This is a genomic window from Nitrospirota bacterium (genome assembly GCA_020846775.1).
GTDB lineage: Bacteria > Nitrospirota > 9FT-COMBO-42-15 > HDB-SIOI813 > HDB-SIOI813 > RBG-16-43-11.
Genome location: JADLDG010000053.1, coordinates 1 through 44,490 on the forward strand (window position 1 = coordinate 1; position 44,490 = coordinate 44,490).

Annotated in this window: 42 protein-coding genes and 1 tRNA gene; 10 read left to right on the forward strand and 33 right to left on the reverse strand. The window is 43.2% G+C overall.

Translation table 11 applies throughout. The features are described 5' to 3' along the window. Positions 1-356: 356 nt before the first annotated feature. From bioB to bioD, 5 genes are read left to right on the forward strand one after another with little or no spacing between them, the layout of a single operon-like run. Entirely contained in the window at positions 357-1,340 is a 984-nt protein-coding gene (gene bioB, locus IT392_08135; GenBank protein ID MCC6544453.1) for a biotin synthase BioB, read from the forward strand. A 34-nt stretch (positions 1,341-1,374) separates the two neighbouring features. Then, positions 1,375-2,091, forward strand: a complete 717-nt coding sequence (gene bioW, locus IT392_08140) for a 6-carboxyhexanoate--CoA ligase (GenBank protein MCC6544454.1) — start codon at positions 1,375-1,377, stop codon at positions 2,089-2,091. Between the two features lie 4 nt (positions 2,092-2,095). Continuing rightward, complete coding sequence (gene bioF / locus IT392_08145; GenBank protein MCC6544455.1) at positions 2,096-3,286, forward strand: 8-amino-7-oxononanoate synthase; 1,191 nt, start codon at positions 2,096-2,098, stop codon at positions 3,284-3,286. 23 nt (positions 3,287-3,309) lie between these two features. Further along, positions 3,310-4,035 carry an SDR family NAD(P)-dependent oxidoreductase gene (locus IT392_08150; protein MCC6544456.1) on the forward strand — a complete coding sequence of 242 codons (726 nt, stop codon included), beginning with the start codon at positions 3,310-3,312 and terminating at the stop codon, positions 4,033-4,035. 20 nt (positions 4,036-4,055) lie between these two features. Further along, on the forward strand, positions 4,056-4,784 hold the full coding sequence (gene bioD / locus IT392_08155; protein MCC6544457.1) for a dethiobiotin synthase: 729 nt from the start codon (positions 4,056-4,058) through the stop codon (positions 4,782-4,784). On the opposite strand, the gene thiE is transcribed toward bioD, so the two are convergent. The 31 genes from thiE to fdhE all read right to left on the reverse strand — a co-directional run bounded on the left by thiE (position 4,722) and on the right by fdhE (position 33,277). Beyond that, a complete protein-coding gene (gene thiE, locus IT392_08160) occupies positions 4,722-5,351 on the reverse strand; it encodes a thiamine phosphate synthase (protein MCC6544458.1) in 630 nt (209 codons plus the stop codon). The two genes, bioD and thiE, sit on opposite strands and share 63 nt — an antisense overlap. Positions 5,352-5,437: 86 nt before the next feature. Further along, positions 5,438-6,784: an acetyl-CoA carboxylase biotin carboxylase subunit gene (gene accC, locus IT392_08165; GenBank protein MCC6544459.1), complete on the reverse strand. Its 1,347-nt coding sequence runs from the start codon at positions 6,782-6,784 to the stop codon at positions 5,438-5,440. Between the two features lie 2 nt (positions 6,785-6,786). Next, positions 6,787-7,269, reverse strand: a complete 483-nt coding sequence (gene accB, locus IT392_08170) for an acetyl-CoA carboxylase biotin carboxyl carrier protein (GenBank protein MCC6544460.1) — start codon at positions 7,267-7,269, stop codon at positions 6,787-6,789. Continuing rightward, positions 7,266-7,826, reverse strand: a complete 561-nt coding sequence (gene efp / locus IT392_08175) for an elongation factor P (protein MCC6544461.1) — start codon at positions 7,824-7,826, stop codon at positions 7,266-7,268. Before efp ends, accB begins: the two co-directional genes overlap by 4 nt. 76 nt (positions 7,827-7,902) lie before the next feature. Continuing rightward, on the reverse strand, positions 7,903-8,361 hold the full coding sequence (aroQ, locus tag IT392_08180) for a type II 3-dehydroquinate dehydratase (protein ID MCC6544462.1): 459 nt from the start codon (positions 8,359-8,361) through the stop codon (positions 7,903-7,905). Next, positions 8,358-9,095: a tetratricopeptide repeat protein gene (locus IT392_08185; GenBank protein ID MCC6544463.1), complete on the reverse strand. Its 738-nt coding sequence runs from the start codon at positions 9,093-9,095 to the stop codon at positions 8,358-8,360. Before IT392_08185 ends, aroQ begins: the two co-directional genes overlap by 4 nt. A gap of 97 nt (positions 9,096-9,192) precedes the next feature. Continuing rightward, entirely contained in the window at positions 9,193-10,434 is a 1,242-nt protein-coding gene (gene coaBC, locus IT392_08190; GenBank protein MCC6544464.1) for a bifunctional phosphopantothenoylcysteine decarboxylase/phosphopantothenate--cysteine ligase CoaBC, read from the reverse strand. 21 nt (positions 10,435-10,455) lie between these two features. Further along, positions 10,456-10,821, reverse strand: coding sequence for a DNA-directed RNA polymerase subunit omega (rpoZ, locus tag IT392_08195; protein MCC6544465.1), 366 nt, complete (start codon positions 10,819-10,821; stop codon positions 10,456-10,458). Positions 10,822-10,825: 4 nt separating this feature from the next. Then, positions 10,826-11,491: a guanylate kinase gene (gmk, locus tag IT392_08200; GenBank protein MCC6544466.1), complete on the reverse strand. Its 666-nt coding sequence runs from the start codon at positions 11,489-11,491 to the stop codon at positions 10,826-10,828. An 81-nt stretch (positions 11,492-11,572) separates the two neighbouring features. Next, a complete protein-coding gene (locus tag IT392_08205) occupies positions 11,573-12,463 on the reverse strand; it encodes a YicC family protein (GenBank protein ID MCC6544467.1) in 891 nt (296 codons plus the stop codon). Further along, the gene (nifA, locus tag IT392_08210) at positions 12,460-14,031 is read right to left on the reverse strand and encodes a nif-specific transcriptional activator NifA (GenBank protein ID MCC6544468.1); all 1,572 of its coding nucleotides are present in this window, start codon (positions 14,029-14,031) and stop codon (positions 12,460-12,462) included. Before nifA ends, IT392_08205 begins: the two co-directional genes overlap by 4 nt. A 9-nt stretch (positions 14,032-14,040) precedes the next feature. Further along, positions 14,041-15,144, reverse strand: a complete 1,104-nt coding sequence (locus tag IT392_08215; GenBank protein MCC6544469.1) for a 3-dehydroquinate synthase — start codon at positions 15,142-15,144, stop codon at positions 14,041-14,043. Beyond that, entirely contained in the window at positions 15,141-15,650 is a 510-nt protein-coding gene (locus IT392_08220) for a shikimate kinase (protein MCC6544470.1), read from the reverse strand. The genes IT392_08215 and IT392_08220 overlap by 4 nt, the downstream gene beginning before the upstream one ends. 27 nt (positions 15,651-15,677) lie before the next feature. After that, positions 15,678-16,841: a chorismate synthase gene (aroC, locus tag IT392_08225; GenBank protein ID MCC6544471.1), complete on the reverse strand. Its 1,164-nt coding sequence runs from the start codon at positions 16,839-16,841 to the stop codon at positions 15,678-15,680. 6 nt (positions 16,842-16,847) lie between these two features. Further along, entirely contained in the window at positions 16,848-19,256 is a 2,409-nt protein-coding gene (gene pilQ, locus IT392_08230) for a type IV pilus secretin PilQ (GenBank protein ID MCC6544472.1), read from the reverse strand. Then, positions 19,243-19,902 carry a pilus assembly protein PilP gene (locus IT392_08235; protein MCC6544473.1) on the reverse strand — a complete coding sequence of 220 codons (660 nt, stop codon included), beginning with the start codon at positions 19,900-19,902 and terminating at the stop codon, positions 19,243-19,245. Before IT392_08235 ends, pilQ begins: the two co-directional genes overlap by 14 nt. Further along, positions 19,871-20,440: a type 4a pilus biogenesis protein PilO gene (gene pilO, locus IT392_08240; GenBank protein ID MCC6544474.1), complete on the reverse strand. Its 570-nt coding sequence runs from the start codon at positions 20,438-20,440 to the stop codon at positions 19,871-19,873. The genes IT392_08235 and pilO overlap by 32 nt, the downstream gene beginning before the upstream one ends. A 5-nt stretch (positions 20,441-20,445) precedes the next feature. Further along, positions 20,446-21,009, reverse strand: a complete 564-nt coding sequence (locus tag IT392_08245; protein MCC6544475.1) for a PilN domain-containing protein — start codon at positions 21,007-21,009, stop codon at positions 20,446-20,448. Then, positions 21,006-22,067, reverse strand: coding sequence for a type IV pilus assembly protein PilM (gene pilM, locus IT392_08250; GenBank protein ID MCC6544476.1), 1,062 nt, complete (start codon positions 22,065-22,067; stop codon positions 21,006-21,008). The genes IT392_08245 and pilM overlap by 4 nt, the downstream gene beginning before the upstream one ends. A 214-nt stretch (positions 22,068-22,281) precedes the next feature. Then, positions 22,282-22,884, reverse strand: a complete 603-nt coding sequence (locus IT392_08255; GenBank protein MCC6544477.1) for a UbiX family flavin prenyltransferase — start codon at positions 22,882-22,884, stop codon at positions 22,282-22,284. 3 nt (positions 22,885-22,887) lie between these two features. Continuing rightward, positions 22,888-23,766 carry an RNase adapter RapZ gene (gene rapZ, locus IT392_08260; GenBank protein MCC6544478.1) on the reverse strand — a complete coding sequence of 293 codons (879 nt, stop codon included), beginning with the start codon at positions 23,764-23,766 and terminating at the stop codon, positions 22,888-22,890. Beyond that, positions 23,763-25,214 (reverse strand): RNA polymerase factor sigma-54, encoded by a 1,452-nt coding sequence (rpoN, locus tag IT392_08265; protein MCC6544479.1) that lies wholly within the window; start codon positions 25,212-25,214, stop codon positions 23,763-23,765. Before rpoN ends, rapZ begins: the two co-directional genes overlap by 4 nt. 54 nt (positions 25,215-25,268) lie before the next feature. Further along, entirely contained in the window at positions 25,269-26,012 is a 744-nt protein-coding gene (lptB, locus tag IT392_08270; GenBank protein MCC6544480.1) for an LPS export ABC transporter ATP-binding protein, read from the reverse strand. A gap of 9 nt (positions 26,013-26,021) precedes the next feature. Next, a complete protein-coding gene (locus IT392_08275) occupies positions 26,022-26,579 on the reverse strand; it encodes a hypothetical protein (GenBank protein MCC6544481.1) in 558 nt (185 codons plus the stop codon). Beyond that, on the reverse strand, positions 26,542-27,129 hold the full coding sequence (gene lptC, locus IT392_08280) for an LPS export ABC transporter periplasmic protein LptC (protein MCC6544482.1): 588 nt from the start codon (positions 27,127-27,129) through the stop codon (positions 26,542-26,544). Before lptC ends, IT392_08275 begins: the two co-directional genes overlap by 38 nt. A 90-nt stretch (positions 27,130-27,219) precedes the next feature. Further along, complete coding sequence (locus tag IT392_08285) at positions 27,220-27,774, reverse strand: Fe-S-containing hydro-lyase (GenBank protein ID MCC6544483.1); 555 nt, start codon at positions 27,772-27,774, stop codon at positions 27,220-27,222. Positions 27,775-27,788: 14 nt separating this feature from the next. Beyond that, complete coding sequence (locus tag IT392_08290) at positions 27,789-28,634, reverse strand: fumarate hydratase (GenBank protein MCC6544484.1); 846 nt, start codon at positions 28,632-28,634, stop codon at positions 27,789-27,791. Next, positions 28,631-29,572, reverse strand: a complete 942-nt coding sequence (gene mdh / locus IT392_08295; GenBank protein MCC6544485.1) for a malate dehydrogenase — start codon at positions 29,570-29,572, stop codon at positions 28,631-28,633. The genes IT392_08290 and mdh overlap by 4 nt, the downstream gene beginning before the upstream one ends. A 49-nt stretch (positions 29,573-29,621) precedes the next feature. Beyond that, positions 29,622-31,490: a histone-lysine N-methyltransferase gene (locus tag IT392_08300; protein ID MCC6544486.1), complete on the reverse strand. Its 1,869-nt coding sequence runs from the start codon at positions 31,488-31,490 to the stop codon at positions 29,622-29,624. Positions 31,491-31,550: 60 nt separating this feature from the next. After that, entirely contained in the window at positions 31,551-32,312 is a 762-nt protein-coding gene (locus IT392_08305; GenBank protein ID MCC6544487.1) for a hypothetical protein, read from the reverse strand. Between the two features lie 128 nt (positions 32,313-32,440). Continuing rightward, entirely contained in the window at positions 32,441-33,277 is an 837-nt protein-coding gene (gene fdhE, locus IT392_08310) for a formate dehydrogenase accessory protein FdhE (protein ID MCC6544488.1), read from the reverse strand. Positions 33,278-33,325: 48 nt separating this feature from the next. On the opposite strand from fdhE, the gene IT392_08315 reads away from it, so the two are divergent. Further along, positions 33,326-34,462, forward strand: coding sequence for an LptF/LptG family permease (locus IT392_08315; GenBank protein ID MCC6544489.1), 1,137 nt, complete (start codon positions 33,326-33,328; stop codon positions 34,460-34,462). After that, entirely contained in the window at positions 34,459-35,547 is a 1,089-nt protein-coding gene (gene lptG, locus IT392_08320) for an LPS export ABC transporter permease LptG (GenBank protein MCC6544490.1), read from the forward strand. The genes IT392_08315 and lptG overlap by 4 nt, the downstream gene beginning before the upstream one ends. Here the strand turns inward: lptG and IT392_08325 are convergent. Next, positions 35,534-38,134 carry an EAL domain-containing protein gene (locus IT392_08325; GenBank protein ID MCC6544491.1) on the reverse strand — a complete coding sequence of 867 codons (2,601 nt, stop codon included), beginning with the start codon at positions 38,132-38,134 and terminating at the stop codon, positions 35,534-35,536. The two genes, lptG and IT392_08325, sit on opposite strands and share 14 nt — an antisense overlap. 162 nt (positions 38,135-38,296) lie before the next feature. On the opposite strand from IT392_08325, the gene IT392_08330 reads away from it, so the two are divergent. The 3 genes from IT392_08330 to IT392_08340 all read left to right on the forward strand — a co-directional run bounded on the left by IT392_08330 (position 38,297) and on the right by IT392_08340 (position 42,680). Then, positions 38,297-39,838, forward strand: a complete 1,542-nt coding sequence (locus tag IT392_08330; GenBank protein MCC6544492.1) for a hypothetical protein — start codon at positions 38,297-38,299, stop codon at positions 39,836-39,838. Positions 39,839-39,879: 41 nt separating this feature from the next. Next, the gene (locus IT392_08335) at positions 39,880-42,561 is read left to right on the forward strand and encodes a VCBS repeat-containing protein (protein MCC6544493.1); all 2,682 of its coding nucleotides are present in this window, start codon (positions 39,880-39,882) and stop codon (positions 42,559-42,561) included. A gap of 44 nt (positions 42,562-42,605) precedes the next feature. After that, positions 42,606-42,680 (forward strand) — tRNA-Gly (locus tag IT392_08340). Between the two features lie 221 nt (positions 42,681-42,901). Here the strand turns inward: IT392_08340 and IT392_08345 are convergent. Beyond that, on the reverse strand, positions 42,902-44,053 hold the full coding sequence (locus tag IT392_08345; protein MCC6544494.1) for a helix-turn-helix domain-containing protein: 1,152 nt from the start codon (positions 44,051-44,053) through the stop codon (positions 42,902-42,904). Positions 44,054-44,490: the final 437 nt, after the last annotated feature.

Genomic DNA, 44,490 nt, shown 5'->3' on the forward strand with positions numbered 1-44,490 from the left:
TCTCTCAGGATAGCAAGCAACAGATGCTCGGTCCCAAGGTAATCATTCTGATGCTTTTCAGCCTCTTCCCTTGCCAGGATAATGATTTTTCTTCCGCGGTCAGTAAATCTTTCGAACATTTGCACCCCCGCTAAAAAAGTTATAACCCTTGAATTTACTTTAATATTATCTTAGTATTCAAAGGGATGTCAAGTAACTTGTAACCCTTCCGATGAACGCCGTAAATTAGTTACATGCCCAACTACATGCTTGTCAACTTTATATAACCACTATCATGTTGACAATCAACAGTTCCTGTAATAATATTCGAGAATATATTTTGCAAGATTAATGCCTGTATCAATTTACGCATTTCTATGAGAGAACAAATAGACACCATATGTGAAAAAGCCTTGTCGGGCAAGGGGATAACGCATGATGAGGCTGAATTCATATTACAGATTGATAACAGCTGCCTGTCATACTTATTGGCATTGACAGAGAGGGTGCGTCAAACTTACAACGGCAGCAAAATAGAACTCTGCTCTGTGATTAATGCCCGGTCAGGAGGATGCAGTGAAGACTGTTCCTTTTGCACCCAATCTGTCTATGCTTCATCAGATGCAGCTACATACCCTCTTTTATCTTTGGATGTAATCCTGGAAGGTGCACGGTCGGCTAAGTCTAACGGGGCTGTAAAATTTTGTCTTGCCACAAGCGGCGCCGGCATTACTAACAGCAGGGAACTGGATAGGCTTTGTGATGCTGCGAAAAAGATACGAACTGAAGTTGGTATCGAAGTCTGCGCGACTCTTGGGGCCATGTCCCTGGAGCAGATGATTGCAATGAAGGATGCAGGTTTGACACGTTTCCATCACAACCTCGAAACAGCAGAATCATATTTTCCGTCAATATGCACAACCCACACATACAGGGACAGGATTGAACAGGTTGCAGTCGCAAAGGAGGCCGGTCTGTCCACATGCAGCGGAGGGATATTCGGCATGGGGGAATCAATTGAACAGAGGGTTGAGCTGGCATTTGCCCTGATGGAACTGGATGCAGATTCAGTGCCGGTAAATTTTCTTATGCCGCCCTCAGGCACTGCCCTGGGCCATATAACACCCATTGAGCCTGCTGCTGCACTTAAAACAATTGCCATGCTCAGACTCCTGATGCCTGACAAGGAAATTCGGGTGTGCGGCGGGAGGATGACTGCACTGCATGACCTTCATCCACTCATCTTTGCGAGCGGCGCCAATGGCATGATGATAGGAAATTATCTGACGAGGAGCGGCAGGGAACCTCATAAAGACCTGCAAATGTTAAAAGACCTGGGCCTGACAATTGAGTCTCTATAGCGTTCGAATGCGTGCCTCATTAAATGACGGGCATATGTCCGGAGCTGAACGTCTTGTGAATGGGGATTTTGTGCAGGTAATTCCTGAACTGTTGCATCAGTCTATATCCTCTTATAACATGCCTGACAGTATCATTTTTTCTGTAGATACAATTGACCCTTCATCTGTTGTATATACTCCACCTCTCACTATAGGAACGATTAATTCATCACGACCTGAAGAAGCAGCAGCGATATCTTCTGACATCCTCAACATGAATGGAGTATCCTCTCCCGCAATTGAGAGGGCGTTTTATCTGCTCAGCACTGGTCCTTCTCCAGACCGCAGAAATATGCGGGGAGCAATCATCATGGACGCAGCGACAGGAGAGCGGGTGGAACCAGATTCATCAAGGGGTGTCAGGGTTACACGTGCTGACTTCACCAGTGATGAAAGGCTCTCGATAATAAAAAGTCTGATGGAAGAGGGTATCTTTCACAGAAGGGTTATGGATGCACTTGCCATTGCTACTAAGGTTGCGGTTAGAAATGAATCAGTTGCTGAGCTATGCTGGTCTGATGATCCTGAATATACTACCGGATACGTTGCCTCACGAAATAGCGGATATATGCGTATGACTAACATGAAGAAGAGAGGGAACATGATAGGCGGAAGGGTATTCTTTGTAAACCTTCAGGGATTTAATTTGCAAGAATATATATATTATCTTGAAAAACAACCAGTGATAATAGGTGGAAGGGTTACTCCTTAACCTGATGAACATTGATAACGAATTACTTCATGAATTAAGAGAGCTAAAAGATTCACATCTCCTTAGAGTGCTTAAGAGGGTTGACTCAGCTCAATCATCAAGGATCATAATAGAGGGAAAAGAGTATATTAACCTCTGCTCCAACGACTACCTTGGACTTGCGGATCACCCCTCATTAAAAGAGGCAGTTATTGAATCAGTGAAGAAGTATGGAACCGGAGCAGGGGCTTCAAGGCTTGTATCGGGCAATATGGAATTACATGAGACACTCGAGGGCGCCACTGCACAATTTAAGGGGACTGAAGATGCTCTTCTGTTTAATTCAGGATACATGGCTAACACAGGCATTATCCAGGCCCTTGCCTCAGAAGGGGATGCAATTTTCAGCGATGAATTAAACCATGCAAGCATAATTGACGGATGCAGGCTGAGCAAGGCGAAGGTATTTATCTACAGACACAAGGATGCAGGGCATCTCAGGTCATTGATTATGCAAACTACTGAGAAGGGAAACAGGGCTTACAGAAGGAGAATTGCAGTTACTGAAAGCGTCTTCAGTATGGACGGTGATATAGTACCATTAAATGATATAGTAAAGGTGATTGAAGAGTTTGAAGGCATACTTATAGTTGACGATGCACATGCAACTGGTGTCCTCGGGCGTTCCGGCCGGGGTTCATTTGAACACTTCGGGGTCAACAACAGTTCTCATATACAGATGGGAACATACGGCAAGGCCCTTGGTTCGTTTGGGGCGTATGCTGCAGGAACCTCACTGTTGAAAAACTACCTTATAAATAAAGCGAGGACTTTTATTTATACTACTGCCCTGCCTCCTTCTGTCATGGCTGCGTCAATAGCAGCATTAAGAATACTCCAAAATGATGAAGAATTACTTGAAGTACTTTGGGTAACCACACGTTTATTCAGGGATGGGCTCTCGGCACTAGGTTATAATACCATGCAGAGTGAAACACCGATCATTCCTATTTACGTCGGTGATACGGAAAAGGCTCTTAGGTTTTCACAGAGATTATTTGATGAAGGTATATACGCTGCGCCGATACGTCCTCCAACAGTACCGGAAGGGGGTTGCAGGATAAGGACAACTGTAACAGCGGCACACAGCCTTGAAGATATTGAACGCAGTATTGAAGTGTTTAAAAATGTCGGAAGAGAGTTAGGATTAATCTGATATAAGACAGCAGGTATTCTCTGGTGAAAAAGGTTGCTATCATAACAGGCGCCTCAGGCGGGCTCGGACATGCACTATCATTAAGGTTTACTGAAGGCGGGTTTGCTGTTGCCGTTCATTATTATCAAAATAAAAAGGCCGCTGATGAATTGGTCAGCATGGTCAGGTCAAATGGCGGCGAGGCCGGACTTTTCTATTGTGATGTAAGATCTTCAGGTGATGTAACATCCATGATTGATATGATTGCTGAAAGATGGGGCAATATTGATGTATTGATTAATAACGCTGCTATTAGCATAGACAATCTTCTTATCAGAACAGATCAGGCAGAATGGGAAAACATTATCGCCACTAATCTCACAGGTTCATTTTATACAATAAGGGCAGTTTCAAAATATATGATGAAGAAAAAAAAGGGACATATCATTAATATTTCATCATTGGTGGGGTTAAAAGGACATGCAGGGCAATGTGCATATTCATCAGCAAAGGCCGGTCTGATCGGATTAACAAAGTCAACAGCACTGGAACTGGGAAGATTCAATATATATGTTAATGCGATCCTTCCAGGCTTCATGAAAACAGCTATGACAGAGTCAATACCTGAACAGGACCGGGATAGTATCATTAATTCCAATGCACTTATGATGTCACAGGACATCAGCGAGGTTGCTGAGTTTGTTTATCACCTGTCTAACATGACCCGGATCTCCGGGCAGGTCTTTAATACTGACAGCAGGATATTATGAGAAGCAATGAGCAATGAGTAATGAGTAAGGGGGAAAAGACTCGGGGGATCTTTATAACCGGCACCGGCACTGGCGTTGGTAAGACGGTTGTGGCCGCTGGCATAGCAGCTGCATTGAGGGTAAGGGACATCAGTGTAGGGGTCATGAAGCCTGTACACACGGGGTGCATGCTCGATAACGAGCGGCTTGTACCTGAAGACTCACTCTTCCTCGCCAGGGCCGCAGGGTCTAAAGATTCCGAAGAGCTGATCACTCCTTTCATGTTTAAAGAACCGGCGGCGCCATACGCGGCGGCAAGAGAACATAATATAGTCATAGATATCAACAAAATCGCAGACTGTTTCAACGAACTATGCAGAAGACATGATTATGTTATTGTTGAGGGGATCGGGGGCGTACTTGTTCCTGTTACAAAAGACTTCTTTGTTGCAGACCTTATCAAGCTGCTCAATATACCTGTAATATTGGTAACAAGACCCGATCTCGGTTCCATTAATCACACGATGCTGTCCATACACTGTCTGAAGACGAAAAAGATTAATTTAAGCGGCATTGTCATAAGTAATTGCAGGGCTGGGAGCGGCAATTTTGCAGAAAAAACCTTCCAGGATACAATAGAAACCCTATCTGACATTCCCGTGATTGGGACATTGCCTTACATAACAGATTTAAATATGCTGATCTGTTCAGACGCCATGAAGTCCCCTGATCTTTTCCTTAAGATTGCGGACACTCTTTTTGATATCTGACGATGAAAGGATGGCTGATATTACTGCAGCTCCATCAGCGCCGCATCTTATTACATCCTGAATATTTTCATTACTGATACCGCCAATTGCAATTAATGGAATGGAGATGGCATTCCTGACCCTGCGTATTACCCCGGGACCGAGTGGCTCTGTAACCATCTTCGTACCAGAGTTGAATATGGGACCAAGACCAATATAGTTTATACCGGAAGATCCGGCCTCCATTGCCTCATTATAGCTGTGTGTAGAGAGGCCGATGATCTTGTCCTCTCCCAGTATCCGCCTTGCTACATGAACAGGGATGTCATCCTGTCCGAGATGAACGCCATCCGCATCAACTGCAAGGGCAAGGGCAGGGTCGTCATTTATAATAAATGGGATCCCTGTACCTGATGTGAGGTTACGCAGCCTTTTTGCCGTGCATAATGCATCCTTTTTGGGCAATCCCTTCTCTCTGTATTGTAATACATCAATGCCTGCATCAATAGCATCAGCAGCTATGGATATAATGTCCCTGGCTGTATATTGCTGATCAAGGATAAGGTATATGCCTTTAATCCGGTTCACTCGAAATGGCCTTTCAAATCCCCCCTGACCCCCCTTTTCTAAAGTGGGGTAACTAATTTCTCCCTTTGAAAATTGGGGATTACGGTTCAACGCTTAGAGGTAAAAAGATGTTCAACCAAATTGGTAGAGTATTTACCTGCCCTGAACTCCCGGCTTTTCAGGACCATTTTGTGGAATGGAATCGTAGTCTTGATACCTTCAATCACGTACTCATCAAGAGCGCGGCACATTTTGTCAATGGCCTCTTCCCTGTCTTCACCGTAGGCTATAAGCTTTGCTATGACAGAGTCGTAGTACTGAGGTACAGTATAGCCGGCATACGCCGCAGAATCTACCCTTATACCAGGGCCTCCAGGTACACAGTACGCTGTTATAAGACCGGGAGACGGTGTGAATTTCTCTGAATCCTCCGCGTTAATCCTGCACTCAATGCTGTGTCCCTTGATCCGTATGTCCTTTTGTGAATATCGTATTTTCTCACCTGCAGCTATCCTTATCTGCTCTTTAATGAGGTCTACACCCGTCACCATCTCGGTTATTGGATGCTCCACCTGTATTCTGGTATTCATTTCCATGAAATAATAATTATTCTGATCATCTACAAGAAACTCTATCGTACCAGCGCTTACGTAATTTACAAACTTTACGGCCTTTAAAGCCACTTCTCCCATCTTCTTCCTCATCTTCTCATCAACCACAGGTGAGGGAGCTTCTTCGATCAGCTTCTGGTGTCTTCGCTGGACCGAGCAGTCTCTCTCTCCAAGATGAATGGCATTGCCTGAACTGTCCCCAAGCACCTGAACCTCTATATGTTTGGGGTTATTAAAGAACTTTTCAATATACACATCGTCGCTGCCGAATGACGCCTTTGCCTCTGCCCGGGCCATCAGAAATGTATTCACCAGTTCCTGTTCCTTGTGAACGACACGCATCCCCCTGCCGCCGCCGCCTGCTACCGCCTTTATTATTACAGGGAATCCAATCTCTTTAACAACATCCAGAGCATCTTTCTCTGTAGCGACAACGCCGCGGCTGCCAGGCATAATAGGAACACCGCATTTCGTCATCGTCTCCTTGGCCTTTGCCTTATCTCCCATAAGGGCAATATTGTCAGGAGTCGGGCCTATAAATACAATACCGGCTGCTTCACATGCCTCAGCAAAATGGGCATTCTCAGCAAGAAAACCATAACCGGGGTGTATGGCCTCTGCATCAGTTATTTCTGCCGCACTCAGGATGTTAGGGATATTCCTGTAACTCTGCGCACTATCTGCCGGGCCGACACATACCCTCTCATCGGCAAATCTTGCATGGAGGGCGGTCTCATCAGCAGTGGAATAGATCGCCACGGTCTTTATCCCGAGCTCTTTACATGCGCGAATTATACGGAGGGCAATCTCCCCGCGGTTTGCTATAAGAATTTTGTGGAACATAATTATAAAGGCTCTATCTTAAAAAGTGCCTTTCCATACTCAACAGGCTGGGAATCTTCCACCAATGCCTCCACGATCTTTCCATCTATCTCTGCCTCAATCTCATTCATTAACTTCATGGCCTCAACTATGCAGAGTATCTGACCCTTCTTGACCACATCACCTACGTTAACATATGATTCTCCACCAGGAGTAGGTGACCTGAAAAATGTCCCTACAATGGGGGACCGTACCGTAAAATATTTATCATCAACCACTTCTGTAGTAATGGTCTGAGCGCCCTTATTTACGGGTAAGGCCGGAATAGATGCAGTTAATGTTTCGTGAATTCTTCTCGGGCTGTATATACTCTGTGGTGATAATTTCTTTATCCTGACCCTGGTCCCCTCTTTTTCAATCTCCAGTTCCGAGATGTCTGAATCTTTAAGAAACTCAGAAAGATCCCTGAGATAATCAAGATCAACCAACGACTTTTTCTTTTTCATTTCACCCTTTCAAGAAATGTCCCTGTTCTGGTATCTACCTTAATCATATCTCCTTCATTCAGGTATAAAGGAACCTTGACTACTGCCCCGGTTTCAAGGTAAGCAGGCTTTGTCCCCCCCGTGGCAGTATCTCCCCTTATGCCCGGGTCTGTCCTGACAATAGTAAGTTCAACTGATATAGGCAGATCAATACCAATAGGGTCACCATTAAAATATAAAATGTTCAGCATCATATTCTCTTTGAGATAATTTTTACTGTCACCGAGCTGATCTTCCCGAACAAACAACTGTTCGTATGAATTTACATCCATAAACCAGTACTGACCCTCAGTGCAATAGAGGTATTGCACCTCCTTTTCCTCCAGGTTAGGTTCATCAAGTTTTTCATTAATTCTATATGTCCTCTCGATAACACTCCCGCTTTTAAGGCTTTTTAATTTGGTCCGGCAAAATGCCCCGCCTTTTGCCGGTTTAACATGCTGGGCCTCTATGACTTTGTATGGCTCTCGATCTATCTCCACCTTGTGTCCATTTCTCAAATCACCAACAACTATCACATTTACCTCCTTATTGTATCGCTCTACAGCAGGGAAACCCCATTACTGTATACTCCTGCTGTTATCTGCTGCATTCTCACTTTTTAGCAGGCCTTACTGCATCTACCGCTGCCCTTAATCCCAGAAGATAGCTGTTAACACCAAATCCGGATATCTGCCCGACAGCCACCGGTGATATGTAAGAGTGATGACGAAACTCTTCCCTGCCGTAAATGTTTGACATGTGGACTTCTACAGTCGGTATGCTTACAGCAGCAACCGCATCACGCAGTGCAATGCTTGAATGGGTATACCCTCCGGGATTTATTATAATAGCATCATATGCGCCGTCGGCCTCATGTATTATATCAATGAGTTTACCCTCTGAGTTAGACTGGAAGAAGGAAACTTCTGCATCCAGCTCCTTTGCATAAAGTCTCAAGGTATTGTTTATTTCATCGAGTGATGCGCTGCCGTAAACACCAGTCTCTCTCCTGCCCAGCATATTAAGATTCGGTCCATGGATAATCAGTACTTTTGGCATTCTGCCGCTCATCCCCTGTTTTTCCTTACTTTGTTAAGAAGGTCATTGAGTCTTGCAGTCTTCTGTTCAGTAGTTTCTGTATCAGAATCAACTTTAGAATTCGAAGCCGTATTATTACCTGATGATTGACCCATCCCCACTCCTTCGATTCCTCCCAGGTGTGTCATCAGTTTTCCCCTTACAGATTCGTTAGCAGGGTCTTTCTGTAAAATCTTCCTGAATATCTCTATGCCTTTCGACTTCTCTCCCTGTGCAATGCAGATATCTCCCATGCTTTCTGTCAGGAATTCATCGGAAATTCCATCAGACGGTGTTTCTTCTGATGCAACCGCCCAGCCGGAGGTGAAATCAATTACAGGGGCCGCAGGGTCATCTGATGAGGAGGTCTGTTTAAGATTATTTAATAAACCTGAAATCTCCATGTCTCTGGGACTAAAGATTAAGACTGCCTCACATGATTTTATGGCAGAATCAACCATGCCGGCATCCTTATAGAGAAAGGCGAGCTTTCTGTTGGCTAACAGGTTATCAGGACTTACCCTGACTACGTGCTCAAACTCCTGAATAGCCTCCTCAATCATTCCCTTTGCAATGTATGCCTTACCAAGAGAAACTCTCGCACTTAGATAATCCGGGTATGTCGTAATACCTTCTTTAAGTAAATCAATCGCCTCGTCGAGGCGTCCTGTTCTTATGTACTCTTCAGCTATTGGAATGAAATTTCTGTCACGTTTATCGGTATTCATAATGTCCGCGATTCGTTCCTTACAAGGCATCGTTTGAATCCCTGAAACAATATTGAAACTAATTCAGCACAAGTTCCAGGTGACACGATTGGCACTATCATGCCCCAAAGTTATTTATCAGCCTGTAAATTACATGATCCAGGATTTTATCAGCAACCGTCTTCTTTGTCATCATTGGAAATTCAATCACATCTCCCCACCGGTCAAGCAACGTGACAATATTGGTATCAACCTCAAACCCGGCTCCTGCCTTTGTGATATCGTTTGCGACTATCATATCCAGATTCTTCGAGATGAGCTTCTCCTTTGCGTTGCCGACAACGTTCTCTGACTCTGCAGCAAAACCTGTAATGAACTGTTTACCCTTCTTTCCTGATATCTCATTTAGAATATCCTGTGTCTTAACGAGATGGAGCGTAATGCCTTCTGCATCTGTATTTAAAGAAGGCAGTTTGTCTTTTTTTATCTTTGAATCTGAAACCTCTGCAGGTTTAAAGTCAGAGACAGCAGCGGACATTACGACAACATCTGACTCAGGCAGCCTGTTTATTACAGCGTTGAACATATCCTCAGATGACGTAACATTTACAATCTCTACACCAGGAGGCTGATCAATGGCTACAGGACCGCTGATGAGAATAACCCTGGCCCCGCGCCTTTTTGCGGCCGCTGCAACTGCATAGCCCATCTTACCTGATGAATGATTGCTCAAAAAACGAACGGGATCAACAGCCTCCCTTGTAGGTCCTGCTGTTACCAGTACTGTTCGACCCTCAAAATCCCTAACAGAGGGTTCTGCAATAGTCTCTTCTACCATTGCCAGTATATCTTCAGGCTCTGACATTCTGCCGCTTCCTTCAGCGCCTGAGGCAAGGTGACCGCTTACAGGGCCTATAAAGGATACGCCCAGTTGTCTGAGGTATGAGATATTCTTCTGAACGATCCTGTTCTCATACATCTCGTAGTCCATGGCTGGAGCTATTAATACAGGACAGGTACATGCAATCAGGATGGTGCTTAACAGGTCATCTGCTATTCCGGCGGCCATCTTGCCTATGATGTTTGACGTAGCCGGCGCTATGATAGCCATATCAGCCTTTCTTCCGATGTACAGATGAGATATCTCCCCACCCTGACTCAGGTCAAACATATCTGTATAAACCCGATTACCTGACAACACCTGAAAGGTCAGTGGAGCCACAAACTTTTCAGCCTCAGGCGTCATTACTACTGTAACGTCTGCGCCATGTTCAACAAGTCTTCTCAGGAGATAGACAGATTTATATGCTGCAATACTACCTGTCACACCAAGGATTATCTTTCTACCTGAAAGCCCCATCTTAATGCCTCTTATCTGATATCAATCCTCCGCCCCTGAATTGCCGGCGCTGCCTTCTGTATCATCCACATAATTCCCCAGCTCTTTTTCAATCTCTTTCTTTACCTGATCCTCTTCAGCTGCCGATTGAGACCCGGCCGCAAGTTTCTCCTTCTGATCTATTGACTCACGGAGGGCCTTACGTGCGTCTTTACCTTTAACTATTACAACGTCGCAGGAGACTATCTCTTCCAGTGCCACTGTAGACTCCTTAAGATATCTGAGTGGCACACATGGTTTCGCCCCGTTGATAAGCTTCCTGGCCCGTTCAGTGGCAACGACAACCAACCTGAACCTGCTGTCGAGCCTGTCTTTATCAAAAACTATTGGTAATGATACAATCTCCAAAATTTTATCCTCCTATCTTTTCAAAGAAATTATTCTCAACCCATCTGTTGTTTATCCGTTCAACCCTTATTCGTGCGCTCACAATAATGGACTTGAGCTCAGTAAGTGCCCTGTCAAAATCATCATTTATGATGAGATAATCATACATCCTGTAATCCTTTATCTCTTCCCTTGCAACATTCATTCTTCTGTCGATCTCATCAATCGAATCACCCTTCCGCACCATAAGCCTTTCCCTCAGCTTTGCAAACGACGGGGGTAATATATAGCAAAACAACCCATTTCTGAAAGTCTTTCTTATCTGCTTTGCTCCATTCGAATCAATATCCAGGATCAAATCTATACCACTGTTTAATAATGCCGTTAACTCCTTCCTGGAAGTTCCATAATAATTACCATGAACTATGGCCCATTCGATGAAGGCATCTTCATCTATCATATTCTTAAATGTTTCTACAGAGACAAAGTGATAATCTCTGCCGTCAACTTCTGACGCACGGGCAGACCTGGTCGTATAAGACACCGAGTGCTGTATGTCGGGGATGTATTTAACAACCTCGTCGCAAAGTGTAGTCTTGCCGGCGCCTGACGGAGCAGATACTACTACCAGGAGTCCATCTCTTATCCACGGGCCTGTTTCACCCCCAACATGGTCTCTATGAATCTCCATCCGGCATAGTATACATTTTCAGACAAAAAATCTCAACAAATCTTAAAATATGTTCTTTCAGCATTTTATTCGCGGCACTGCCTATTCAATATTCTGAACCTGTTCCCTTACCCTCTCAATCTCAGTCTTCATGTCAACTACAATCTGAGCGATCTTAACATCCGATGCCTTTGATGCTATCGTATTTACTTCACGGTTGACCTCCTGCAGAAGGAAGTCTATACTGCGGCCTACAACCGACCCCTTTTCGAGCCTGTTCGTCAACTGGGAAATATGACTTCCGACCCTTACAATCTCCTCAGTTATATCCATACGTTCAATCATTATTGCAATTTCCTGGGCGAGCCTGTTCATATCCACCTGCAGACTACCTGAGATTTCCTTCACCCTTTCAGTATAACGTACCTTCATATCACGAATGACAGCCGGCACCCGTTTCTCAATGCGGTTAATCAGAGTATTCAGCAGGTTAATCCGCTTAATGAGATCCTTGTAAATTAGTTCACCCTCTCTTAATCTCATCTCCATTAGATTGTCTACAGACCTGGCTACAATTTTCATTATGGTTGTGTCAACATCAGCTTTATCAGTTTCACTGACGCGGGATAAAGTTAAGTCTCCAAGCGCCGCAAGGTCAGATATGCCTATTTCTTTTCTCAAGCTGAAATTGACCTTAAAATGCCTTGATAACTCCTTTAACAGGGCCTGGCAGCGGTTTATTGCCTCTGTGTCAACAACCGGAATTGCATTATTGACGGTGTTGTCCATCCTGGTCAGAAACAGATCAAACTTCCCTCTGGAAAATTTCCTGGCTATTTGACTTCGTATCCCCTGTTCAATCCGTGTAAGTGATTCAGGCAACCGCACAGTAATATCACAGTATTTATGATTTATGGAACGGACCTCTGCCTTGTATACGGTGTTCCCGTATAAACCTTCACTGCATCCATATCCTGTCATACTCTGAATCATGGGGCCGCAATACCGTATTTTTTTATCTTATATCCTATCTGCCTTGACGTTATTCCAAGTTGCCTTGCTGCCCTTGCCTGCACGTAACCGGCACGCTTTAACGCTTCTATGATCCTGTCTCTTTCCAGGTCTTCAATAGTGTGATCAAGAGTTTTTGCCTGACCATAAAGATCGCTGGCATCTGAACTATTACCTGTCAAACTGGCATCTATGGTGAGCGGGACATCTTCTGTCATTATAAGATCATTTTTTGCCATCACGATCATTCTTTCAATACAGTTCTCAAGTTCTCTGACATTGCCGGGCCAATCATGCATGAGAAGGGTATCAAGCGCCTCATTTGAGATCTTGACATCCCTTCCATTCTCTTCGTTATAGAGCTGCAGGAAATGACCAACCAGCGGCGGGATGTCTTCTTTTCGTTCCCTCAGAGAAGGTATCCTGACAGGAACCACGTTTAATCTGTAATAAAGGTCTTCACGGAATTTCCCTTCCCTTACTGCCTCTTCAAGGTTCCGGTTCGTTGCCGCAATTATACGCACATCAACGTTAATGCTCTTTGAACTTCCGACCCGCTCAAACCTTCTCTCCTGGAGTACCCTGAGCAGTTTTACCTGCATCGGCGATGGGATGTCTCCTATCTCATCCAGAAATAGTGTACCTCCATCAGCCATCTCAAACCTTCCTTTTTTATCCGTTACAGCGCCCGTGAATGCCCCTTTTACATGCCCGAACAGGTCACTTTCAATAAGTGTATCCGGAATAGCTGCACAATTAACACTAATAAAGGATTTATCACAACGCTTGCTGTGGTAGTGGATTGTTCTGGCTATTAATTCTTTTCCTGTCCCGCTCTCCCCCCTTAATAATACGTTAGCCTTACTCTGGCTAACCCTCCATGCAGAATCGAGAACATCCCGCATCTTATCACTTACAAAGACTATATTTGCAAAACGGTATGGAGATTTTAACTCCTTCTGCAGGGTTAATTTCTCTTTAAGCAGGTTCTTTTTCTCAAGTTCTACCATCTTTGCCGTTGTAATCGCCTGACCTATTAAAGAGGCAATGACGGTAAGAATCCTGACATCCTCGTCAAGTGTTATGGTATCGTCAGTGAAAAGCCTGTCAACACTGAGTACACCAATGGTATCTCCCTTCACTTTAACCGGAACACAGATAAATGATATGTTATCCCTCTTTATATCTCCCCGTGATCTTGTCCTGTTAAGAAACATAGGCTCTTTACCAATATCAGGCACTATAATAGGTTCTCCTGTCTCAACAACCTTACCGGTAATACCCTCCCCGATCCGGTAAATACCGCGGCTCTTTTCTTCAGGAGTCAGCCCATGGGCGAACTCTATATAGAGTTGTTTTGTCTCAGGGTCAAGGAGTGTCAGTGTACCCCGGCTCATCCCCATACTTTCAGAAAGTATCTCGAGGATCGAACTAAGGGTAACCTTAGGGTCTACAGAAGACCCTAACCTTTTGGCAATCTCGTAAAGGGTGGAAAGCTCTACTATCTTATAGTTAAGTTTATTTATGGCATCCTGCTGATCAATTTCCATTTTTCAAAATTATTCTTCAGATTTGTTGGAAGTATAACATAATTGTAGGGTCCTCTGCAATAAATCACTGTCTGCATTTTCGACTATTTTCACCTCTCCAATCCTGACCGGAAGCACAAACCGCACCTTGCCGTCAGCAACCTTCTTATCCCTGCCAAGGATGTCTGTAAGAACAGGAAGTTGGATTACCGGAAGTTCAGTCTTAAGACCTATCAGCCTGCAAAGCCTCTCTACACTTGCAGCTACCTCATCCCCGCACAATCCCATATTGACGGCCAGCCTTGCAGCAAAGACCATCCCCATTGCCACTGCCTCGCCATGCCTGTATTTCCTGTAGCCGGTAATAGTTTCGACGGCATGACCCATCGTATGACCGAAGTTCAGGATTGCCCTCAAACCAGCTTCTCTTTCATCCGAGCTTACTACCATTGCCTTAATTTCACAAGACCTGGCTACTGTGTGTATCAACATATCTTCGTTGAGCAACAGGATATCCTTAAAATTATCCTGGATGTAGTTAAAGAACTGCTCATCTGCTATAACTCCATACTTGACGACTTCTCCCATACCTGAAGTAAGTTCCCGCCTTGGAAGAGTTTTCAATACATCTACATCTATCCATACGAGGCAAGGCTGATAGAATGCACCTATCAGATTCTTACCAAGGCGGTGATCAACCCCTGTTTTGCCGCCTACACTGCTGTCAACCTGGGCGAGTAAGGATGTGGGGACCTGGATATATGGGATACCTCGCAGGAATGTAGCTGCTGCAAACCCGGCAACGTCACCGATTACACCTCCGCCGAGCGCTATTATGAATGAATTTCTTTCAAATTTTTCTTCGATAAGGATATCATAAATTCTGCTGACAGACTTAAGTGTCTTGTACCGCTCTCCTGCCGGAAGCTCAATCGTCGTTATTTTGTAACCTTCTCCCGATAAATGACGACTCAGGGATTCACCATATAGCTTACTTAATACAGGATTGGTTATTATGGCGCCCTTTTTCCCAACAGGCAGGGTTTTCAAGTGTCTGGCCAATCCGGACATGCTATTATGACCTATACAGATATCATAACTGCGCTGTCCCAGATCCACCCTGACTTTTCTCATTTCCATTCAGCTGCCTTTCTGATGATGGTATTAACAAGATCATCTATTTTAATTCCATCCGTGTCAATGGCAAAATCAGCCCTTGCGTAGGCCTGTTCACGCTTAGACATGAGCATTTTAATCTGTTCAAGCGGGTCGTCAACTTTTAACAATGGTCTGTGGGTTTCAGTGCTGATTCTTTTAAATATTGTCTCAGGTGATGCCTTGAGCCAGACAACCAATCCTGTTTTTTTTATCTGCAGGATATTTTCTTCCCTTGTGACTACCCCGCCCCCGGTGGAAATTACATGTTCGGTTATACCTGACAGTTTTTCTAATATCAATGTCTCAACATCTCTGAAGGATTTCTCTCCCTCATGACTGAATATATCCGATATGCTCTTTCCTGTCCTTTCCTCTATCAATACATCTGTGTCTATAAAGGTGTAGCCAAGCCGATGGGCCAGCTGCTTACCAACCTCTGTCTTGCCGCTGCCCATAAAACCGATCAATATTATATTTTTCACAAGGTTTGTTTTCAGAAAACTGCTCTTTCAGATCTTGCTGATATAATCGAGGTAACCCTGATAATTCCTTTGAATTTCATCCATAGAATCACCGCCAAACTTTTCAAGAAATGCGTTGGCAATCTCTACGGCAACCATCGCCTCGCCTACTACACTGGCCGCAGGCACTGCACAATAGTCCGATCTTTCAACAGTTGCCTTAAATCGCTTCTTTGACTTTATATCAACTGAATCCAAAGGTGAATACAGGGTTGCTATGGGTTTCATTGCTGCACGCACAACGATATCCTCTCCATTTGTCATACCGCCTTCAATACCGCCAGCCCTGTTCGTCTTTCTATAGAATTTGTGTTTGCTCCTGTCATAGTATATGGCATCATGAACATCAGAACCAAAAATGGCTGCTGCATCAAACCCGGCACCGACCTCCACGCCTTTGATAGCCTGTATACTCATTACAGCATACGCAAGTCTTGCGTTTATCCTCTTGTCCCATTGAGAATAACTCCCGATTCCGGCTGGAACATTAGTCGTTATTATTTCGAATATACCGCCAACTGTGTCACCCTTCTTCTTTGCCTCGTCTATAATTTTTCTCATCTTTTCTTCAGCTTTTTTATCAGCACAGCGTAATTCCGATTTTTCCACACTCTCTGAGAGACGGTCGAGAGATAACTTGCCCGGTTTTGCCTTTATACCGCCTATGTCTGTTACATGGCTGATAATCCTTATAGAAAATACGTGCAAAAATCTCCTGGCAACGGCGCCCAGAGCAACCCTCATTGCGGTTTCTCTTGCACTCGCCCTCTCGAGGACATTTCTTACATCAGAGTGAGCATATTTAATAATGCCGCAAAGATCAGCATGTCCTGGTCTTGGTCTTGTCTCGGGAGGAATAACTCCCGACATGGAAGGGTCCGGTGACATCTTGTCTGTCCAGTTTGCCCAGTCACGGTTTTTTATTATGAGCCCGATTGGACTGCCAAGTGTCTTACCCCAACGGACACCGCAGGTAATCTCTGCAGTATCTTTTTCGATCCGCATCCTGCCACCACGGCCATAACCTATCTGACGCCTGGCAAGATCAGAATTGATGTCACTTGCAGTTATTGTCAATCCCGAGGGAAGTCCTTCAATAATTCCCATGAGGAGTTGTCCATGAGACTCACCGGCGGTAAGGAAGCGAAGCATAAGTCCTCATGAAGTAACAGGTATGATTTTTGGTGTTATAAAAATAAGCAATTCACTCTTTATATTTGACTGTGACGTGTTTTTGAATAACCAACCCAGGATTGGTATCTTATTCATCCACGGAAGCATGCTGGCATTATCCGAATCCGAAAGCTCATAGATGCCGCCTATGACAGTAGTCTCACCATCTTTTACGAGGACCTCTGTAGTGGCCTCTTTCTTATTTATGCTGGGTGTCCCTTCCACTATGATCGACCCCTGACGGTTTTTAGTAATATTGATATTCATTGAAATATGTCCATCAGGAGTAACCTTCGGAGTCACTTTGAGTGTCAATGTAGCATCGATGAACTCAGTTTTAGTACCTTCCTGTGAATAGGTCTTGTAAGGGATAGACTCCCCCTGCTGAATTATTGCCTCCCTGTTATCAAGTGTGGCGATCTTAGGAGCAGATAATATCTTGGTCAGTCCTTTTGTCTCTCCTGCAGATAATCTAAGATCAAGATTAAACGCATCCCCGATGGTCTTTCCTATTGTAAATCCAACGCTGCCCTTTGTACCGGCTATACCAGTTGCAGGCAGATTGACAGCAAAACCTGTCGTGGGGGCGCTGACTGTTCCGGTTGGTCCGGATACAACGCTCATATTATAATCTCCTGGATTAGACGCATAGTTGCCGCCCCACTGAACCCCGAGATCCCTGGCAAAATTTGTATCTGCCTGTACAATCCTCGCCTCAATAAGCACCTGAGGGGTTGGTCGGTCCAGTGTTTTGAGGAGATTTGAGATCTCCTCATGTTTATCTGCAACATCTTTAACAATTAAGGTATTTGTACGTTCATCAATCGTGATATCACCTCTTGCACTAAGAGTCTTTTTAATAGATTCAGCCAGCTCTCTTGCCCGCGCATAATTGACAGGAATTATCTTCGTAGACACGTCCTCTGCCTTAACCATGGCATCCTTGGCCCTGGCCTCCTCCTCCTGCTGCTGCGCTATGCTTGCAAGTGTATCAATCCTGACTACATTGTTCTCATGAATTTTCCCCAGACCCTTCATCTTCAGGATAATATTAAGCGCCTGATCCCATGGGATGTCCAGCATCTTAACAGTTATTTTGCCTTTGACATTATCTCCTATGATCATGTTTAACTTACTAACCTCTGCAAGCAGTCTAAGGACATTTACAACATCTGCGTCCTGAAAATCAAGAGATACCTTTCTGTTATTGAGCTGACCATTATTGTTTTTACCAGGTGGAACACTTGCAACCTTAGTGTCTGCCGACGAAATATTTTTTTCTTTCTGCGCCTGAGGTGCTTCGACTTTTGAAGAGCTGTCTGCCTTCACTTCCTGAGGGGCTGCAGCCGCCTTAACCTTCTCTACCTTGGGAACCTGAGCTACCTCTACCTTCGGAGTGCTTTCTACCTTATCTTCCTGAGGAACTGCAGATGCCTTAACCTTGTCTACCTTGGGCAGCTGAGACACCTCGACCTTCGGAGTATTCTCAACCTTTGGAGTTACACTTGCAGCAGAATCGGTATCTCCTGAATCAATATTGCCCTCCAATACCGGTTTACTTGCGGCTAACCTAACCGCCGTTTGAGTCATCTCTTCCTTTGGGTATACATTTATTGTTATTTCATTACCCTGTTTATTCACTTCATATTTTACAGCCCTCTTCAGATCCGCCACAAACCTTACTTTATTGGATGGAGAACTATGAACTCCCATCCTGATTTTTGAAATAAGATTGCTATCTACAACTTTTTCAGAAGGTCCTATTGATGTGTCTGCATCTCTGACATCTACTACAAGTTTGTCTCCCTCAACTATGAATGAATCAACACTAATTTCATTGTCGGCGACGATCTTCAAGCTGTTATTGTCTTTTGTCTCATTAAAAATAAGTTCTCTTACCATATTTAGCTGAGGTTTTACAGACGCTTGTTCAGGAACAGGAACGGGAGTCATAGTTGGAATATCTATTATAAGGACATTTGACTTACTTAAGATCTGTGGTACCGTCTTGTCATCTGAAAGTTTAATATTTAATCTGGCAATCCTGACCGGTGTAGTAGTCTCTACCGGGTCTATTTGAATTACGGATCCCTTGTCAACCTTGATCGTTTTCGTAAATTCACCAAGAGAAACTCCCGGCAAGTCTACAACAAATCTGGGGGGGTCCATTAGGATAAAGGATGTATATTTCAAGGAATTTCCAGTTTCCAGCAGAATTTGTGTACTTGCCTGCAATTCAACGATATCTATTCTTCTGAGTACCGGCACATCAGGAGTTTTGGCATTAATGACGGGTTCTGCGGCTTTAACCTGATCACCCGCTGAAGGGAACACAACAAATAGCAAGGCTATCAGCGCCGCACAAACAGCCCTTTTAAAATTAATTGTCTTCATCTACTGCCTCCTCTTTGGAACGGAGTCCCAATACTGTCATTTTAGCTTTTTTCCTTCCATTGAAATCTGTGAATATCTCCTCTATGGTCACCGCTTCCGCTGAGATCTTCCTGACTACTCCACCCTCTGGACCGACAAGGACCCCTTCCCTGACCAAATATCCCTTACCGTCAGGAGTTTCTATCATAGCAACGAATGATTTTCCTTCCCACATAATCCCTATAACCTTCAACTCTCCTAAACTCCGAAGTTGTAAAGGTGTAAGTCCCGCCACTTTTTTCTCTTTTAACCCCAGTATTAGAGATCTGAAAGGGTCTCTCCTCCCTGAAGGTTTGTAATTATAGGCCGTTTGTCCATCCTCAACTACACCAGTATCTGCCATTTTAACAGCTCCGGAAGCCCCTTGTTTTACTTCCTTAGCTGACCTTGAGACCGGCGCCTGTGACACGGTATTCACCGGCTGCTCTGAGCAACCTGAAAATATTATAAATATGGCAAGTAATATAAACGCCTTCATTTTAATATTGGCAACTTCCAACGCAGTGAAACGCCGCACGACCAGTTCAAATAAGCTCTTCGCAATGGGTACCCCGTTATTTACTATTCCGTTGATGTTATTTCTCCTCTGCCGCAAATGTCGTCGCAATAAATTTATCCTGGATGTAAACAGATTTTCCAACAACCTTGGCTGAATCCATATCCAGACCAGTAATATTAACAATTCTTGGCAGCTTGCTTACCTTGTCAAAAAAGATTCCAAGTGAATGGTAACCACCTGCCACTTCCACACTTACGGGTATTTCTGTATACAGACCTGAAGGATCCTTTTTCCTATCGCCTGGTTTCCACAATTTGACACTTAGTCCGGACTCGATACTTAAATCAGATATCTGTTTGAGCAATCCTGATACCTCTGCCTCTGCCGGAAGCTGTGCCCTCAGTTCATTGAGCTGTGCCTGCAGTTGTGCATTCTCTATCTTAAGTTGATCGAGCCTCCTTAGTTTAACCTCGTTTGTCATTATTTCGCGATTAAGATTCGCAACACTGTTTCCAAGGGCATCAACCTGATCTTTACCTGGCAAAAAAATAAAATAAACAAAACTACCGATTATTATCGCAAAAACAAGCACTATAAGAATTATTTTTTGCGAACGGGGTATATTATCAAGAGCTTCAAAGTTCATTAGTATTATACCGACTCAAGGTTAATGTTAAATATAAGATTAAAATTGTATACAGGGATACCCGAATCGATAACCTGCCTTGACTCTGTTAATTGAACATTCTGGAATATCCTGGATGATTTCAGATTGTTCACATACTTAACAATGTCGTCATTTGTCATCCCGGAGCCCGTAACATTTATCTTTCCATCTTTTTCTTTCAGTGATATTATCCACACCCTTTCAGGCAGCATCATGCTGACCTCGTCCAATACCCGTACCGGCCCCTTCTGGGACTTCTTGAGATTCTGTATAATTGTTATCTTCTGCCCATAAAGTTCTTTATCCTTCTCATAACTTTCAACCTCTTTAACCTTTTCTTTCAATTCAGAAAGTTGTACTTCAAGTGTCTTCTTTTCATTAGCAAGAGAAGATTTGGTGCTGTTCAGCCAGTACCATGTATACCCTTCAATTAATAATACAGCTACGACAGCAATAATTACGAAAATAACGTAGGAAGGCAATCCTAATCTCAGATTTACTGCAGTTCCTTTTGACTTCTTGTTGAGCAAAAGATTTATTCTTATCATCTGTCGTCCATCCTTCTTACCCCCAGGCCAACAGCAACTGCTGCAAACGGGGCAATCATTTTAATATACTCTTTATCAAATGACGGAGGGATGTCAATCATTTTAAATGGATTTATTAACTCAACAGGCAGTTCCAACCGCTCCTGCAGAAATGAGTCCAGGTTAGGTATCTTTGAAGATCCTCCACTTAACAATACTTTATTAATTTTTTCGCTTAACATTGTGGCCTTGAAGTAACCAAATGACCTTGTTATCTCGCTGGTTATTTCCGTTGATACATTCTCTATTATTGAATCAACCTGAAGTGTTTCTGCTCCTTCGACTGATTCTCCCTTCTTGATTTTTTCAGCATCCTCGAAAGAAAGGCCGAGGTCTTTTTGTATAGACTCAGTATATCTGTTACCGCCAATAGAAATATCTCTGGTAAATGCAAACATACCTCCCTGCAGTATATTAATGTTCGTGATGCCAGCGCCTATGTTGACAAGGGCAACAGTATCATTCTCGTTCATTTCATAGTTGATGTTGTACATGTTCTCTATAGCAAAAGCATCTATATCAACTATCGCAGGCGTCAAGCCGGCCTCAATAATTAGAGAGGTATAATCAGCAAGCTTATCTTTTTTTACTGCAGCCAGAAGGACATTCATCTGCAGCTTTCCATCAGGACCCGTAAAAGTACTAAGGATCTGAAAGTCCATATTTACTTCATTAATGTCAAACGGTATATATTGCTCTGCTTCCCATTTAATAGATTCCGATAGTTCATCTTCGGACATCTGCGGCAGAGTTACTCTTTTAACTATAACTGAATGACCGGACACGGAGATTACCGCATCCTTCGTTCGAATGTCATGTGCACTAATGAGATTCTGTAATGTCTCAACACACCTTACTGAATCCATAACAGTGCCATCAACTATTATCTCAGGGGCTAATGCATCAAGTCCAAACTTATTAAGGGTATAACGCCCTTCAGATTCTGTCAATTGAATGACTTTTATGGAGCTGGAACCTATATCTATGCCTATTGTTTCTTTCTTCTTACTGAAAAACATCACTCGATCTCTTTTCTTTAGAAAGAATTATCTGCTTTTCTCTATCAAATACATTATTCTAACTTTGATTCATCTTACTGAAAGATTGTCTCCAACTATGTGTTCAGAGGTTCAAGTATTCATTGAATAGCGGAGACAAAGAGGATTGACCTGAACCCTCAGGTATTAAAACACTTGTAACTATACTTAATAAAATTACTGTAGTCAAGGGTTATTACCTCCCATCCCATCTGCTATAGAGATGATTATCTATAGACAGGGCATCAAGAATACGTCCTACAATAAATTCAACCATGTCTGCTACAGTCTCTGGCTTATTATAGAAGGCCGGCATTGCAGGAATTATGTGAATTCCCATTTCTGAAAGGGCGAGGAGGTTTCTTAGATGAATAGTATTCAAGGGAGTTTCTCTCGGAACGATGATGAGCTTCCTTTTCTCCTTTAATACTACATCGGCAGAACGCCCAACAAGATTAGAAGATAATCCGGATGCAATTGAGGCAACGGTTTTCATTGAGCATGGAACAATAATCATGCCATCGTTTCGAAAAGATCCGCTGGCGATCGGCGCCTTAAGGTTACTTTCTTCATAATAATGAATTGTCCCGTTTGAAACCCCATAATAGTCGCACAATAAAGATTGAATCTTTTCTTCTGAACCCTCCATAACTAATCCAAGCTCATCTTTCAATATCCACCAGGCCTCTTTAGTAACAGTCATGTGAACTGTCAGCCCATTTTTAACCAAATAACTCAGCAGTCGAATTCCATAAACTGCACCACTGGCCCCGGTTATTGCAACTATATACGAAGACATCCCTTAAGCCTTTATCCTTTCAATATCCCTGTGCCGCACAGTAGTGTCATATCCAATCTCCTTAATGTGCCTGTCAAGTGTCTCAGCAATATAGACTGACCTGTGTCGTCCCCCTGTACAGCCAATACCGATGTTTAAATAATATCTTCCTTCCTGCTCATATTGAGACATTAGAAAATCAATAAACTGAAATAATTTTTCGAGAAAAAGTACAGTCCTGGGACTATCATGGAGAAATTCAGCGACCTCTTGATTTTTCCCTGACAATTGATTGAGGTGAGACACAAAATTAGGATTAGGGAGGAACCTTATATCAAACAACAAGTCTACATCATAGGGAACTCCGTATTTGAATCCAAAGGAAATTATATTTACGATTATTTTTTTATTTTTATCTGCTTCATGAAAGTGTCTGAACACCTCATTCTTGAGCTGATGGATATTGAAGTCTGACGTGTCCATAATCAGAGTAGCTCTATCACGCAGCCACTTCAGCATCTCCCTCTCGAGTTTTATCCCGTCTGCTACAGATTTATTCATCGCCAGCGGGTGTGGTCTTCTCGTCTCACTGAATCGCCGTACAAGCATCTCATCACGTGCCTCGAGAAACACGATTTCAATAGGACAACCGTCTGCCATCAACTCTTTCAGAATATTCTCAAAATCAGCAAAAAAGTCACGCTCACGGATATCTATGCCGAGGGCTATTTTCTTTACTTCGGTGCGGGATTGAGTACATAATTCGACAAATTTAGGCAGTAATTGCGGGGGGAGATTATCTATGCAGAAAAAACCAAGGTCTTCAAAACATTTTAGTGCACTGCTCCTTCCTGCACCTGACAGACCACTGATAACTACAACGCGGAGATTATTAAATCTCATATTACTAATTTTCTACGCCTGCTTGCGGAAGGCAACTTTAACTCTTTCCTGTATTTGGCAACAGTCCTTCTCGCAATTTCAATCTGCTGTCCCTTCAGATATTCCATGATCTGCTGATCACTGAAAGGCTTCCGGTGATTTTCATCTGTAATAAGTTTATTAATCATATCCCTGACACTCTTGGACGAACAACTATCGCCGTTACTTGTATTAAGTCCACTGCTGAAAAAGTATTTTAATTCAAATATGCCCTGAGGTGTACAGATATATTTGTTATGCGTCACGCGGCTTACTGTAGATTCATGCATATTAATATCATCTGCTATCTCCCTTAGTGTCAGGGGTTTAAGTTCATTAATCCCCTTTTCCAGAAAATCCTCCTGGCATTTAACAATGCTTTGCGCTACCTTATATATGGTTCTGTTGCGCTGTTCAATGCTTCTTATCATCCATACGGCAGATCGGAACTTTTCTTCAAGATAGCCCTTGGCATCATCAGCGATTTCATTCCCGCCCTTGAGCATTCGCCTGTAAGTTGGATTGAGTTTAAGCCTCGGAATGCCATCGTCATTCAACAAAACCACATATTCCCCCTCGTGTTTAACAACATAGACATCGGGAATTATAGCAACATTGTCAGATGAATAGAACAATCTCCCAGGTTTCGGTTCAAGCCTCTCAATAACCTTAAGGGCATGAGCCAGATCTTCCATAGAAATACCAAGTTTTCGTGCAATAACGTGAAACCGCTTCCTCTCAAAATCAGCAAGATGTTCCGAGATAATGGTCTCAACAATTGTCCCCTTAACACCAAGCAGAGATAACTGGATAAGAAGACACTCCCTCAAGTCCCTTGCAGCAATACCTGCAGGATCAAACTGCTGGATCAACTTTAATGCCTCAAGGGCTTTATCCCTGGACCCGCCATTTGTTGCTGCAATCTCTTCAATAGTAGATTGAAGGTAACCATTATCATCAAGGTTTCCTATGATAATTTCCCCTGCTTTTATGATTTCATCATCAGATGTGGCAAGGTTCAGTTGCCATGACAAGTGTTCAGAAAGAGATGACGGTCTTGTTAACATCTGGTCATATGTCATCCCCTCATCATCATTATCCTTATAATATCCAGCCTCTTTATTATCATAACCGTCATCAGACAAATATTCCCCCCACTTCATGGTTTCCCCATCCAGTGGTGAAATAGCTCCGCCTTCGTCTTCCCTGGTGGTAGCTTGTTCAGAGGCCGTTACAGTCTTGTATGTCTCATCCTCATCTGTTTCTGTAGTTTCAACCGGCGTCTCATCAAGAAATGGATTTTCAAGGAGGGCTTGATAAACAGTCTGTTCCAACTCAAGTTTTGACAACTGAAGTAATTTTATTGCTTGCTGAAGCTGAGGGGTCATAATAAGCTTCTGGGTAAGTCTCATGTCTAGTTTTGTATCCATCTCGTCCCCTCCTGATGTTGATTTCTAAACTAACAACGAATTATCCTGCTGTAATCAGTTAACGACACTCTCGCTTTCAAGCTTAAACTTCTCACCCAAATATTTGGCTTTAACTTCCACACTCGAAGCAATATCATGTGGAGTGCCGGATTTAAGTATTACACCGTCATTTAATATATAGACCCTGTCACAGACTTCAAGTGTATTTTGAACATTATGGTCCGTGATCAGGATACCAATATTCTTGTTTTTTAATTGTCTGATTATTTGCTGCAGATCAATGATTGATATGGGATCTATACCGGCAAAAGGTTCGTCAAGAAATATAAAGGAAGGGGAAGATGCCAGGGCACGGGCTATTTCAACGCGTCTTCTCTCACCACCTGACAGTGTATTAGCCGTCTGCCCAGCCAGGGAAGTGATGTTAAGTTCTTTCATCAGGCGGCTTAGCGAGTTACTTCGCTCATATGATGACATTGTCTGAAACTCGAGGATTGCCATAATATTTTCTTCTACTGTCAGCTTTCTGAATATTGACGGTTCTTGTGGGAGATAACATAACCCAAGCCTTGCCCGTTTATATGTGGGAAGATGGGTTATTTCCATATCACCAAGGAAAATACGGCCTTTAGAAGGTTTTAATATCCCGATGATGATTGAAAATATTGTTGTCTTTCCAGCCCCGTTAGGACCCAGGACTCCAACTACCTCTCCCTGATTCACGGTTATGCTTACGCTGTTTACTACTTTTCGGTTTTTATAGACCTTCTCTACATTCTCGACCTTTAACATAGTCATATATTTTCTCTACTTAGGATGTATTATTGCCTCTCCTCCTTCAATTACTACCCTATCTTCCAAAATAAACACTGTAATTTTCTCACCCTTCAACTTATCCAGCCCTTCCTGTATTGTGGGTGACCCGGTAAAAACCATCATCTCACCTTTCTTGGAATAGACAACCATGTTTGCATAAACAGTCCTGTCACCATGCATAAACTTAATATTACCTGTAGCAGTTATAGTAGACAGAGATCTCTTACTATCCACTCCATCCATTAGTTTTTTTTCACTTTCCAAGACCGTTTCAAATACAACATCTACAACATCAGCTTTCAGGGTCATTGTATCCTGTTCGACAATAACATTACCTTCGAACAGTATCGTGTTCATCTGATTATTAAGGGTCATTTTACTTGAACTTATCGAAAGCGCCCCCCCCTGATCCTTGCTTACAAACCTTGTTATTGATTTATCCTTACCTTCAGATGTGACCGTCCAGACAAGAAGCGTAAAAAGCGCAATATAGAATATTATTGTCTGCCGCTTACCATATTCTAGCCCGAATATTTTTCCTGATCTCATAAATTCCACTATCAAGGTTTGCGACAAGCCCTTCTCCATCAAGAACAAAAGCTTGTCCTGTAACATGAACCATGCCGGTACTTCGCACCTGCCTGTCTTCATCAGACCACATGAGGTTACCCACATTTATCGTAACATCCCTGGAAAGCCTTATAATTACATCTCTATCCTCTTTTTCCATAAAAAATGAACTGGTGCCAATATTGTACCTCCCCTTCTCTGCTGTTAGTGTTATGGTTCCGACTTGCTGGGTCCTGTGAGTAATATTTATATCCTGCAGCAAGGCTTCTTCCTCACCGCTCGCAATCGAGGCTTTTTTTGCCCCGATTTCCCACTCGACTATAGAACCATTTACACGTGTAAGATAAAAATCATCTATCTCCTGAACCGTATCTCCAAGCGTTGACAATACTGAAGGCCTTTCAAGGTTATCTTTGTACCCGCTGAAAAATCCGGCCACGACAATAATAAATAAGAATATATATATTACTCCAAGTAATAATTTCCATTTACTTGTCATGCGCATCAGCATTGATAACCATTCGAGCATGTAATATACCACATGCGGCTGTTCAAGTAAAGAATTTTAAGCACGAATCTTGCATTGTTTGATTTAAGAAGAAAAAAGACAGGTAACAGATTAACTGATTGAATACTTGGACATACCTTCTTTATACAGATCACCACCATGTACATCATTTATGACAATGACAGGAAAGTCTTCGACTTCAATCCGGCGGACAGCTTCAGTGCCCAAATCATCAAAAGCTATTATTTCTGCTTTCTTGATCCTCTTCGAAAGAAGTGCAGCTACACCTCCAATAGCAGCAAAGTAAACACACTTGTGCTTATGCATCGCCTCTATAACTTCTTTTCCTCTTCCGCCCTTGCCTATCATACCTTTCAGGCCATGTTCTATAAGATAAGGGGAGTACGGGTCCATTCTCCCACTCGTCGTAGGCCCGGCAGAACCTATAGGCATTCCGGGCCTGGCTGGTGTGGGACCGACAAAATAAATTACCTGTCCTCTGAGATCGAAGGGAAGTTTATCTCCATCCTTTATCATCTGTACAAGCCTCTTATGTGCTGCGTCCCTGGCAGTATACAGTACCCCGCTTATCTCTATCCTGTCACCCGCCTTCAGGCTGGCTATGACATCCTCCGTCAAAGGTGTCGTCATTTTTTTTACCGACATAATATTTTTTTCTCCTAAATCACTATACTCTTATGCCTGCTTGAATGACATCCTATGTTCACTGCAACCGGCAGACTCGCAATATGGCAGGGATGAACTTCAACATGTACGGCAAGGGCGGTAGTATTGCCTCCAAGACCGACCGGGCCAATTCCAATCTGATTTATCTTCTTTAGAAGTTCTTGTTCCAGGGAGGCAACATCCATTCTCGCATTGGGTTGTCCCACCGGTCTCAGCAAGGCCTTTTTAGCAATCATAGCCGCCTTCTCAAAATCACCGCCTATTCCGACGCCCACTACTACAGGTGGACACGGATTTGCGCCTGCATTCCTGACAGAATCTACAACAAACTGCTTGACACCTTCTATTCCATCAGCAGGACGAAGCATTTTTAGAGATGCCATATTCTCACACCCGCCGCCGGCAATATCCAGTTTAATACTGATATTCTCACCCGCAACTATTTCAGTATGTATAATGGCCGGGGTATTGTCAGTTGTATTTCTCCTGTTAAATACAGGTTCTTCGACAACAGATTTTCTCAGATAGCCCTTGCTGTATCCCTGTCTCACACCTTCATTTACGGCATCACTCAGGAGCCCTCCGGCAATAGAGACATCCTGACCAAACTCAATGAAAAAAACAGCCAGACCAGTATCCTGACAGAGAGGCATAGACTCCTTAGCCGCAATCTCGGAATTTTGCATAATCTGTCTCAGCACCTCCTGCCCGAGTGGTGATTTTTCCGTATCAATAGCCTTCTCGTATGCAGCCGTAACATCCGCGCTGAGGTTGAAATTTGCATCCATGCACATTTCCCTGACCTTATCTACTATGTCGTTGAAATGAACTCGCCTCATTTTAGAATTTCCTTAAGCTCCTCGACCCCGCTTTTGATCATGTTTGCAGATTTGATAAAGGCGGTCTCCTCATCATCCTTAAACTTTACTTCAACAATCTCCTCAATCCCAGTTCTACCAAGCTTTACAGGCACCCCTGTAAATATTCCTTTCATCCCATACTCTCCCTCAAGGTATGCCGCACAAGGCAAAATCTTTTTCCTGTCAAGGAGAATTGCCTCAACCATTTCTACGATGGAAGCAGCAGGGGCGACATATGCGCTTCCTGTCTTGAGTAGTTCAACTATTTCACCGCCTCCAAACCTGGTACGCTCAACCATATCATCAATCCGTGACTTTGGGAGCAATTCAGTTATTGGAATGCCCGCCACTGTGGAAAACCTCGCAAGCGGGACCATAAGATCACCATGCCCTCCAAGAACAAAGGCATGAACATTATCCGCAGACACCTTAAGTTCAGATGAAATAAAGCACTTAAAGCGTGCAGAATCAAGCACTCCGCCCATTCCTATTACACGATGCTTTGGAAAACCCGAAACAGTGTAGGAAACCCATGTCATCAGGTCCATGGGATTGGTCACTACAATAAGTATGGAGTCTGGAGACCGCTTGGCCGTCTCTAAAGTTACTCCCTTTACGATACCCGCATTCTTCTCGAGAAGGTCTCTTCGGCTCATTCCAGGTTTTCTCGCAAGTCCTGCAGTAATAACCACTATGTCAGATGCAGAAGTATCGTCATAATTATTGGTTCCGGTAATGTTAACATCCGAGCTGCTCAATGATGCGGATTCAAGGATATCAAGCGCCTTACCCTGGGGAATTCCTTCGACAATGTCAATTAATACAACATCACCGAGTGATTTTTCCATTATCCTTTGCGCTGCAGATGCTCCAACATTACCTGAGCCAATAATTGTTATTTTATTACGTCCAGCCACTTTCACCTCCTTAATGATGGAACTGCGTTCGCCTACTAATACCAGCGGCCTAAATCATCTCTCCTTCAACACCGCCCTTTTCTCCGGAAGATTCAACACCAGCAACCATCCTCCTGTCTATTTTTACCACATCTTCAAATCTCAGATCCACACCGAACACGCCTTTAATCTCACTGTTCTCATTTCTGACAGGTGTAGAGATGGTCACACATAGTGCATCTGTTACAAGAGATTTATAGAAGTCTGTAACAATGGTCTTTCCGCTCCTTACAGGTTCAATAAACCATGGCCTGTTGGAAAAGTCCTGTCTCATGTCAAACTTCTCGTATTTGGCCCTGTCAATCACCTGAGTAATATTTTTAGTCAATATCTTTCCGTTGAGGTCAACTACATATGCAAACTGAATAAATGGATTCTCATCCACCAGTTTCTGCATCTTCTCTTCCATCCCGGCTGCGTTCAGGACTCTGAATGATTCATCATCAACTAATTCTTCAACCAGTGATGCCACAATCTCTTCAGCACGCTTTTTTAAGCGGTCCAGGTCAGAACCAAAATATTCAGGCAAATACTTTTTTGACTGGGCATACATCTCATCCGAGGAAATCGCTGTCAGCCTTCCGGCCTCATACTGTTCCATAACCCACTTAAATATCTTGGCAACTCCCGGGTGTTTCTTATCTACCTGCTCTTTATGATCTATCCCGAGATGTCCGTTTACCCAATAAGCTATTCCTGCGATTCCTGATTTATCAGTAATTGTAATCCCCATAGGCCTCTTGAGCAATTTAACGGTATCAAATATATTGTATATTTCCTCGTTCTTCAAAGCCCCATCTGCATGGATGCCGGCGCTCGTATTATTAAAATCTGCACCTACAAACGGATAGTTTGCAGGGACCAGTACTCCAAGCTCTTTCCTGAAATAATCAGCCAGGTCAGTTATCACTGTCGTATCTACACCATTAGTGTCACCACGCAGGGCGATATACTCCATAATAAGAGACTCTACAGGGGTATTCCCTGTCCTCTCGCCAAATCCAAGCATAACACCATTAGCCGAGCAACATCCGTATAACCATGCTGTCGTAGCATTAATAAGCGCCTTGTGGAAATCATTGTGGCCATGCCATTCAAGTTGTTGTGAAGGGACCCCTCCATAGTGGACAAGGCCATAGATCAATTCCGGGATACCGCGCGGGGTAGACGCACCTATATAAGGAACGCCATAGCCCATCGTATCACATGCCCTTATCTTAACAGGGATTCCGCTCTGCTCAGACAACGTCATCAGCTTTTGAACGAACGGGATAACAAAATTATAAAAGTCGGCACGCGTAATGTCTTCAAGATGGCATCTGGGTATGATTCCGGATTCCAGCGCCTTACTGACTATATCCAGATACTTATTAGCGGCCTCTCTTCTGGTCATCCCAAGCTTAAGGAAAATATGATAATCAGAACATGAAGTCAGTATTCCGGTCTCCTTCAGACCTGCCTCTTTGACTATCTGAAAATCCTCCTTAACGGCCCTGATCCATCCTGTTATCTCTGGATACCTGTAGCCCCGTTCCTGACACTTCTCGACCGCCTCCCTGTCTTTTTTGTTGTAAAGGAAAAACTCACATTGTCTTAACACCCCGTTAGGTCCGCTAAGTTTGTGAAACATGTCGTATATGTCTACTATCTGCTTTACGCTGTATGGAGGTCTCGACTGCTGTCCGTCACGAAAAGTCGTATCACTTATCCAGAACTCCTGCGGTGTAAATTGAGGAACAATGCGGTGATTAAACGGGATCTTAGGCACCTCACTGTAAGGGAAGAATTCTCTGAAAAGGTTTGGCTCTTTAACCTCCTGAATCTCATAATGATATGCTGACCTCGCGAGGAGATTTTTTTCTTTGACCAGACCGGACATAACGTTGAAATCTTAACACAACGGAATCTTTTATTGCAAGGAATTTGTAATAAAGAGTAACTACTTATTTACCTCTAAAGTCACCGCACGACCGCCTGTAAACCTTATGGTTACCCTGTCCCCAACCTTTATCTTATCAAATGGTATTATCTGACCATCTTTAAATATAGGTATGCCCATGTAGACAACTACTGATATTTTCCCCATTTTAATATCATCTAATGTCACCAGGTTAAGGGCCTGGTTGAGTTCTTTGACCGTACCGCTTGCGTCTCCATGTCCATATTCATCCCCGTGATAAATCTTTGAAAGGTCTATGTTGCGGACCGGACTTCCATCATCCGGTGCGATGCCTGCAGTCTTAAATACTACTTCACCACCAAGCCTGACGCATGACATAGGAGCTCCATTTCTTATAGTTATATATAAGTAAGTCCATACTCTGTACTGGGTACCCGGCTCCAAAGTCGCTTCCGGCACTATTATCTCCACGTTTCCCATCCATGAAGCAGTCCCTCCTATACCCCACTCAGTAGTCAGGAGCGTCCCCATGCCATACCTGCCGCCTGATATATTTACAGATTCCAGTGCTGGTTTTAGATCTCTCAGTCCGTCTGAAAGAGTCTCTAAGGTTTCCTTGTCCCAGGTAATGATAACAGGCCTCTCTGTGGAAACCCCATCTGAAAGAGTTCGTGGATTGGATGATACCATTTTTAGTAATGGTGGACAGGCAATCTCAGCAGACATAGAATTAGTCGGAAATGAGATTATGTTAAATATACTGAGAGAAATAATGGCTGCATAATAATAAATATTTTTCATCCGAAATAGCCTTTCAAATCCCCCCTGCCCCCCTTTTCTAAAGTGGGGTAATTAATTTACCCCTTTGAAAAAGGGGGATTAAGGGGGATTATTTTCATGCACCTGTGAGCCCACGGCAGAATGAGTATTCACCTCTGACATAACGCAGTAAAGCCGCGTTGGTCGGCCATTATATCCAGATTCAGGGTGGCTACATCCTCAATCTCCATATCGAGATCATCCGGTCTTTTTTTGTCACTTCGGCATCCGGTAAAAACAGTCTTGAGATATGTTTTGCATTCTTCACAACTCACGGCCCGCACGCACTGATCCCTGACAGAATCTCCAACGATGAGGCCAAAACGCTCCGGACTCGAATTCCCGCAGGAAGGACAACCGGTCATGGGGTAATGCCACCTGTACGCGCAAAAACAGCAGGAAAGCAGGCGCTGTTCATATGTCTCGTCCTCAGGGGTAAAGACAATGGCCATAGCCGGTGGAGACGAACATAACGGACATATCCCCTTCCCGGAGCTTATTTCAAGATTCAGTTTTTTCAATGTATTTTCAAAAGATGGTTTGAGTATCCATTTGAGCAGTGCATTTTTGAATTTATCTTCTTTTAAGAGTCCCTGGCTTATAAACTCCTGCACGGCATCCGATGATGAACCGGAACACCCTATTTCTTTACCCCCTCCCATGCATGTCTCAAACAGCTTAAATACGTCCTTAGCAATGTTTATGCTGCTGGTAAGTTTAAGCTCACTTATTCTTGTTGTGTCGAGAAGATGTATTCTTTCTGACTCTCCTTTTGGCGATAAAGCTGCAGAAGTCTCAAACAAGGCAGACAGGTCATCCGGAGAATATGCACTCCAGATATCAAGAAGTCCCTTGTAGAAAACAACCATATCATGGATAAAGGGATAATGCCTTACCCTATCGTCCAGGTATAACTTGAATTTAGTATATTCTTTTATCTTTTGCATAATTCAGGTTTAGTAATAAGACGATTTATTGTATAGTATGAATTCATTATGGTAAAGATCATTGACAGATATATCCTCCGCGAACTTTCTCTTTCCTTCATCCTCAGCATTGCGATCTTGTTATCAGCATTCCTTATGCAGCAGGTAATTAAATTCTCGAAGATATCGTCTGAAACGGGTATAAGTTTTCTTCTCCTCGTAAAATTTTCCTTCTTCATTATACCCCTTTTTTTAGTGCTTGCAATACCGCTCTCAGTATTGATCTCATCAATACTGACATTTAGCAGGCTCTCGACAGATAATGAAGTAACTGCAATGAGGTCAGGGGGATTAAGTGTATACCGCATGCTTTTCCCCGTATTAATCTTTTCAATAACGGCGTTTCTTCTCGCGTTGGTTTCATCGTCTGTTCTTCAGCCAATGGGACATAAGTATATTCGCGTGCAAGCCTACGAGACACTGAACGAACAAAAGAATCTGGGATTGCATGAGGGTGTATTTAATAATCTGTTTAATCTGCTGGTATATGTGAAGAAAATCACATCAGGGAATACATTAAACAGTATTCTCATTTCTGACCGGTCGGCAAAGGATTCAAAAATTATTACTGCCAGGCAGGGTAATATCCTCAATGATCCGTCTACATCAAACCTGTTTTTGAAACTTCAGGATGGTCATATATACTTTGAGACTGGTGACAAAACTAAGTATCAGATGGTCACGTTTTCAACATATCTCTTGAGACTGGAGTCAGTCCAGTCCATTGAGAGTGTCCGGCTTGTAAAAGAGACATGGGGTCTAAGCCTGTCTGAATTGAAAAAGAAAATAAACGATAAAAAAGAACAGGGGCAGACAAGGGAATACAGGCGGCTGTTGATGGAGTACTATAAGAAGTTTTCGCTGCCTGCGGCAGCCCTGGTACTGGGACTTCTCGGCTCACCAATAGGTATTGTGACCAGATTTTCAAGCAGATTTGCCGGCTTCATACTAAGCATTGTCATTGTTTTCAGCTACTACATACTTGACACCGGCTTTGAGATACTGGCCGTCGAGGGTTATATACATCCTGTGTTTGCAGCCTGGGCTACTGTTTTTATTTCGCTTATGCTGGCGATAATTACTATAGTTTTAGTATCTGCAGAAAAAGGGATCCATTTGTTAAATATTTTTTCCAGAGGCAAATGAAGATAATCACACGATATATCTCTTCCGAATTACTAAAGTTGTTAATTCTCATTGCAGCGGCATTCACAGTACTGTACCTCCTCATTGATATCTTTGAAAATATTGGCGATTTCACAAAGGCCCATGCAGGCTTCATGACAATTGCGGGTTACTTTCTTTTCCGACTCCCGCAGGCAATTTATTTCACAATACCTCTTTCACTCCTCTTTGCATCATTTTTGAATCTTGGTCTCTTTACAAAATACAATGAGCTCACTGCCCTGCGTTCAGGCGGACTGAGTATACACAATATTACACTGCCTGTCTTGGCGATAACACTGATTTCTTCTGCCGGTGCATTCTTATTAAATAACTCTGTCATACCTGTAAGCAATAAGATGGCAGAGGATATACGTATGACGATCGAGGGAAAACCAAGGGAAATGTTTTTTAAAGAAGACAGCCTGTGGATAAAGGCTGACGACTATACAATATACAATGCAAGCTTTATAGACCCGGACAAGAAGATCATGGGGCGGATAAATATATATTATCTGACACCTGACTTTAATATAAGGGAAAGCATCTCAGCTAATGGCGCGGTCTCCATAGATAATCAGTGGTTTCTTAAATCAGGTGTAAGGAGGCTGTTTGATCCTGATAACAGAAATATAACACTCATCGAGTTTGATACCCTTCCATTGGAATTCCCTATAAGACAAGATGATTTCAGTCATGTAACTGTCCAGGCATCTGAAACAAGCTATACAACCCTTAAAAAATATATAGACACAATCAAAAGAGAAGGCTATGAGGTTAAAAGACTTACAGTTGATTTATATGCCAAGACATCGTTCCCATTTTCAGGGTTTATTCTATCAGTCTTCGGAATGACCTTTGGTTTCAGTATAAAGAAGAAGTTTGGCGGACTTGCCAGAGGCATAGGGATGTGTATTCTTACCGGTGTACTCTATTGGACCACCTACTCTCTGTCTTTAAATATGGGATACGCAGGCAGCATAAACCCAATTCTTTCGTCCTGGCTTGCAAATCTTGTGTTTAGCGTTATAGGCGGATTAATTTACTTCAGGGCTATGAAACTATAGTACTGACCTCGAGTTTTTTCCCGGATCTGAGCATCTCTCTAAATGAATCAAATGGCACCGGTCTGCTGAAATAATAGCCCTGCATCTCCTCGCACCCATGTCCAGCAAGGAATAGGAGCTCCTCTAACTTCTCTACGCCTTCTGCTACTGACCTCAACTTTAGTGTATGGGTCATCGCTAATATTGTCTCAACAATGGATGCACCATCAGGATTAGTTGTAATGTCCATTACAAAGGAGCGGTCTATTTTTAACACATCAATAGGAAACTTTTTCAGGTAACTGAGAGAGGAATAACCAGTACCAAAATCATCTATTGAAAGCCTGATTCCTCTGTCTTTTATCGCAAAAAGCTTCCTGACAAGTTTTTCCTCATTCTTCATCAGGATGCTCTCTGTCAGTTCCAATTCAACATACACAGGGTCGAGGCAGTTCTCGTCCAGTGCAGAGCCAATCAATTCAATAAGGTTTTCATTTGCAAACTGCCGTGATGAAAGATTTGAAGACATAACAAGATTAGAAAACCCATCGTCTATCAGCTTTTTCATATCTCTGCAGGAAGTACGAAGTACCCATTCACCTATCGGAAGGATAATACCGGTCTCCTCTGCAATATAGATAAATTCTGCCGGTGATATCATGTACCCGTCTTTCTGCCATCTAATCAATGCCTCCATTCCACAGATCTCTCCTGTAGACAAGTCAATTTTGGGCTGGTAATAGAGAACAAATTCCTGCTGTTCCAACGCCTTTCTGAGATTAGTTTCCATACTCAGTCTGTTCTTAACCCTCACGTTCATTTCTTCGGCAAAGAACTGGTAGTTATTTCCTCCCTGCGCCTTACAATGATACATGGCAGTATCAGCCTTCATCAATAGATGGTCAGCCGTCTCACCATCTGAAGGAAACATAGAGATCCCGATACTTGCAGCAACAAACAGCTCATTCTCATTGATCTTCACAGAGGCAGTAAACAAGTCCAGGATGTTCTTTGCCACTGTAATAATATCATTTGTGTCAGTCACATCGTTTACCAGAATAACAAACTCGTCCCCGCCCAGCCTTGCAACCGTATCATAATTTCTAACGCTATTAGCAAGTCGTTCAGCAATCTGTTTCAGGAGGATATCTCCTGAGCTGTGTCCCAGGGTGTCATTTATTACCTTAAACCTGTCAATGTCAAGCAGCATAACGGCATACAACATCTTTTTCCTTTTCTGATAGGCCGTGGCCTGACCAAGCCTGTCATTAAGGAGATTTTTGTTGGCTAAGCCAGTCAGGGAATCGTGGGTTGCCTGATCCATCAGCTGCTCTTCAAACAGTTTTCTATCTGTTATATCATGAACCACAACACACATAGTATTACTATCGCACTGTGAGAGATTACTTGCGGATAATTCAGCATACACTACGGAACCATCTTTATGTCTCAGCCTGAGATCCCTCTTCTCTTTATCTATACGTTCTATCTCAAGAGATGAAGTTTCAATGTCCTCTGAAACTATGTCATATAATGACATTTTCAATATTTCATCACTATTGTAGCCAAGAAGGCTTTTAAATGCCGTGTTGCCTTCAAGTATCATCTTGTCTGCACAATTAACAATAATAATACCTTCATTTGCCTGCTCTATGACAGCCCTGTATTTCGCCTCTGATTCTTTCCCCATCCGTCGAGAAAGGACCAGTTTTTTAAAAAGCCGGTTATTTATCAAGGCAAATACAAGTACTGCAAGAACAAACCAGAGGATAAAATATGTAATTGTATCAACACCCTGTCTGTATATTTTCCTTTGGGATTCAACCTTTGTAACGAATGCATTGTTGCCATAAATGTCTTTTACAGTGGCGTAGCCAGCCACTAAGTCCCTGCTTAATGGAGATACCAGGACAGGGGCCGCATCATCAATCTTTTGAATTGCGATCTTAATATCATCAGGTATTATCTTATCGTCTACTCTAATAACATTAATGGACAATTTTGTCTGTTGGGCTATCTGTTCGATCTCTTTAGAATCAAGATAACGACCTATAATAAGCGCTCCGCGAATCGGCCCTTTGAATTCATTCGTTAGAACCGGTCTTGAGGAGACAAGCAGGATGCCTTCAGGAAGCCGCATAATACCTTTTATCGTACTCTCAATGCGAGGATGTCTCACGAGAGGGCTTTCCGGAGTAAGGTGCTTTAGGAAGCTCTCAGAGACAGGAACCGGAATTTCTCTGATGAGATCAAACCCCCTTTTATAAACAACTTCTCCACTGTTTCTTATATAAACCAGGATATTAAGATGCAATTGGGGGAAGACTGCATCAGGAAGGTTGTCTTTGAGAAATGCCTTGTTGCCATCGTTAATAAACTTATAACTCTCATCCCATCCGGCATAATCACCATTTACAGTACTTAAGTGTGCAAGTTCACCGTTGAGAGCATTAAGCGTCCGTTCTACATTCTTCTCCATGTTGTTATGCTCGATTTCGACAAAACTGTCAAGTAAGATCAGCCTGGATGCAATCAAAAGGACAATAAATAATGCAGACAGGGAAGTCCCCACAATTACAAACATTTTAAACTGCCGATAATCAAACAATTTCTTCATCATCCTTTGAAATTTAAGTTATAAACTAATTTAATGCTACATATTATCGTCCTTTAAACAGAATTCGTTAACAGTTTTTAGTCCTAAAGATAGAAAAAATTGATATTTTACTGCAGAAACCAGACATTTCATTTAATTACAAGAGGTTGACCATTGACTTTAAATCTTCAGATTGCTAATATAAGCGGAAAATCAAAGGGACCGAATCTTATGGGTCAATACATACTTGTCCTTGATCAGGGTTCTCAAAGATCCAGCGCCTTACTCGTTGACAGCCACGCAAAAATAATTGCCAGGTCAGAATACCCTTTGAAGCCACATATACTCCGCTCAGGTTGGATTGAGTACAACGCAGATGACATCTTAAAAGGCCAGTTAAATTCGATCAAGACTCTTTTCCGGAAAATCGGATCTAAAAAACAACAGATAGCTGCACTTGGAATATCGGGACAGCAATCCACGATACTGCTGTGGGATAAAGAAACCGGAAAACCAGCTTGCAATGCAATAAGTTACAGCGACCCGCGGGGAACAGACATATGCAGACAGAGGTTTGAACGTAGGCATATAGTTCGTGAACGTACCGGACTTGACCTTTCACCTTTCTATTCTGCATCCAAGATTAAGTGGGTTCTGGATAATATCAAGGCTGTGCAGAAACTCGCAGAGAAAGGGCGTTTGTTACTTGGAACAGTAAATACCTATCTACTGTGGCATTTGTCAAACAGGTCCGTCTATATTATAGATCATGCAAGTGCGGCTCAAACACTTCTGTGCAATATATTTACCAGGACCTGGGACAGAGAATTACTTGATTTGTTCAATCTGCCCCATGAAATATTCCCTGCCGTTGTGCCCACTTCATCTTATTTAGGTGATGCAGTTATTGAGCGTCAGGCAATCCCGATACATGCATCTATTACAGAAAAACAGGCCTCCCTTGTTGGACAAGGACTATTTCAGGAGGGGGAGGTAAGTATTAACTACGCTGACGATGGACTTATACTTGCAAATACAGGAAAAAAAATATTCCTTTTACCAGGTCTCCTGACAACCATTGCATGGTCAAATCAAGAAAATACATCGTATCTACTGGAAGGCGTAATTAATTCAGCTGGTTCATTCTTATCATGGCTGAAAGACAATCTTGGTCTCATCGGTCCAAAAGAAGACATTGAAAAGCTCTGCAAGGGATCTGTAAACCGGCTATTTATGCTGCCATCATTAGACGGCCTCGGAACCCCTCACCGGGAGAGTTACAGCACTGTATGCTTGTATGGACTTAAAAAGAATTCGAGGAGAGAGGATATAGTGCGTGCAGCAGTTGAGGCAATAGCATTCATGGTAAAGGACAATCTTAATGTTATTCAGACAGACGGACGCTTGCAGTTGAAAAAGGTAGTATGCAGTGGCACTGTCTCAGAGATATCTCATCTGATGCAGTTCCAGGCTGACATCCTTAAGATGCCGGTGCACAAGGTTAAGGAAGATTATAATACTGCCATTGGAACTGCCTTCCTCGCAGGGCTCAGCAAGAATATCTGGCAAGGCATATCTTCGATCGAGAAAATAACATCTTCTGCAAGTACCAGGGTCTTTCACCCTAAGCTAAGCGACCAGGAGGCTGCAAAGCTGTATGAGCGCTGGCGGCTCACCTTTTATCACTCAAGAGAATGGTCAAGAAATTCTCCTTAGTTATACTTATCATCACCACAGGCTTTGCTCTTTCAGGCTGCATGTCAATAATAAACTCGTATCGCTCCAATGTTGCCTTGAATAATTGGGAGAGACTGGCGCACCAACGCCGGTACGATCGTGCAGAAGAGTTAATTAACAAAGCTCTCAAGTACAACCCCGAAAATGTTAAGGCATGGACCGCTCTGGGAGATGTCTATCTTATTACAGAAGAATACAGAGAGGCCAGGTTAGCCTATGAGGAGGCATTACGACTGGACAGGGATGCATTCGAGGCATACTCCGGGCTGATGGCGGTTGAACTTGAAGAGTCCGGTTATTCAGACGTGATAAAAGATAAAATCAGCAGGGAGATTGAGGCATACAAAAATACAGGTGAAAGAAACGCTAAAAGGTTGATGGCGGTATTTAACGTGCTTAATTTTCTGCATGAATATGATAAGGCTGCAGAAATAGCAGAAGAGATCATGAAACTATCTCCTGATGAAAAGACCTCAGAGACGTTGTCCGGCTTTCTCTCTGAGGAGTTGCTAAGCGAGAAGGATGTGGACAAACGTCTTATAAGAATCGAACATTTTCTATCTTTATTCCCGTCAGCCAAAGAGTCCTTTATGGTAAATCACCTCAGGCTTGGCATCTTACAAAAGGACCTTAAAAATAGAGATTTATTATTCAAATTTGGTGAGGAATGGTTAAAGAAAGAACCAGAGAACAGGAGGGCAAATTTCTCAGTTGGTTACTGGTATACAGAAGAAGGTATCTCACTGGAGAGTGCGGTATTACACATAAGAAAGGCATTAGACCTTATGGTAAATCCGGACCTTGCTGATAAACCTGATCACTACCCTGAAATCGAGTGGTTGAAGGACCTTAAAAAGACAACTGGTATATACTATTCAACGCTGGGGTTGGCATACTATAAGCTCGGCCAAAAGGAGATGGCCGAAGAGGCATACATAAAGGGGACTCAATATCTTGAGTACGACAAAGAACTCTACTTCAGATTGGGTAATATCCTGGAAGAACGAGGTGATGCACTGGGTGCTGTAAATGCTTATGTGCAGGCGCTCAAATCAGGCGAAAATAAAGAGGCAGAGGAAAGACTGCTAACTCTGACAGGATCTGACGCTGCAAGCACTAACAAGTTTTATGCGATCAAAGAGGGGATAACGTCATTTACAGATGTGACTGCAGATGCAGGACTTCAGGGAATTGAGGCTTCAAGAATAGCCTGGGGAGACTTCAATAATGACGGATATGAGGACCTCATGCTTAACGGGGCGCTGCTTCTGAAAAACAATGGTAATGGAACATTTACCGATACAACCGCGAGCGCTGGAATTAAAAAAATTGATGGAGCCAATGGGGGTATATGGGGAGATATTGATAACAATAGTTTTATTGATTTCTACACATTTGCAAAAGGCAGTAATAATATTGACCGGCTATGGAAAAACAACGGGGATGAGACGTTCACAGACATTACCTTGACAGCTTTTACAGATGTGGACAACTACCCTACTGAGGCTGCGGCATGGGTTGATTATGATAAAGATGGTTTTATAGATCTCTACCTGGCGAATTATGAGAGACCTCTTCATGAAACTATTGACAGGGCAAGAGGCACTCCCGACCGTCTGTTTCACAACAATGGCAATGGTACTTTTGATGATGTAAGTATGATATCGGGTATAACATTACGGGAGAATATGTGCGGGAGGGGTGTCAGCTGGGGTGACTATGACAACGATGGTGACTCGGACATATATGTTTCAAACTACAGACTTGATCCGAACTTATTATGGAACAATAACGGAGACGGGACATTTTCTAATAAGGCTGAGGAAAAAGGTGTTGAAGGAGATGAAACTGAAGGGGCTTACGGACATACTATAGGGTCAGAGTGGGGTGATTATGACAATGATGGCGACTTGGACCTGTTTGTCTCCAATCTTGCCCACCCAAGGTATATAGGTTATTCTGACAAGAGTATGCTTCTCGAAAATCAGGGGCCGCCCCGTTATAACTTTATAAACCGGTTTGGCGACTCAGGAATAAGATTTGAAGAAACATCCGCTGATCCTTCCTTTATTGACTACGATAATGACGGGTTTCTGGATATCTTCTTTACATCCACATATAAAGATAGAAACAGTTTTTTATACAAGGGTAACGGTGACGGGACGTTTAAAGATGTAACGTGGCTTGCAGGAGTCAGGGTAGACGATGGATGGGGCGATGCTTTTGCAGACTTTGATAATGATGGTGACATGGACCTTGCGATTGGAGGCGGTGCAGGGCTGAAATTATTTAGAAATGATGGGAATGAACACCACTGGCTGCATGTAAAAGTAGTGGGGCGTGAGTCAAACTATTCAGGCATAGGGGCGAGAGTCATTATCAGGCCGGGCGAAGTCAACCCAACCCAAACAACCACTAAGCGTCACCCTGAACCTGGTTTGTTGTCTCCCGGGGAGGAGACCACGAAACAAAAAACAGATTCCCGCGCCACCTTCAAGATGCAAATGCGTGAGGTCCAGGGTGGGAAAGGCAGCGGCTCCCAGCACTCACTCCCTGTGGAGTTCGGACTTGGAGATTACAGCGGACTTCTTGATCTCGAAGTGCTGTTTCCATCAGGCAAGGCCATAAGATTAAACGGCGTAACTCCGGACCAGCTTATCATCGTGGATGAGCGGGCTGAGGGTGAACCATCTGTGAATTGACACGGTGTATTGGCCTATGTTATTTTAAGCATGTTTGGATCTGTGCGGGTGTAGCTCAGTGGTAGAGTCCCAGCTTCCCAAGCTGGTTGTCGCGGGTTCAAATCCCGTCGCCCGCTCCATTATTTCCTAATAATATCAATAAGTTGAGATTTCAAAAGTGTGTCCCCAGACTGTCCCCAGAACTACCTACAGAGCTACTTTCCAGACAAATTCCCCAATAGATTTTAACGTAATTTACTGCGATCCTGCCGGTTACCGAGCAGCAAATCCTCAAGTATAAAACTCTGGCTTCCAGCAAATTCTTGTTTTAAATAGCAGCCAAAAGCAAGCCAAAATCGATTTATTTCTCAACCCATCTCCCATCAGAAAAGTTAAAAAACCTTGGGGCCCGCACAACTCTTGCACTAACAAGCCTGCGGTTTTCCTCCTGTGGCCCATATGAACCAGCAGATCGTGGCGCTGTGATTACTTCTATTACGGCTACCAGTAGCGGTTGTTTTTTGTTTGAATCGAATTTTGGCAAAACAGCATTAATTTCTCCCTTGGTGACAACATTAGCAAGTCCGAGCGTTGTTGATCCATATGTTCCACAGAGGCTCATGACAACCTGTCCTACAGGAGGCTGGCGTTGTGCAACCAGGAGGGCATAACTTGCCCCCACGCGGGTACTGATGAAAACATCTTGAGATACTATTATTGCCCGGTCATCTCCCTTCAACGATTCTATTTCCAATATCTTCTTTGTAAGCGATTCCTTTATTTCCTGCGTATTACAAACTTTCGATTCGATTTCTCTCACCTTCTTCTGTAATAACGTAATCGCCTCACTCTTCTGAATAAAAAATGTGCTTGGGCAGTCCGATTCGTCCGGGAAAATAAAATAGAAAGGAAGCGGTTTATCTATATCTAACGGCTCCTTTTGATAAGGTGTCAGATTGACCATTCTGGCCATAAGGTACTCAGAGGCCGGACAGGCGAGGGGACTGCCGATAGTGACCTTTGCTCTGTCGTCTTTGAGCATTTTGATCCAGTCATCATCCTTGATCTGCTCGATACGATCCCAGAGAAGCACATCCTGGATATCGATATGCATACCCGCAAGCTTCGTTCTGGTAAACCGTGTGACTGCTCGCATATCCCAGCGTGAAACAGTTTCAGTCTTAAGTTCTTGATGGTATCTGGCTGCAATAAAGATAGTCAGTGCCTCGCTTTCTGCCAATGAATCCAATATGTTTTCCCCTCGATAGAATATTGTATTTTCGGCCAATCCTTCATTAAACCTCCGCAGGTACTGGTCTAAGGCCAGCAGCTCTGAAACTGATAAATAGACATCTTCGCCGTCACACAGTCGCTTTAGTTTTCGCCTGTCTACCCCACGCTCCCTGTTATTTGCCTCAAAAATTGCTTTTGCAAGGGCGTCCCAACTCCTCCCCTTCCTCTCATATCGTTTTCTCAGTACATCTGGCAGGCGGAATGTTGTTATATTATCCATGTCTTCGCCCTCCTTGTTGTCAAGATGCGACTCTGTCATTATTTGCCACATAAGAGGCAGTAAATGACATGTCTCTATTTGTACATTATCATATTGTACAATGTCAACTTTATCGCGTCAAATATTGACTTGACATCTGGTAAGTTGTAGGTTTATGTCAGACATTGACAGAACAAATATAGGGACTTTTTTTACTAAAACATGCCAGAACCACACCCATTCTGGCATGTTTTTATCGCCTTTGGGCTCCCAGCAACAATGTAAACTGCTATCGCTGACTTTGTGTGTTAGCAGTTTTCTAACAGGGATCGGGGCTATGTCAAAGGATGGGAAGCAAGAGAATCAATCTTATGAAGCGCTGAAGGAGCGGTTGTGGAATCAGCCCAGGGCCCGGCAGGTCCTGGAACATCTGGAGCAGCATGGGGCTTCGCCTTCCA

Bases quoted from the DNA above. Each gene is read 5' to 3' on its own strand.
- bioB (MCC6544453.1), top strand. From the start codon at position 357: ATGAGAGAACAAATAGACACCATATGTGAAAAAGCCTTGTCGGGCAAG.
- bioW (MCC6544454.1), top strand. From the start codon at position 1,375: ATGTCCGGAGCTGAACGTCTTGTGAATGGGGATTTTGTGCAGGTAATT.
- bioF (MCC6544455.1), top strand. From the start codon at position 2,096: ATGAACATTGATAACGAATTACTTCATGAATTAAGAGAGCTAAAAGAT.
- bioD (MCC6544457.1), top strand. From the start codon at position 4,056: ATGAGTAAGGGGGAAAAGACTCGGGGGATCTTTATAACCGGCACCGGC.
- accC (MCC6544459.1), bottom strand. From the start codon at position 6,784: ATGTTCCACAAAATTCTTATAGCAAACCGCGGGGAGATTGCCCTCCGT.
- accB (MCC6544460.1), bottom strand. From the start codon at position 7,269: ATGAAAAAGAAAAAGTCGTTGGTTGATCTTGATTATCTCAGGGATCTT.
- aroQ (MCC6544462.1), bottom strand. From the start codon at position 8,361: ATGAGCGGCAGAATGCCAAAAGTACTGATTATCCATGGACCGAATCTT.
- IT392_08185 (MCC6544463.1), bottom strand. From the start codon at position 9,095: ATGAATACCGATAAACGTGACAGAAATTTCATTCCAATAGCTGAAGAG.
- coaBC (MCC6544464.1), bottom strand. From the start codon at position 10,434: ATGGGGCTTTCAGGTAGAAAGATAATCCTTGGTGTGACAGGTAGTATT.
- gmk (MCC6544466.1), bottom strand. From the start codon at position 11,491: ATGGAGATTCATAGAGACCATGTTGGGGGTGAAACAGGCCCGTGGATA.
- IT392_08205 (MCC6544467.1), bottom strand. From the start codon at position 12,463: ATGATTCAGAGTATGACAGGATATGGATGCAGTGAAGGTTTATACGGG.
- nifA (MCC6544468.1), bottom strand. From the start codon at position 14,031: ATGGAAATTGATCAGCAGGATGCCATAAATAAACTTAACTATAAGATA.
- IT392_08215 (MCC6544469.1), bottom strand. From the start codon at position 15,144: ATGAGAAAAGTCAGGGTGGATCTGGGACAGCGCAGTTATGATATCTGT.
- aroC (MCC6544471.1), bottom strand. From the start codon at position 16,841: ATGCTTCGCTTCCTTACCGCCGGTGAGTCTCATGGACAACTCCTCATG.
- pilQ (MCC6544472.1), bottom strand. From the start codon at position 19,256: ATGAAGACAATTAATTTTAAAAGGGCTGTTTGTGCGGCGCTGATAGCC.
- pilO (MCC6544474.1), bottom strand. From the start codon at position 20,440: ATGAACTTTGAAGCTCTTGATAATATACCCCGTTCGCAAAAAATAATT.
- IT392_08245 (MCC6544475.1), bottom strand. From the start codon at position 21,009: ATGATAAGAATAAATCTTTTGCTCAACAAGAAGTCAAAAGGAACTGCA.
- pilM (MCC6544476.1), bottom strand. From the start codon at position 22,067: ATGTTTTTCAGTAAGAAGAAAGAAACAATAGGCATAGATATAGGTTCC.
- IT392_08255 (MCC6544477.1), bottom strand. From the start codon at position 22,884: ATGTCTTCGTATATAGTTGCAATAACCGGGGCCAGTGGTGCAGTTTAT.
- rapZ (MCC6544478.1), bottom strand. From the start codon at position 23,766: ATGAGATTTAATAATCTCCGCGTTGTAGTTATCAGTGGTCTGTCAGGT.
- rpoN (MCC6544479.1), bottom strand. From the start codon at position 25,214: ATGGATACAAAACTAGACATGAGACTTACCCAGAAGCTTATTATGACC.
- lptB (MCC6544480.1), bottom strand. From the start codon at position 26,012: ATGACTATGTTAAAGGTCGAGAATGTAGAGAAGGTCTATAAAAACCGA.
- IT392_08275 (MCC6544481.1), bottom strand. From the start codon at position 26,579: ATGAGATCAGGAAAAATATTCGGGCTAGAATATGGTAAGCGGCAGACA.
- lptC (MCC6544482.1), bottom strand. From the start codon at position 27,129: ATGCTCGAATGGTTATCAATGCTGATGCGCATGACAAGTAAATGGAAA.
- IT392_08285 (MCC6544483.1), bottom strand. From the start codon at position 27,774: ATGTCGGTAAAAAAAATGACGACACCTTTGACGGAGGATGTCATAGCC.
- IT392_08290 (MCC6544484.1), bottom strand. From the start codon at position 28,634: ATGAGGCGAGTTCATTTCAACGACATAGTAGATAAGGTCAGGGAAATG.
- IT392_08300 (MCC6544486.1), bottom strand. From the start codon at position 31,490: ATGTCCGGTCTGGTCAAAGAAAAAAATCTCCTCGCGAGGTCAGCATAT.
- IT392_08305 (MCC6544487.1), bottom strand. From the start codon at position 32,312: ATGAAAAATATTTATTATTATGCAGCCATTATTTCTCTCAGTATATTT.
- fdhE (MCC6544488.1), bottom strand. From the start codon at position 33,277: ATGCAAAAGATAAAAGAATATACTAAATTCAAGTTATACCTGGACGAT.
- IT392_08315 (MCC6544489.1), top strand. From the start codon at position 33,326: ATGGTAAAGATCATTGACAGATATATCCTCCGCGAACTTTCTCTTTCC.
- lptG (MCC6544490.1), top strand. From the start codon at position 34,459: ATGAAGATAATCACACGATATATCTCTTCCGAATTACTAAAGTTGTTA.
- IT392_08335 (MCC6544493.1), top strand. From the start codon at position 39,880: ATGTCAATAATAAACTCGTATCGCTCCAATGTTGCCTTGAATAATTGG.
- IT392_08345 (MCC6544494.1), bottom strand. From the start codon at position 44,053: ATGGATAATATAACAACATTCCGCCTGCCAGATGTACTGAGAAAACGA.